The sequence below is a fragment of the Microbulbifer sp. ABE4_465 genome, from assembly GCF_056160765.1.
This window is the reverse complement of the sequence record NZ_JBSWXV010000005.1, coordinates 57,672-114,446: the sequence shown is the minus strand read 5'-3', so window position 1 is coordinate 114,446 and position 56,775 is coordinate 57,672. Positions and strand designations below refer to the sequence as shown.

At 57.9% G+C, this 56,775-nt stretch carries 58 protein-coding genes (2 of these 58 running past the window's edge); 45 read left to right on the top strand and 13 right to left on the bottom strand.

Features of this window, described 5'->3' with window-relative positions; all coding sequences use genetic code 11:
- From ffh to ACXAG1_RS10360, 13 genes are all read left to right on the top strand, one after another.
- Window positions 1-542, top strand: partial view of a signal recognition particle protein gene (gene ffh, locus ACXAG1_RS10420; RefSeq protein WP_475092572.1) — the final stretch only. It extends 886 nt beyond the left edge of the window; 542 of the gene's 1,428 nt are visible here — the last part of the coding sequence; the start codon falls outside the window, past its left edge; it ends in the stop codon at window positions 540-542.
- Window positions 543-774: 232 nt separating this feature from the next.
- Complete coding sequence (rpsP, locus tag ACXAG1_RS10415; RefSeq protein WP_043315722.1) at window positions 775-1,014, top strand: 30S ribosomal protein S16; 240 nt, start codon at window positions 775-777, stop codon at window positions 1,012-1,014.
- A 39-nt stretch (window positions 1,015-1,053) separates the two neighbouring features.
- The gene (gene rimM, locus ACXAG1_RS10410; RefSeq protein WP_475092573.1) at window positions 1,054-1,608 is read left to right on the top strand and encodes a ribosome maturation factor RimM; all 555 of its coding nucleotides are present in this window, start codon (window positions 1,054-1,056) and stop codon (window positions 1,606-1,608) included.
- Window positions 1,608-2,375: a tRNA (guanosine(37)-N1)-methyltransferase TrmD gene (gene trmD, locus ACXAG1_RS10405; protein ID WP_475119674.1), complete on the top strand. Its 768-nt coding sequence runs from the start codon at window positions 1,608-1,610 to the stop codon at window positions 2,373-2,375. The genes rimM and trmD overlap by 1 nt, the downstream gene beginning before the upstream one ends.
- Before the next feature lie 78 nt (window positions 2,376-2,453).
- On the top strand, window positions 2,454-2,807 hold the full coding sequence (rplS, locus tag ACXAG1_RS10400) for a 50S ribosomal protein L19 (RefSeq protein WP_475092575.1): 354 nt from the start codon (window positions 2,454-2,456) through the stop codon (window positions 2,805-2,807).
- A gap of 290 nt (window positions 2,808-3,097) precedes the next feature.
- Window positions 3,098-3,853 carry a DsbC family protein gene (locus tag ACXAG1_RS10395; RefSeq protein WP_475092576.1) on the top strand — a complete coding sequence of 252 codons (756 nt, stop codon included), beginning with the start codon at window positions 3,098-3,100 and terminating at the stop codon, window positions 3,851-3,853.
- 369 nt (window positions 3,854-4,222) lie between these two features.
- Complete coding sequence (locus ACXAG1_RS10390; protein WP_475093939.1) at window positions 4,223-5,467, top strand: homoserine dehydrogenase; 1,245 nt, start codon at window positions 4,223-4,225, stop codon at window positions 5,465-5,467.
- Between the two features lie 86 nt (window positions 5,468-5,553).
- Window positions 5,554-6,945: a threonine synthase gene (thrC, locus tag ACXAG1_RS10385; protein ID WP_475092577.1), complete on the top strand. Its 1,392-nt coding sequence runs from the start codon at window positions 5,554-5,556 to the stop codon at window positions 6,943-6,945.
- 67 nt (window positions 6,946-7,012) lie between these two features.
- On the top strand, window positions 7,013-8,743 hold the full coding sequence (gene recJ / locus ACXAG1_RS10380; protein WP_475092578.1) for a single-stranded-DNA-specific exonuclease RecJ: 1,731 nt from the start codon (window positions 7,013-7,015) through the stop codon (window positions 8,741-8,743).
- 55 nt (window positions 8,744-8,798) lie between these two features.
- Window positions 8,799-9,719 carry a DMT family transporter gene (locus ACXAG1_RS10375; protein ID WP_475119673.1) on the top strand — a complete coding sequence of 307 codons (921 nt, stop codon included), beginning with the start codon at window positions 8,799-8,801 and terminating at the stop codon, window positions 9,717-9,719.
- An 11-nt stretch (window positions 9,720-9,730) separates the two neighbouring features.
- On the top strand, window positions 9,731-10,363 hold the full coding sequence (locus ACXAG1_RS10370; protein ID WP_475092580.1) for a LysE family translocator: 633 nt from the start codon (window positions 9,731-9,733) through the stop codon (window positions 10,361-10,363).
- A 46-nt stretch (window positions 10,364-10,409) separates the two neighbouring features.
- Complete coding sequence (locus ACXAG1_RS10365) at window positions 10,410-10,928, top strand: hypothetical protein (RefSeq protein ID WP_475092581.1); 519 nt, start codon at window positions 10,410-10,412, stop codon at window positions 10,926-10,928.
- 100 nt (window positions 10,929-11,028) lie between these two features.
- A complete protein-coding gene (locus tag ACXAG1_RS10360) occupies window positions 11,029-11,418 on the top strand; it encodes a MerR family DNA-binding protein (protein ID WP_475092582.1) in 390 nt (129 codons plus the stop codon).
- Between the two features lie 24 nt (window positions 11,419-11,442).
- Here ACXAG1_RS10360 and ACXAG1_RS10355 read toward each other — a convergent pair whose 3' ends face one another.
- On the bottom strand, window positions 11,443-12,558 hold the full coding sequence (locus ACXAG1_RS10355; protein WP_475119672.1) for a pectinesterase family protein: 1,116 nt from the start codon (window positions 12,556-12,558) through the stop codon (window positions 11,443-11,445).
- A gap of 262 nt (window positions 12,559-12,820) precedes the next feature.
- Here ACXAG1_RS10355 and prfB point away from each other — a divergent pair.
- Together prfB and lysS are read left to right on the top strand one after the other, a co-directional pair.
- Window positions 12,821-13,916 (top strand): peptide chain release factor 2 gene (gene prfB / locus ACXAG1_RS10350; RefSeq protein ID WP_475092584.1). Its coding sequence is split into 2 segments (ribosomal slippage): window positions 12,821-12,892 and window positions 12,894-13,916, totalling 1,095 coding nucleotides; the frame shifts between segments, so codons are not numbered across the junction.
- Between the two features lie 235 nt (window positions 13,917-14,151).
- Window positions 14,152-15,645, top strand: a complete 1,494-nt coding sequence (gene lysS / locus ACXAG1_RS10345; RefSeq protein ID WP_475119671.1) for a lysine--tRNA ligase — start codon at window positions 14,152-14,154, stop codon at window positions 15,643-15,645.
- A 94-nt stretch (window positions 15,646-15,739) separates the two neighbouring features.
- On the opposite strand, the gene ACXAG1_RS10340 is transcribed toward lysS, so the two are convergent.
- The 4 genes from ACXAG1_RS10340 to ACXAG1_RS10325 all read right to left on the bottom strand — a co-directional run bounded on the left by ACXAG1_RS10340 (window position 15,740) and on the right by ACXAG1_RS10325 (window position 18,720).
- Complete coding sequence (locus ACXAG1_RS10340) at window positions 15,740-16,621, bottom strand: PDZ domain-containing protein (protein ID WP_475119670.1); 882 nt, start codon at window positions 16,619-16,621, stop codon at window positions 15,740-15,742.
- 40 nt (window positions 16,622-16,661) lie between these two features.
- Window positions 16,662-17,270: a TPM domain-containing protein gene (locus ACXAG1_RS10335; RefSeq protein ID WP_475092587.1), complete on the bottom strand. Its 609-nt coding sequence runs from the start codon at window positions 17,268-17,270 to the stop codon at window positions 16,662-16,664.
- A gap of 40 nt (window positions 17,271-17,310) precedes the next feature.
- Complete coding sequence (locus ACXAG1_RS10330) at window positions 17,311-17,952, bottom strand: TPM domain-containing protein (protein WP_475092588.1); 642 nt, start codon at window positions 17,950-17,952, stop codon at window positions 17,311-17,313.
- Window positions 17,953-18,078: 126 nt separating this feature from the next.
- Window positions 18,079-18,720: a LemA family protein gene (locus tag ACXAG1_RS10325; protein WP_475092589.1), complete on the bottom strand. Its 642-nt coding sequence runs from the start codon at window positions 18,718-18,720 to the stop codon at window positions 18,079-18,081.
- A gap of 96 nt (window positions 18,721-18,816) precedes the next feature.
- Here ACXAG1_RS10325 and ACXAG1_RS10320 point away from each other — a divergent pair, with 96 nt between their 5' ends.
- The 5 genes from ACXAG1_RS10320 (at window position 18,817) to ung (ending at window position 22,281) form a co-directional block, all read left to right on the top strand.
- Window positions 18,817-19,353 (top strand): YaeQ family protein, encoded by a 537-nt coding sequence (locus ACXAG1_RS10320; RefSeq protein ID WP_475119669.1) that lies wholly within the window; start codon window positions 18,817-18,819, stop codon window positions 19,351-19,353.
- 45 nt (window positions 19,354-19,398) lie between these two features.
- Window positions 19,399-19,881 (top strand): YajQ family cyclic di-GMP-binding protein, encoded by a 483-nt coding sequence (locus ACXAG1_RS10315; RefSeq protein ID WP_475092591.1) that lies wholly within the window; start codon window positions 19,399-19,401, stop codon window positions 19,879-19,881.
- 64 nt (window positions 19,882-19,945) lie between these two features.
- Complete coding sequence (locus tag ACXAG1_RS10310) at window positions 19,946-20,953, top strand: esterase-like activity of phytase family protein (protein ID WP_475119668.1); 1,008 nt, start codon at window positions 19,946-19,948, stop codon at window positions 20,951-20,953.
- A gap of 12 nt (window positions 20,954-20,965) precedes the next feature.
- Window positions 20,966-21,556: a uracil-DNA glycosylase family protein gene (locus ACXAG1_RS10305; RefSeq protein ID WP_475119667.1), complete on the top strand. Its 591-nt coding sequence runs from the start codon at window positions 20,966-20,968 to the stop codon at window positions 21,554-21,556.
- Between the two features lie 2 nt (window positions 21,557-21,558).
- On the top strand, window positions 21,559-22,281 hold the full coding sequence (ung, locus tag ACXAG1_RS10300) for a uracil-DNA glycosylase (protein WP_475092594.1): 723 nt from the start codon (window positions 21,559-21,561) through the stop codon (window positions 22,279-22,281).
- Here the strand turns inward: ung and ygfZ are convergent, their stop codons facing one another.
- A complete protein-coding gene (gene ygfZ, locus ACXAG1_RS10295) occupies window positions 22,282-23,343 on the bottom strand; it encodes a CAF17-like 4Fe-4S cluster assembly/insertion protein YgfZ (RefSeq protein WP_475119666.1) in 1,062 nt (353 codons plus the stop codon). It lies immediately after the preceding gene.
- 272 nt (window positions 23,344-23,615) lie between these two features.
- On the opposite strand from ygfZ, the gene ACXAG1_RS10290 reads away from it, so the two are divergent.
- A complete protein-coding gene (locus ACXAG1_RS10290) occupies window positions 23,616-23,861 on the top strand; it encodes an FAD assembly factor SdhE (protein ID WP_475092596.1) in 246 nt (81 codons plus the stop codon).
- A complete protein-coding gene (locus ACXAG1_RS10285) occupies window positions 23,821-24,345 on the top strand; it encodes a protein YgfX (protein ID WP_475119665.1) in 525 nt (174 codons plus the stop codon). The genes ACXAG1_RS10290 and ACXAG1_RS10285 overlap by 41 nt, the downstream gene beginning before the upstream one ends.
- A 35-nt stretch (window positions 24,346-24,380) precedes the next feature.
- On the opposite strand, the gene nadB is transcribed toward ACXAG1_RS10285, so the two are convergent.
- Window positions 24,381-26,024, bottom strand: a complete 1,644-nt coding sequence (gene nadB, locus ACXAG1_RS10280; protein ID WP_475119664.1) for an L-aspartate oxidase — start codon at window positions 26,022-26,024, stop codon at window positions 24,381-24,383.
- 156 nt (window positions 26,025-26,180) lie between these two features.
- Here nadB and rpoE point away from each other — a divergent pair, with 156 nt between their 5' ends.
- The 5 genes from rpoE (at window position 26,181) to ycjG (ending at window position 30,592) form a co-directional block, all read left to right on the top strand.
- On the top strand, window positions 26,181-26,795 hold the full coding sequence (gene rpoE / locus ACXAG1_RS10275; protein WP_475119663.1) for an RNA polymerase sigma factor RpoE: 615 nt from the start codon (window positions 26,181-26,183) through the stop codon (window positions 26,793-26,795).
- A gap of 287 nt (window positions 26,796-27,082) precedes the next feature.
- A complete protein-coding gene (locus tag ACXAG1_RS10270; protein WP_475119662.1) occupies window positions 27,083-27,781 on the top strand; it encodes a sigma-E factor negative regulatory protein in 699 nt (232 codons plus the stop codon).
- Window positions 27,782-27,840: 59 nt separating this feature from the next.
- A complete protein-coding gene (locus ACXAG1_RS10265) occupies window positions 27,841-28,887 on the top strand; it encodes a MucB/RseB C-terminal domain-containing protein (protein ID WP_475119661.1) in 1,047 nt (348 codons plus the stop codon).
- A 17-nt stretch (window positions 28,888-28,904) separates the two neighbouring features.
- Window positions 28,905-29,378, top strand: coding sequence for a SoxR reducing system RseC family protein (locus tag ACXAG1_RS10260; protein WP_475092601.1), 474 nt, complete (start codon window positions 28,905-28,907; stop codon window positions 29,376-29,378).
- A gap of 233 nt (window positions 29,379-29,611) precedes the next feature.
- Window positions 29,612-30,592 carry an L-Ala-D/L-Glu epimerase gene (gene ycjG, locus ACXAG1_RS10255; RefSeq protein ID WP_475119660.1) on the top strand — a complete coding sequence of 327 codons (981 nt, stop codon included), beginning with the start codon at window positions 29,612-29,614 and terminating at the stop codon, window positions 30,590-30,592.
- Between the two features lie 56 nt (window positions 30,593-30,648).
- Here ycjG and mpaA read toward each other — a convergent pair whose 3' ends face one another.
- The gene (gene mpaA / locus ACXAG1_RS10250; RefSeq protein WP_475092603.1) at window positions 30,649-31,398 is read right to left on the bottom strand and encodes a murein tripeptide amidase MpaA; all 750 of its coding nucleotides are present in this window, start codon (window positions 31,396-31,398) and stop codon (window positions 30,649-30,651) included.
- A 202-nt stretch (window positions 31,399-31,600) separates the two neighbouring features.
- Here mpaA and ACXAG1_RS10245 point away from each other — a divergent pair, with 202 nt between their 5' ends.
- From ACXAG1_RS10245 to recO, 7 genes are all read left to right on the top strand, one after another.
- A complete protein-coding gene (locus ACXAG1_RS10245; RefSeq protein ID WP_475092604.1) occupies window positions 31,601-33,001 on the top strand; it encodes a DegQ family serine endoprotease in 1,401 nt (466 codons plus the stop codon).
- A 201-nt stretch (window positions 33,002-33,202) separates the two neighbouring features.
- Entirely contained in the window at window positions 33,203-35,008 is a 1,806-nt protein-coding gene (gene lepA / locus ACXAG1_RS10240; protein ID WP_475092605.1) for a translation elongation factor 4, read from the top strand.
- Window positions 35,009-35,107: 99 nt separating this feature from the next.
- Window positions 35,108-35,881: a signal peptidase I gene (gene lepB / locus ACXAG1_RS10235; RefSeq protein ID WP_475092606.1), complete on the top strand. Its 774-nt coding sequence runs from the start codon at window positions 35,108-35,110 to the stop codon at window positions 35,879-35,881.
- Window positions 35,882-35,905: 24 nt separating this feature from the next.
- A complete protein-coding gene (locus tag ACXAG1_RS10230) occupies window positions 35,906-36,358 on the top strand; it encodes a DUF4845 domain-containing protein (RefSeq protein ID WP_475092607.1) in 453 nt (150 codons plus the stop codon).
- A gap of 3 nt (window positions 36,359-36,361) precedes the next feature.
- Window positions 36,362-37,042: a ribonuclease III gene (rnc, locus tag ACXAG1_RS10225; protein WP_475119659.1), complete on the top strand. Its 681-nt coding sequence runs from the start codon at window positions 36,362-36,364 to the stop codon at window positions 37,040-37,042.
- Window positions 37,043-37,124: 82 nt separating this feature from the next.
- Complete coding sequence (gene era / locus ACXAG1_RS10220) at window positions 37,125-38,045, top strand: GTPase Era (protein WP_475092609.1); 921 nt, start codon at window positions 37,125-37,127, stop codon at window positions 38,043-38,045.
- Window positions 38,046-38,062: 17 nt separating this feature from the next.
- Window positions 38,063-38,833 carry a DNA repair protein RecO gene (gene recO / locus ACXAG1_RS10215; RefSeq protein WP_475119658.1) on the top strand — a complete coding sequence of 257 codons (771 nt, stop codon included), beginning with the start codon at window positions 38,063-38,065 and terminating at the stop codon, window positions 38,831-38,833.
- A gap of 21 nt (window positions 38,834-38,854) precedes the next feature.
- On the opposite strand, the gene ACXAG1_RS10210 is transcribed toward recO, so the two are convergent.
- Window positions 38,855-41,752 (bottom strand): response regulator, encoded by a 2,898-nt coding sequence (locus ACXAG1_RS10210; protein WP_475119657.1) that lies wholly within the window; start codon window positions 41,750-41,752, stop codon window positions 38,855-38,857.
- A gap of 212 nt (window positions 41,753-41,964) precedes the next feature.
- On the opposite strand from ACXAG1_RS10210, the gene cysM reads away from it, so the two are divergent.
- From cysM to ACXAG1_RS10155, 11 genes are all read left to right on the top strand, one after another.
- On the top strand, window positions 41,965-42,867 hold the full coding sequence (gene cysM, locus ACXAG1_RS10205) for a cysteine synthase CysM (RefSeq protein WP_475092612.1): 903 nt from the start codon (window positions 41,965-41,967) through the stop codon (window positions 42,865-42,867).
- Window positions 42,868-42,919: 52 nt separating this feature from the next.
- Window positions 42,920-45,172 (top strand): GTP diphosphokinase, encoded by a 2,253-nt coding sequence (gene relA, locus ACXAG1_RS10200; RefSeq protein ID WP_475092613.1) that lies wholly within the window; start codon window positions 42,920-42,922, stop codon window positions 45,170-45,172.
- Between the two features lie 25 nt (window positions 45,173-45,197).
- Window positions 45,198-46,028 carry a nucleoside triphosphate pyrophosphohydrolase gene (mazG, locus tag ACXAG1_RS10195; RefSeq protein WP_475092614.1) on the top strand — a complete coding sequence of 277 codons (831 nt, stop codon included), beginning with the start codon at window positions 45,198-45,200 and terminating at the stop codon, window positions 46,026-46,028.
- Window positions 46,029-46,281: 253 nt separating this feature from the next.
- Window positions 46,282-46,935, top strand: a complete 654-nt coding sequence (gene adk, locus ACXAG1_RS10190) for an adenylate kinase (RefSeq protein ID WP_475092615.1) — start codon at window positions 46,282-46,284, stop codon at window positions 46,933-46,935.
- A 224-nt stretch (window positions 46,936-47,159) separates the two neighbouring features.
- Window positions 47,160-48,167: a ferrochelatase gene (gene hemH / locus ACXAG1_RS10185; protein ID WP_475119656.1), complete on the top strand. Its 1,008-nt coding sequence runs from the start codon at window positions 47,160-47,162 to the stop codon at window positions 48,165-48,167.
- Between the two features lie 303 nt (window positions 48,168-48,470).
- Window positions 48,471-49,262 carry a hypothetical protein gene (locus tag ACXAG1_RS10180; protein WP_475092617.1) on the top strand — a complete coding sequence of 264 codons (792 nt, stop codon included), beginning with the start codon at window positions 48,471-48,473 and terminating at the stop codon, window positions 49,260-49,262.
- A gap of 254 nt (window positions 49,263-49,516) precedes the next feature.
- Complete coding sequence (tsaB, locus tag ACXAG1_RS10175; RefSeq protein ID WP_475119655.1) at window positions 49,517-50,245, top strand: tRNA (adenosine(37)-N6)-threonylcarbamoyltransferase complex dimerization subunit type 1 TsaB; 729 nt, start codon at window positions 49,517-49,519, stop codon at window positions 50,243-50,245.
- Window positions 50,246-50,267: 22 nt separating this feature from the next.
- A complete protein-coding gene (locus tag ACXAG1_RS10170) occupies window positions 50,268-51,068 on the top strand; it encodes an undecaprenyl-diphosphate phosphatase (RefSeq protein WP_475092619.1) in 801 nt (266 codons plus the stop codon).
- Window positions 51,069-51,128: 60 nt separating this feature from the next.
- Window positions 51,129-52,013 carry an NAD(P)-dependent oxidoreductase gene (locus tag ACXAG1_RS10165; protein ID WP_475119654.1) on the top strand — a complete coding sequence of 295 codons (885 nt, stop codon included), beginning with the start codon at window positions 51,129-51,131 and terminating at the stop codon, window positions 52,011-52,013.
- A 56-nt stretch (window positions 52,014-52,069) separates the two neighbouring features.
- Window positions 52,070-53,179, top strand: coding sequence for a tRNA-queuosine alpha-mannosyltransferase domain-containing protein (locus tag ACXAG1_RS10160; protein ID WP_475119653.1), 1,110 nt, complete (start codon window positions 52,070-52,072; stop codon window positions 53,177-53,179).
- A gap of 98 nt (window positions 53,180-53,277) precedes the next feature.
- Window positions 53,278-54,285 carry a tryptophan--tRNA ligase gene (locus ACXAG1_RS10155; protein WP_475119652.1) on the top strand — a complete coding sequence of 336 codons (1,008 nt, stop codon included), beginning with the start codon at window positions 53,278-53,280 and terminating at the stop codon, window positions 54,283-54,285.
- A 5-nt stretch (window positions 54,286-54,290) separates the two neighbouring features.
- On the opposite strand, the gene ACXAG1_RS10150 is transcribed toward ACXAG1_RS10155, so the two are convergent.
- The 4 genes from ACXAG1_RS10150 to ACXAG1_RS10135 all read right to left on the bottom strand — a co-directional run.
- Complete coding sequence (locus ACXAG1_RS10150; protein WP_475092623.1) at window positions 54,291-55,247, bottom strand: mechanosensitive ion channel family protein; 957 nt, start codon at window positions 55,245-55,247, stop codon at window positions 54,291-54,293.
- A 15-nt stretch (window positions 55,248-55,262) separates the two neighbouring features.
- Window positions 55,263-55,766, bottom strand: a complete 504-nt coding sequence (locus ACXAG1_RS10145) for a hypothetical protein (RefSeq protein ID WP_475092624.1) — start codon at window positions 55,764-55,766, stop codon at window positions 55,263-55,265.
- 115 nt (window positions 55,767-55,881) lie between these two features.
- Window positions 55,882-56,655, bottom strand: a complete 774-nt coding sequence (locus ACXAG1_RS10140) for an esterase/lipase family protein (protein ID WP_475092625.1) — start codon at window positions 56,653-56,655, stop codon at window positions 55,882-55,884.
- 65 nt (window positions 56,656-56,720) lie between these two features.
- Window positions 56,721-56,775 carry the final stretch of a hypothetical protein gene (locus ACXAG1_RS10135; RefSeq protein ID WP_475092626.1) on the bottom strand. The gene runs 401 nt beyond the window's last position, so the window shows 55 of its 456 coding nt (coding positions 402-456); its start codon lies beyond the right edge, outside the window; its stop codon occupies window positions 56,721-56,723.

The window sequence follows — 56,775 nt, the reverse complement described above, 5'->3', positions numbered from 1 at the left end:
GTATGGGTGACATCCTGTCCCTGATCGAGCAGGCCGAGCAGACCATCGACAAGTCGAAGGCAGAAAAGCTCGTCAAGAAAGTCCAGAAGGGCAAGGGCTTCGATCTGGAAGACCTGCGCGACCAGCTGCAGCAGATGCAGAACATGGGCGGTCTGGGTGCTCTGATGGACAAGATGCCCGGTATGGGCGGTCTCGCCCAGGCGGCGCAACAGGCGGATATGGGGAAAGAGTTCCGTCGTATGGACGCCATCATCGGCTCCATGACGCCGGATGAGCGCCGCAACCCCGATATTCTCAGCGGCTCCCGCAAGCGCCGGATCACCGCCGGTTCCGGCACCCAGATTCAGGATCTGAACCGCCTGCTCAAGCAGCACAAGCAGATGGGTAAGATGATGAAGAAACTGAAGGGCGGCGGCATGAGCAAGATGATGCGCGGTCTCGGCGGCATGCCTGGAATGGGCGGTGGCGGCATGGGTGGCGCCGGTATGGGTGGCATGGGCGGAATGCCCGGCGGCCTGCCCCCGGGCTTCAAGAAAAAGTGATTCGGGAGGGTGCGGCAGGGCCTGTGGTGCCTGTTACCGCTGGCGGCGGATTCGCTGCTATACAAACCCGGTTGCGTACATTAGAATACGCCGCCTTTCAGCGAGCTCCGGCTTGTTGAACATTGATTTAAAAGCAGATTTCCGCCTCGGCGGTTTCTGAAATACCGCCGAGAGGCGGGATGTTCCGGTCATAATCCCTGACCGGTTAGTGTTGAAACTACAGGATAGCTACATGGTAACCATTCGTTTGGCTCGTGGCGGTGCGAAGAAGCGCCCGTTTTATCACCTGACTGTGACCGACAGCCGCAAATCCCGCGACGGTCGTTTCATTGAGCGTGTTGGCTTCTTCAACCCGGTTGCACGTGGTCAGGAAGAGCGTCTGCGCATCGACCGTGATCGCGTTGAGTTCTGGGTAGGCCAGGGCGCGCAACTGTCTGATCGCGTCAGCAAGCTGATGAAAGAATCTGCCTGATTCTTCGATCCCTGATTGGCTGTATTCCGGGGTGTCCCTGTGACTGAAAGTTCGGTAACTAGCGAAGCGTTGGTCACGGTGGGGCGCATTACCTCGGTGTATGGCGTACGCGGTTGGGTAAAGGTGCATTCCTATACCGAACCGATGGAAAACATACTGCAGTACTCCCAGTGGTGGCTGCACAATCCCGCCGCTAAGGGTGATCCCCAGTGGCAGCCCCTGGAGATTGATGCTGGTAAGCATCACGGCAAGGGCTTGATCATCCATATCAAGGATGTGGACGATCGGGATATCGCCGCGCAGCTTTGCCAGCGGGACATCGCCGTTATCGGTGGTGAAATGCCCCAGCTGGAAGAGGGTGAGTACTACTGGCATCAGCTGCAGGGCCTGCAGGTGGTGAGTGTGTTTGAAGGTCGTGAGACTCCCTTCGGGGAAGTGGTGCGACTGATGGAAACCGGTGCCAACGATGTGATGGTGGTGCGTGGGGGGAGCGACGGGCGTGAGCGCCTGATTCCGTACCTTCCCGGTGAATTCATCACCAATGTGGATCTCACTACTGGTGTGATCACGGTCGATTGGGATCCGGAGTTCTGATGGCTGCCAAGCGCATTGCGCTGGTGAGCATCTTTCCAGAGATGTTCGCGGCACTGACCGACTACGGTATCAGTGGCCGGGCAGTGAAAGACGGTTTGCTGGAAGTGCGCTGCTGGAATCCCCGGGATTTCACCAGTGACCGCCACCGCACCGTGGACGACCGCCCTTACGGCGGTGGCCCCGGCATGGTGATGCTGGCAGAGCCTCTTTCCCAAGCCTTGAAGGAGGCGCGTAACTGGGCGGAGGAAACTGGCCCCGCAAAATCTATCTACCTGTCCCCTCAGGGGCGGCAGTTGGATCAGCAGGGCGTTGAGCAGCTCTCCGGCAGTGGCAATCTGGTATTGCTGGCGGGCCGTTACGAGGGAATTGACGAGCGTATCGTCGATACCCTGATCGATGAAGAGTGGTCGATAGGCGATTACGTGCTGAGTGGTGGCGAACTTGCTGCCATGGTACTGGTGGATGCGGTAACCCGTCTGATCCCCGGTGCGCTCGGACACAACTTGTCTGCGGTGGAGGACTCCTTCGCCCAGGGACTGTTGGATTGCCCGCACTACACTCGCCCGGAAGAATTTGCGGGCATGACGGTGCCGGAGGTATTGCTTTCCGGTAACCACGAGAAGATTCGCCGCTGGCGCCTCAAGCAGGCCCTGGGCCGGACGCAGCAGCGCCGCCCGGATCTGCTGGAATCGCTGGTGCTGTCCCCGGAGCAGGCGAAGCTGTTGGACGAGTTCCTGCAGGAGACTGAATCCGGAGAGCAGAAATAACGTCGAATTCGCCGTGAGGCGAGAGTAATTCGGCCATCTAGCCGAGAGGCTACATAAAACCCTTTTGGAGAACTCCAAATGACCAACAAAATCATTCAGCAGCTGGAAACTGAACAGCTGAAAGCGGAACTGCCGGCTTTTGCCCCGGGCGACACCATCGTTGTTCAGGTAAAAGTAAAAGAAGGTAACCGCGAGCGTCTGCAGGCGTTTGAAGGTGTTGTAATTGGCAAGCGTAACCGCGGCCTGAACTCCTCCTTTACCGTGCGTAAAATTTCCCACGGTGTTGGCGTTGAGCGTACCTTCCAGACCCACAGCCCGCTGGTTGACAGCATCGCTGTGAAGCGTCGTGGTGACGTTCGCCAGGCCAAGCTGTACTACCTGCGCAGCCTGACTGGTAAAGCGGCTCGAATCAAAGAGAAGCTGGCCAAGTAAGCTTTACTTGTTCAAAAAAAACCGGAGCCTGGCTCCGGTTTTTTTATGTCTGCGGTTTGGCCTTGCGGTGCGTGATACGTCACAAGGGTGATGGGGTATTCGCGCGACGTTTGGTGTCTGGGATTAGCGTTTGCGCTGATTGTGTAGTAAAACGCGTCAAACGTGCGCCAATGCCATCCCGAGCATCCTGTCGGATGCCATACTGGGCTGGAACCGGCACCCGCGGGTATGGTCTGAGTAAGGTCTTTCATGGGTCAACAGTGACGAATAACACCGGAGTAACTCCCAAGATGAATTTTCTAGCCAAGTCTCTCAAGCCGCTCACTGCGCTGGCAGCTACCGCTGCGCTGCTGATGGGGCAGCCTGCCGTTGCCGTCGATGAGGCTGTGGCGAAACAGATCAAGGCCAAGCTGACGGCGAGTAACCCCAATGCGAGCTTTGGTGAGGTGCGTGAAAGTGCCATGCCGGGCATGTATGAAGTGGACATCAGTGGCGGTAATGTGCTGTTTGTATCCAAAGATGGTGGTCACTTTATTGCGGGGGACCTGTTTGAGGTGACCCCACAGCGAGTGGTCAATCTCTCCGAGCAGCGCCGCGGCAAGAACCGCGCAAAAGTGATGGACGAGCAGAAGCTGGACGACATGATCGTCTTCTCGCCAAAAGGAGAGACCAAAGCCCACGTCTATGTATTCACAGATGTTGACTGTGGCTACTGTCGCAAGTTGCACGACGACGTGCCCGAACTGAATCGCCGCGGTATCGAAGTGCGCTATCTGGCATTCCCTCGCGCCGGCCTGAACTCGGTGGGTTACCGCAAGGTGGCGACTGCCTGGTGTGCGGATGACCCCAACAAGACACTGACCGATCTCAAAAACCGCAAGAATGTGCCTCTGAAGGTGTGTAACGACAACCCGGTGGCGGCTCAGTACAAGCTGGGTAACGAGGCGATCGATGTGCGCGGTACGCCCACTATCGTGATGGAAGACGGTACCGTGGTGCCGGGCTATGTGCCCCCGGAGACCCTGGCCAAAGCGCTGGGAATCTAAGCCGGATACTTCATTCGGTTGCGCGCTCAAAGGTCGGCTTTTGCCGGCCTTTGTCGTTTCTGGCAATGTGGGAGAATGTATTTGGGGTGGATTGGATCAATGCCTGGCCGGTTTGGTGATCTTATGACCAGCTTGCGCAATTTAATTGACAATTTCCCCCCTGTCTCAGTAAGGTTGTCGACCTTTTTTCGATTTATACGCCAGTTATTGCGCTGTGTACCATCAAGTCATGCGCGGAGGGAAGTTGTGAGCGCATTCGCCGACGAAGCCACCCAGGTCTCAAAAAAATCACCCGCTACAGGCAGTGTGCCTGTAGTCCGTATCGGTATTTGCGGTCTTGGAACCGTAGGTGGCGGTACAGTCAATGTTATGGCGCGCAACTGCGAGGAAATCGCGGCGCGCTGTGGCCGTCCGGTTGAAATCGTTCAGATTGGTGCCCGCCGGGACAATCCGGACTGCGACACCAGCCAGATGAATATCACCCGCGATATTTTTGACGTTGCCAATAATCCCGACGTCGATGTGCTGGTTGAGCTGATCGGTGGCACCACCGTAGCCCGTGAGCTGGTGTTGACCGCGATTGCCAACGGCAAGCACGTAGTGACCGCCAACAAGGCGCTGATCGCCGAGCACGGCAACGAGCTGTTCGCAGCCGCCGCGGAGCAGGGCGTGACCATCGCCTATGAAGCCGCCGTTGCCGGTGGTATTCCCATTATCAAGTCCCTGCGCGAAGGCCTGGTAGGCAACCGTATTCAGTGGCTTGCTGGCATCATCAACGGTACCGGTAACTACATCCTCACCGAAATGCGTGAAAAGGGCCGAAGTTTTGACGAGGCCCTGGCCCAGGCCCAGGCGCTGGGTTACGCAGAAGCCGATCCCACTTTTGACGTGGAAGGCATCGATGCGGCCCACAAGCTGGTCATCATGGCGTCCCTGGCATTCGGTATGCCGCTGGCCTTTGACAAGGTGTACACCGAAGGCATCAGCGGTGTGGCTAAGGAAGACATCCAGTATGCGGATGAACTGGGCTATCGCATCAAACATCTGGGTATTGCCCGCCGCACCAGCGATGGTGTGGAGTTGCGTGTACACCCGACCCTGATTCCCCAGCGTCGCCTGATCGCCAATGTGAACGGTGTGATGAACGCGGTACTGGTTAATGGCGATGCCGTGGGCCCGACCCTGTATTACGGTGCCGGTGCCGGTGCTGAGGCTACCGCTTCTGCGGTGATTGCGGATATCGTGGATGTGGCGCGTACTCTGAATGTGCGTCCGGACCAGCGTGTACCGCTGGCGGGCGTCACTCAGGACAGCCAGGGTAACCTGGACGATGTCCTGCCCATGAGCGACGCGGAAACCAGCTACTACATGCGTATTTCTGCCTTCGACAAGCCCGGTGTTATGTCCAAGGTGGCGACCATCTGCAGTGAGCAGGGCATCAGCATCGAGGCATTGATTCAGCACGAACCGGCGGAAGACGAGGAGCTGGTGCCTGTGGTTCTGCTCACCAGCCGCGCCCGCGAGGCACAGTTGCAGGAAGCGGTAAATCAGATCGAAGCCCTGGACAGTATTCAGGGGCCGGTAGTACGCATTCGTGTGGAATCCCTCGGCTGATCGCACTCTGCAGGCCAACCTTTAAGCTGGCGAGCGGTTCCCGCTCGCCAGGTTTCAACTAATTAATTGCGCACTATCGAATTACCGTGAAATTTATCAGCACCCGCGGCCGCGCGCCGTCTTTGAGTTTTGCCGACACCGTTCTCACCGGACTTGCCAGTGACGGTGGCCTGTACGTACCGGAAAAATTACCCACCTTTACCCGCGAAGAAATCGCGGATATGGCTGGCCTGAGCTATCAGGAATTGGCCTTTCGGATTATGTGGCCGTTTGTATCCGAGGATCTGACCGAAGAGGAAATGCGCGGAGCTATCGATCGCGCCTACAGCAGTTTCCGCCACAGCGCCATCGCGCCGCTGGTGCAAACTGGTCACAACGAGTGGGTAATGGAGTTGTTTCAGGGGCCGACCTTGGCATTCAAGGATTTTGCCCTGCAGTTCCTCGGCCAGTTGTTCGACCTGCTGCTGAAAAAGCGCGGCGAAAAAGTGGTGGTACTGGGTGCGACGTCCGGCGATACCGGCTCCGCTGCCATTGAAGGCTGCCGTCACTGCGACAATATCGATATTTTCATCATGCACCCGCACAATCGCGTATCGGAAGTGCAGCGCAAGCAGATGACCTCGGTACTGTCCGACAACGTATTCAATATCGCCCTCGAGGGTAATTTCGACGATTGCCAGAACATGGTGAAGGCGAGTTTCGCCGATCAGTCGTTCCTGCCCGATGGTCGCCGCCTGGTTGCGGTGAACTCCATCAACTGGGCGCGGATCATGGCCCAGATCGTCTACTACTTCCATGCATCTCTGAGTCTGGGCGGCCCGCATCGCGCGGTGAACTTCTCCGTGCCTACGGGGAATTTCGGCGATATTTTTGCCGGTTACCTGGCGAAGAGTATGGGTCTGCCGATCAACCAGCTGGTGATCGCCACCAACGCCAACGATATTCTGCACCGCTGCATCAGTGCCAATGACCACTCTCCCAAGCCACTGGTGCACAGCCTGTCGCCGAGTATGGACATCATGGTGTCCAGCAACTTCGAGCGCTTGTTGTTTGATCTGTACGATCGCGACGGCGCAGCGGTTGCCGATCTGCTGGCGGACCGCAGTGCGCCGCTGAAGCTGGACGAAAAGGTGCTGGAAAAAGCGCGCACCCTGTTTGCTTCCGAGCGTGTCGGTGACGAACGCACCGTGGAAGTGATCCGAGACGTGTACGAGTCCACGGAGTACCTGCTGGATCCCCATACCGCCATTGGGGTGGAAGCCGCGCGTCGCGCGCGCAAGTCCAGTGCCGAGCCCATGGTCTGTCTGGCCACTGCGCATCCGGCCAAATTCAGTGAGGCCGTCGACAAGGCGCTGCCCGGCACCAAGGTGCCGCTACCGCACCATATGGAGGATCTGCTGGAGCGGGAGGAGCGGTTACAAGTTCTGCCAAACGAGCTTTCTGCGGTACACGATTTTATCGCTCACGCCCTGGGTTAACCTCGGCGTCGCTGTCCGGGTAGAATGAGGCTAACTCCAAGACTTTAGCCTCAAGCGAACGGATGCGATGAACGCGATTATTCGACGACGGCCAGTGGATTTGTCCTCTGGCCGTTTTACGTCCTCCACCCCCGAAATTCTGCAGCGCGTATTGCTGGGCCGCGGTGTCCACAGCGACGACGCACTGGACCACCAGCTGGCGCGCCTGCACAGCCCAATGTCGATGCGCGGCCTGGAGGCGGCAGTTGCGCTGCTCACCGACGCCATACGCGCACAACACAAAATCCTCGTTATTGGCGACTTTGATGCGGACGGAGCCACGAGCAGTACCCTCGCGGTACTCGCCCTCGGCGCCCTCGGCGCGGGCCCCGTGGATTTTCTTGTGCCCAACCGGTTTGAATTTGGCTACGGCCTCACCCCGGAAATCGTCGAGGTGGCGAAGGAGTACAACCCGGACCTACTGATTACCGTGGACAACGGCATCAGCAGTATCGATGGTGTTAACGCTGCGCGTGAAGCGGGTCTCAAAGTCATTGTGACCGACCACCATCTACCGGGCGAAGTACTGCCCGAGGCGGATGCCATCGTCAATCCCAACCAGCCCGATTGCGAATTCCCCAGCAAGAACCTGGCGGGTGTCGGGGTAATTTTCTATCTCCTCAGTCGCGTCAAAAGTGCGCTGCAGGCAGAGGGCTGGTTTGAGGAGACCGGTGTTACACCGCCCAATATGGCGGAGTATCTGGATCTGGTTGCCCTTGGTACCGTCGCCGACCTGGTGCCGCTGGATCAGAACAACCGCGTTCTGGTACATCAGGGCATCGCGCGTATTCGCGCGGGTCGTTGCCGTGTGGGTATTCAGGCGCTGATGGAAGTGGCCGGTCGCGATCGCAGCCGCCTTTCCACCACCGATATCGGTTTTATTCTCGGCCCGCGTATCAATGCCGCCGGGCGCCTCGACGATATTGGTACCGGCATTCGCTGCCTGCTGACGCAGGACCCGCTGGAAGCGCGGGAGCTGGCAGCGGAACTCGACGGCCTGAATCGCGACCGCAAGGCCATTGAAGCGGGTATGCAGCGGGAAGCCATGGCGGCCCTCGAAAAACTGCAGCTCGCGGAAGAGGGATTGCCCTGGAGCCTGTGCCTGTACGATGGCGACTGGCACCAGGGTGTGGTGGGCATTCTCGCCAGCCGCATCAAGGAAAAATTCCACCGCCCAGTCATTGCCTTTGCCGATGGCGATAACAACCTGGTAAAGGGTTCAGCGCGTTCCATCCCCGGCTTGCATATTCGCGATGCTCTGAGTGATGTGGCGGCGGCGCATCCGGATCTGATCAGCAAGTTTGGTGGTCACGCCATGGCCGCGGGTCTCAGCCTGCCGGCTGAAAATCTTGCGGCATTCACCGATGCGTTCGAAGTCGCTGTACGCAGCCGCCTGAACGAATCCCAGCTGCAGGCGATTATTGAGACCGATGGTGAATTGCAGCCGCACGAATTCTCCATGGAAACCGCCGCGCTGCTGCGCGCCTGTGCGCCCTGGGGACAGGCGTTTCCCGAGCCGGAATTTGACGGTGAGTTTTTGATGTTGCAGCAGCGGATTGTGGGCGAGCGCCACCTGAAAATGACGGTGGCACCGGTTGCCGCGCCGCAACAGGCGATTGACGCCATCGCTTTCAATGTCGATACGGATTGTTGGCCCGCGCAGGTGGACAAAGTCCAGCTGGCGTACAAACTCGATATCAACGAATTCCGCGGGCGGCAGTCACTGCAGCTGATGGTCAGCCATATCAGCCCGCTATAAATCCCCAAAACAGGCCTACAAGCAGTCTCCTACAGCTCGAGAGTTTCGAACTTATATGCATCAAAAACAGACCCGCGCCGAATTGCTGCTCCTGATCGCCGCCTTACTCTGGGGGATAGCGTTCGTCCCACAGAAAATGGCCATGGAGCACCTGCCGCCACTGGCCTTTAACGCCTGGCGTTTTCTGCTGGGCGGATTGATCCTGATTCCATTGGTGTACTGGCTGTCCTCCCGCAAGGAGGTCGCTACAGAAGTGGCCACGCCGGAAGGGGGCGCTTCGGTGAAAATGGGCTGGCGTCAGTGCCTGCCCGGCGGTGCCATTCTAGGCTTCTGGCTGTTTCTGGGTTCTGCGCTGCAGCAATGGGGGTTGGTGTATACCGGCGCCGGGCGCGCCGGGTTTATTTCCGGTATGGAAATGCTGCTGGTTTCGGTGATCGGTCTGTCCCTGGGTGTGGCGACCAACCGCTGGACCTGGGCGGGGATCGGTGTGGCCCTGATCGGTCTCTATATCCTCGGCGACTTCTCGCAAGAGTCCCAGATGATTGGGGACCTGCTGGTTTTTTCCGGCGCCTTCGCGTTTGCCTTACAGGTTTTGACCGCCGACCGTCTGGTAAAGCGCTATCACGCCCTGCGACTGGCGGCCATCCAGTTTATTTTCTGCGGGCTGTTTTCGACCGCGGCATCGCTGATGATCGAGCAGGCCACCTTGCAGGGCGCCATTGATGCCGCCTGGCCCATTGCCTATATGATGATTTTCTCCACCGCCATCGCGTTTACGTTCCAGCTGCTGGGGCTTCGCCACGCGGCCACATCTCACGCTACGGTGATTATGAGTCTGGAATCGGTGTTTGCACTGATTGCTGGCTGGTTGATTTTGAGCGAGGTGTTTACCGGCCATGAACTGCTGGGCTGTGGTTTGATGTTGGCGGGTATGCTGCTGAGCCGCTACGGCGCTCACGCGGGCACTCATCACTGAGTCTGCTGGATATGGGTGTAATCGACTTTTCTGTGCTGGCGCTGTTTGTGCCGACCTTCTTTTTCGTATCCATTACTCCGGGTATGTGTATGACCCTGGCGCTGACCATGGGGATGGCGTTTGGGGTAAAGCGCACTCTGTGGATGATGCTGGGTGAGTTGTGCGGCGTGGCAGTGGTCGCGATTGCCGCCGTACTGGGTATTGCGGCGTTTATGCTGAAATACCCGCAGGCCTTTCAGATCTTTAAATACTGCGGTGCCATCTACCTGGCGTATCTGGGCATACAGATGTGGCGCGCGCGGGGGCGGATGGTGTTGGTGGAATCTTCCGGCGAGGCGCCCGCGCCCGTCTCCGCATTCTCCCTGGCGTCTCAGGGGTTTATTACCGCGGTAGCCAATCCGAAGGGCTGGGCATTTTTTATTGCCTTGCTGCCGCCGTTTATCAATCAGGCCAAGCCGCTCCTGCCGCAAATGACGGTATTGCTCAGCGTGATCCTGTTGCTCGAGTTTATCTGCATGCTGATTTATGCCAGTGGTGGGCGCACACTGAGTCGCTTGCTACATCGTGGAGAAAATGTCAGGCTGATGAATCGCATCGCGGGCACTTTGATGTTGGGCGTGGGTGTTTGGCTCGCGCTAAGCTGAATTGGTTGGAATGGATTTGATCTGCAACAGGAAATGGAGAGCAACTATGCGTCAGCCTTGGATTCACTCGCTGTATATGGCCATTTTGGTGGTGGTGATGGTGGGCTGTGATGCCTCTCACAACAAGTCTGACAAGGGGGCTGACCCGGGGCAGACGGAGGAGAAGCAAGTGCCTGCAACGAGCCCGGATTCCCAGACGAATGGTGCTCAGGACGAAACTGCGGGCGCAGCAACGTCAGGGGACACCGCGGACAGCAGTAGCAGCCTTTGGGTAATGCAGCCTCGAGGCAATCGCCAGTGTGAGGGTGGAGGCCGTTCACTTGAAGCGAGCGCAGCACAGTTGGCGGAAAATGGTATCAAGGTTCAGGAAAGTCGCTGTGCTACCCGCACCGATCGCATGTATCCAAGTGTCTGCGGTGGCGCCACCGGCGATCTGCTGGTGCATCGGATCCCGGCGAGCTTTCTCGACGCGGCCCTGGAGTTGGGCTTTGATCCCGCCAAGCCGGGGCAGTATCAATTTGGTGACTGCCCGAATGTGAAGCCTGGCGGGTCTTCAGCCTATTGATCTCCCTGTAGAGGAGTTATTGACCTTCCTTCAGGGGGAAAGCGCACACTAATTGCCTCTCTGTTGTCGTCGGAGAGGGGAGTATTGTGAGGCTAAACCTATGAATATATCTCAGGCTGCCGCTCAGGCGGGCTTATCATCCAAGGCGCTGCGTTACTATGAGGCCGTCGGGCTGCTTGTACCGGGGCGAGGGGCGAATGGTTATCGAGAGTATTCGCCTGCAGATGTGAGTACCCTGCAATTTATCCAGCGCTCACGGGCCTGCGGGTTCGCCATTGAGGAAGTGCGTGAGCTCCTCTCTTTGTACCGGAATCCGTCTCGGCGCAGTCACGATGCAAAAGTGCTCGTGGAAGAAAAGCTCAACCAGGTGGAGCAGCAGCTACAAAGCCTGCGGGCTATGCATTCCACACTGACCGAGCTGGCTGACTCCTGCGCCGGCGACAACTCCCCCAATTGTGGCATTCTCGATCAGTTGGCCAGCGGGAAGTAATGGAAACTGGGGTGGCAGCCTGGCCTAAAACGGCGCCTTCCATCCATCCAGAATCTGCTCTTTGGAGAAGCGTGCCGCTTCCTCGTCCGTCAGCTGCCGCCGCTTCTCATTTTCGTGCGCTCCCGGCCCGTGACTCTTGTATTCAAAAAAGCGCGCACTATCCGGTGTGAATACTGTGGACTTGCTGCCATCGCGACTGGTGCCACGCATGGACGCCCATCCGTCACCGGTGATGTGGTCGTCCATATAGGAATTGATAAATACCGTCGCACCGATCGCATCCGGGTCTGCATAGCGGCCGTCGGCAAAGGTTGTGGTGGGGTGCCAGGGGCGGCCCAACGGCGAAGAATTGGCGGGAACGCCGTCGGCTTTCAGCAACCGGCAATTCAAAAACACCAGACCAAATTCATTACTGATATCGGTACTCGGTGCGGTCACGTAGCCCACTATTTCCCGCTGGGTTCCGCGGGGGCGAGTGACAATATCGCTGTTTTCAAACAGCGCCTGGCCCGCCCCAAAGATAAAGTCCACATTGCCCTCGATCACGCTAGCCACAAAATAGCTGCGGCCTCCCTGCACAAACAGGGTGTCCTGGTAGCCCAGCAGCCGCACGTTGCGGAAGGCGGAGCGGTCACTGTTCAATCCGGCTTCCAGGGCCACGGCCTGGGTACCGTTGATCTTATTGGTGTGATCCTTGGGCAGGGCATCGGTGGCGAGGAAATCGAAGCTGTTTTCGATGGTCAGGTTTTCCGCGCGAAAGTCCGTAGCCTCGATAGTTACCGTTGCGGTAGCAAAGGTACCCATCTGCTCGCCGGACTCCGGCCCCGCACCGGGAGCGGGCATGCCCGCGTAATCTCCATACTGAATAATGGTCTCATCGCGGCCGGCACCGATCAGGTGGACGTTGGGTTTCTCTACCAGTACTTTTTCCCCGTAGATTCCGGCGGGAAGGTAAATCGAATAGGGGGTATCGCCATTGCGGGGTGCCGCGTCGATGGCGGCCTGCAGGGAGTCAAAACGGGCGACGGCTTTGATTTCGGTGGGAGCAGTTCCGACCACCGCGTCATAGCGCGACTGATCGGCGCAGGCGGTAAGAGTAGAGAGCGTGGTGAGGGAGATGATGCCCAGCAGGGCGGCCAACCATCCCGAAGCCCTCGAGGCAAGTGCCGGGAGCCGGGAAGTCACAGATAGACTGGAAGTTGGGGTCCCTTGAAACAGGCGGTGCAGCATCTCTCTCACTCCGTACAAAAATTGGCCTGATAGTGCATTGTTATTGGTCAGGCCATTCTATCCCCGTCAACTTCCCCCACTCAAGCCACCTTCCGCCGCCAGGCCCCTTATTTCCAGGTCCGTCCTGAGGTAGAATGCGCGCCCGATTTAACCGACAGAAGCCGACGCATCTATGGAAATCAATCCGCTTCTTAACCAGATGAAAGACCTCGCAGAGCGCACCGACGTTCTCAGGGGGTATCTTTGACTATGCTGGCAAGAAAGAACGCCTGACCGAAGTCGAACTGGAACTGGCCGAGCCCAGCGTCTGGGACGACCCCGACCGCGCCCAGGACCTGGGGCGTGAACGCTCCTCCCTGGAAGCCGTTGTAAAAACCATCGAAGACCTCGACACCGGTATCAACGACAGCCGCGAGCTGCTCGACATGGCCGTGGAAGAGGACGACGAAGACTCCGTCGCCGAAGTCGCCAGCGAACTCGAAAACCTCCAGCAACAGCTGGAAACCCTCGAATTCCGCCGCATGTTCTCCGGCCAGACCGACCCCAATAACGCCTACCTGGACATCCAGGCCGGCTCCGGCGGCACCGAAGCCCAGGACTGGGCCGAAATGCTGCTGCGCATGTACCTGCGCTGGGGCGAAGCCCACGGCTTCAAAACCACCCTGGAAGAAGCCTCTGCGGGTGAAGTCGCCGGTATCAAAAGTGCCACCATCCACTTTCAGGGCGAATACGCCTTCGGCTGGCTGCGCACCGAAACCGGCGTACACCGCTTGGTACGAAAGAGCCCGTTCGACTCCGGCAACCGTCGCCACACCTCGTTCACCTCCGTCTTCGTCTCCCCGGAGATCGACGACAACATCGAAATCGAAGTGGACAAATCCCAGGTGCGCGAAGACACCTACCGCGCCTCCGGCGCCGGTGGTCAGCACGTCAACAAAACCGACTCCGCCGTACGTTTGACCCACATCGAATCCGGCATCGTCGTCGCCTGTCAGAGCGAGCGCTCCCAGCATCAGAACCGCGACAAAGCGTGGAAAATGCTGCGGGCCAAACTCTACGAACAGGAAATGCAAAAGCGCAACGCCGAAAAACAGGCGATGGAAGAAAGCAAATCCGACATCGGCTGGGGCAGCCAGATCCGCTCCTACGTACTGGACGACCAGCGCATCAAAGACCTGCGCACCAGCGTCCAGACCAGTAACTGCCAGGCAGTGCTGGATGGGGATCTGGATCAGTTTATTGAAGCGAGCTTAAAAGCGGGGCTGTAAACCCAAGCCCCAAAGCGCTCTTTGCTTACGAAGTTAAATACTTCAAATCGAAGGCGGAGTGCTGGGGATTCGGTTTCGAAAGCGTCGGCAACAGGGATGTTGCCGACGCAGCGTACAGGGACGTATTCACAGCGGTTTCGAAACCGAATACCCAGTGCTTCGCCGCCACGGACTCGAATTAAGAACTCCCAAGAGCTACGAAGTCCGAAACACACCAAAAGACATGTGATAGATCATGAGCAATACACCAACTCAGCAAGACGAAAACAAACTGATCGCCGAGCGCCGCGCCAAACTCAGTGCCATGCGCGAGAAGGGCAACGCCTTCCCGAACAGCTTTCGCCGCGAAAACCTCGCCGCCGACCTGCAAAAAGAGTTTGGTGAAAAGACCAAGGAAGAACTGGAAAGCGAAGGCAACACCGCCTGCGTTGCCGGCCGAATCCTCGCCAAACGCGGCCCCTTCATGGTCATCCAGGACGTCTCCGACCGCATCCAACTGTACGCCGACAAAACCGCACAGAAAGATATCAAAGAGCGCTGGGGCACCTGGGACATCGGCGACATCGTCGGCGTCAAAGGCACACTGCACAAGTCTGGCAAAGGCGACCTCTACGTTAACTGCGAAGAGTACAGCCTGCTCACCAAAGCCCTGCGCCCGCTGCCAGAAAAATTCCACGGTATCGCCGACCAGGAAATGCGCTACCGCCAGCGCTACGTAGACCTGATCGCCACCCCGGAGTCCCGCGACGTATTCCGCGTCCGCTCCGAAGTGATCAGCTACATTCGCAGCTACCTCAACAACAACCACTTCATGGAAGTGGAAACCCCCATGCTGCAGGTCATTCCCGGCGGCGCCACCGCACGCCCGTTCGTCACCCACCACAACGCGCTCGACATCGACATGTACCTGCGCATCGCGCCGGAACTGTACCTCAAGCGCCTTGTTGTCGGTGGCTTCGAACGCGTCTACGAAATCAACCGCAACTTCCGTAACGAAGGTCTGTCCACCCGCCACAACCCCGAGTTCACCATGCTCGAGTTCTACCAGGCGTACGCGGACTACAACGACCTGATGGACCTGACCGAAAACATGATCCGCGGTATTTGCACGGACGTGCTGGGCAGTACCACCGTTCAGTACCAGGACAGCAGCTACGACTTCGCCAATCCGTTCGACCGTATCAGCGTTTTCGACTCCATCCTGAAGTACAACCCGGAACTGAAAGTGTCCGATATCGACAATATCGAAAGCGCGAAGAAAGTAGCCGAAGGCCTCGAAATTCCGCTGAAGGATATCTGGGGGCTTGGCAAAATTCAGATCGAAATCTTCGAGAAAACCGTCGAGCATCGCCTGGATCAGCCGACCTTCATCACCGAATACCCGACCGAAGTATCACCGTTGGCGCGCCGCAACGACGACAACCCGTTCGTCACCGACCGCTTCGAATTCTTTGTCGGCGGCCGCGAGATCGCCAACGGCTTCTCCGAGTTGAATGACGCCGAAGACCAGGCCGAGCGCTTCAAGGCCCAGGTGGCCGAGAAAGACGCCGGTGACGATGAAGCCATGCACTACGATGCCGACTATATCCGCGCACTGGAATACGGCCTCCCGCCCACTGCCGGTGAAGGTATCGGCATCGACCGTCTGGTAATGCTGCTGACCAACTCACCGTCCATCCGCGACGTACTGCTGTTTCCGCATATGCGTCCGGAAGCTTCCGCCGAGTAATATTTGGCGGAAACATAAAGTATAAAAAAGGGGCGATGGCTTTGCGGCCATCGCCCCTTTTTTGTGGAAGCTTGTTTGTAAAAGCCTGAGCCGTCTATCCGCGAATACCCAGCGGACCTGCAGGCAGATAGATCGTCTCGGTAGACGAGCTTCCCTGGCGCTGAATTTCTACCGCCACGGATTCTCCCGGCTTGGCTTGGTACACCTGGGTGCGCAGGTCGCCCATATGGAACACGCGCTGATTGTTGTAGCGGATGATTTTGTCTCCCGGCCGCAACCCCGCCTCGTATGCCGGAGCGGATTCCACCAGATCGCCGATTTCCATTTCCGTACGGCCGCCGTAAGCGTTCAGGTATTGCTCAAACTCCGCGGAGTTCAGCTCCTGCTCAAACACACGCCGGGGATTACTGTACGTCTGTAGTTTTTGCTGCAGCTCTTGAGCACGCTCCGAACGTTTGTCTTGCAGGTGGTGGTACTCGTAACTGAACTGCATTTGCTCGTACTGCAGGCGTTCCTGTTTCTCGACAATCGCCGTAGCCCGGCTGTGGCTGAACCCTGCCTCCACCAACTGTTGTACCTGGTTTTCCCGCTGTCGTTCAAATCGGTTCCTGCGGCGCTGTTGACGACTCTGGGTTGGCGGCTGGTTGGAGATATTTTCGATATTCATCGCGCTGGCGTGGCGGGTTTGTGGTGTTGCGGTTTCCGGATCGAGTTTGGAACTCAACTCATTGACCAACTCTAACAGCTGCCCCTGAATTTTCAGGGTTTGCTCCAGTGTGCTCTCCAGAGTCGCGAGCCGGGCTTCCAGGCTATCGGAGGTGGGGTGTTCGCGAGTCGGGTTTTTGGAGTCAGAGAAGGTGGCGGGTGTCATAGTGCTCGAGGAGGTCCAGTGAGCAACCGCGCCGCCAACCAGCAGCAGGGCTGCTACCGCGAGCAGAATTCTGTATTTGCGAAAGGTGTGGACGCTGGGCTGCATAAGGTCACCCGTGAACTTCACTATTGCCGTTTGTAGCTGATTATAGAAGTACCAGGTGGTTGGGCAGCTCGTTCTTGATGACTGTGGCGGGTGCGGCTTCTTCCAGCAGTTCCCCGCATTTTTCTACGCAGTGGACAAAGGCCTCGCCCGTTTTACCCTTTTTTACTTCGCGAATAAAATTTTCCACGATTTCTTGCCACGTTTCGTTGGTGATCTGCTCCGCTAGGCCCCTGTCGGCGAGAATCTCCACATAGTGTTCCGCCTGGGACACGAAAATCAGCAGGCCGAGCCGGTCTTTGGTGCTGTGTAACTCATGTTCGAGAAACTGGCGGCGGGCGAGATTTGCAGCGCGCCAGAATTTGATTTTCTTCGGAACCAGCCACATGGTGAGTGGACGCCAGCGGAACAGGACGGCGAGGGCAATAAACAGTATCCATTGCAACGTAAACGCCTGCTGGTACTCGATCCACCAGGGGAGAAATTGCATCAGCGGCGCAATCAGCAAAGCGATAAACGCCGCCCACAGGGTGGATATGTAAAGGTAGTTGTCGGACTGACGCGCCAGTACCGTCACTACTTCTGCATCCGTAGTGGATTCCACGGCCTTGATGGTATCGGCAAGCTGGCGTCTTTCGTGTGCATTTAGCATATTTGTGCCGCTGATGAATTGTTTCGCTTATTGATGGTGTTTACCAACCACCGGAGGCCCCTCCGCCACCGAAACCGCCGCCTCCACCACCGAAGCCGCCTCCAAAACCGCCAGAACCTCCGCCGAAGCCGCCACCACCATAGTAGCCGCCGTACCGGCCGCGCCGATATCCACTACTTCCGTTGGGAGCGCCCAATACCGAGGAGCCAAATATCTGCAGCATTACAAAAAGAAGGAAGATGCCGACAAGCAGAGCCAGCTGGCGGTTGTCGTTGGTGTCGGTACTTTCAGCTACGTACTCGTTTTTGATTGCTGCAATAATTGAGTCGATACCGGCGACGACACCACCATCAAAGTTACCGTTGTGAAACTGAGGCAGGATCTTGGTGTGGATGATGTTGGAGGATATGGCGTCTGTCAGTGCGCCTTCAAGTCCATAGCCGACCTCAATACGTACCTTGCGTTCGGCGGGCGCCACAATCAGTAGCACGCCATTGTCTTTGTCTTTCTGTCCGATTTTCCAGTGGCGTGCCAACTGGTAGCCGTACTCCTCAATGGTCAGCCCCTGCAGGTCTGGAAGAGTAACCACTACGATCTGGTTGCTGGTGGCCTTTTCCTGCTGCTGCAGTTGCTCCGTGAGCTGGTAGCGAGTGCTTTGGCTCAGCAGGTTGGCATTGTCCACGACCCGTCCAGAGAGCGGCGGAAACTGGATATCTGCCAAGGTTGCCGCTGCCCACAATAGTGTCGGGCACAAGAGCAGTAAAAGCGCGATCCGCCGGATCGTCATAGACAGGCCCCGTGGTCGAAATTACTGGAAGTCGACTTCCGGTGCTTTTTCTGCACCTTCCGAGGTGGCTTCAAAGGTGTCGCGCAGTGGCATATCGCTGTAAAGAACGGTATGCCAGATGCGTCCGGGAAAGGTGCGAATCTCGCGGTTGTAGCGTTCTACGGCGGCGATATAATCCCGGCGGGCTACGCTGATGCGGTTTTCGGTGCCTTCCAGTTGTGATTGCAGTGCAAGGAAGTTCTGGTTGGCTTTCAGATCTGGGTAGCGCTCGACAACCACCATCAGGCGCGACAGGGCGCTGCTCAGTTGGGACTGGGCCGCCTCAAACTGTTGCAGTTTGGCAGGGTCATTGATGATATCGGAGTCCACCTGCATGGAATTCACCTTGGCGCGCGCTTCGGTCACCGCTTCCAGGGTTTCCTTTTCATGAGCGGCGTAGGCCTTTACGGTCTTTACCAGGTTTGGGATCAGATCCGCGCGGCGCTGGTACTGGTTCTGTACCTGGGCCCAGTTGGCTTTAACATTTTCGTCGTAAGTGGGAATGTTGTTTATGCCACATCCGCTGAGCCCAAAGGCAATCAGGAGCGTGATCAGCAGCTGCCATTGGCGAGAGCCGGCGATGGATGTATTTTCCTGGCGTAGAAATTTTGTAGGTGCGTTCATTCCTTCCATCCCTGTGGGTTACGAACCACACAATAATAGTCTTCAATCCGGCATTTTCGCGCAAGTTCTTCCCGGTTGAAGCGATAGAGAGCAGTAATGGCACTTAAAGCGACTATCTTCAAAGCCCGCGTACAGATCTCCGATATGGATCGGGACTACTATGCGGAGCACAACCTGACTCTGGCGCGTCACCCGTCGGAAACCGATGAGCGCATGATGATCCGGTTGCTGGCGTTTGCCTTGAATGCGAGCGATCAGCTCGAGTTTACCCGCGGGCTATCCAGTGACGACGAAGCCGATCTCTGGCAACACAGCCTGAGTGGCGAGATCGAGCACTGGATCGAGGTGGGAGTGCCGGCGGAGGAAAGGGTGCGCAAGGCCTGTGGCCGGGCTCAGCGGGCGACGATTTATGCCTATGGCCAGCGCACAGCACCGGTGTGGTGGCAGAAGATGGAGTCGGCCAGTGCACGATTCGACAATCTGCAGGTGTTCTTTTTACCGGCGGAGCAGTGCACAGACCTGGCGTCGATGGCCGAGCGCAATATGGAGCTGACCGCCACCATTCAGGACGGGCAGCTGTGGCTTGCCAGTGATAAACAAACCGTAGAAATTCAGCCTCAGCGCTGGAAGTAATTTAGCTATCCCGCAGGCCGCGGGATTTTATGATTGGAGTTCAATATGCCTTCTTTTGATATTGTTTCTGAAGTGGATAAGCACCAGCTGACCAATGCTGTGGACCAGGTAAACCGCACCATCACCAACCGCTTTGACTTCAAGGGGGTGGACGCGGAAGTGGAAATGAGTGAGTTCGCCCTGACCCTGCGCGCGGAGTCCGATATGCAGGTCAACCAGATGGTAGATATGTTGCGGGCGGCGCTGATCAAGTGTGATATCGACCCGCTGGCGATGGATGTGGGAGAAGAGGAGCAGTCCGGCAAACAGGTAAAAGTTGGCGTGACCCTGAAAAACGGTCTCGACAAAGATCTGTCAAAAAAGATCGTTAAGATCATCAAGGAAGAGAAGCTGAAGGTGCAGGCGGCGATTCAGGGGGACTCGGTACGGGTCACCGGCAAGAAGCGCGATGACCTGCAGCAAGTAATCGCCATGTTGCGGGGTAAGGAGCTGGAACAGCCGTTGCAGTTTAATAACTTCCGTGACTGATTCTTTGAGAGATGGTCACCGGGCAGTATCGAAAGTGGCGATCTCCAATTGGGGGAAGCCATTGATGAACTCGATACCGTCCTTTCTGCGCAGTGTTGGTGCTTTTGTTTGTCTGGGCTTTGTGGTGCCGGCCTCGTTTGGTGACCCTGTAGTGGGTCAGTCGGCTCCGGTCATCTCGGCAAAGTTGCTCGACGCCTGGTGGATCGACGGCAGTGACGGGTTGGATATATCCGGCCTCAGTTTCTGCCACGGTGAGCTGCTTGCGGTCGCGGACAAGTCATCGGAGCGAATCTATCGCCTTACCCCGGAATCAGGGCAGACGAGTGTTGGGTTGGATACGCGAGCGGAATTTTCCCGCCCGGCGCTGCCTGACGACCAGCCGGTTTCGGTTAAAGTCAGGGCGCTCCACTATGCCAGTGCACCACTCAGTATGGATTTTGAAGGGATCACCTGCGATGCCGATGGCACCTACCTGTTGAGCGAGCGGCACAACCGTATCGCTCAGCTGGATATTCCCGGCCGCACCGCGCAGTGGCTGCCTCAGCGCTGGTCGGAATCCGCAAAAAAGCAGGGTTACCTGCAGTTGTTCAATGCGGAGAGTGAAGGGCTGGTCAAGGCCGGAGAAGAATTCTGGGTGGCGCTGGAGCGACAACCGCGGGGATTGTTGAGGCTGAAGCCCGGTGACGTGGAAGGAGAGGCGTTTTATTCGATACCCGGAGTGCCCGGCCTGGATTTCCGAGGTCGTTCGGAGGATCTGACGGCGCTGGCCTTTTACGACGGTGCGCTGTTTACTCTGGAGCGCAATGCGTTTGCGGTATGCCGGCGCAATTTGCAAAGCCTGCGCGCAGACTGGTGTATTCAATACCGGGATGTGGAAGAGGGGCCTGAGTATGTGTATAAGGAAACCCGCTTTGGCAAAGGCGAAGGGTTGGCGATCAACGAGCAGGGTATTTTTGTGGCGCTAGACAACAATGGTGTGGCCCGCGCGGCAGACCCGGAAGATGCCCGTGGCCTGCTGATGCGCCTGGCGTTTCCCGATATTCCTGCATCCCTGGATGCGGTAGCAAATTAGCGAAATTTGAGCTTGTCGGATTCTTCACTGGCACTGTTGTTAAAAGAGGTGCGCGCCTGCCGGTTATGTGAGGCGAACCTGCCCCTCGGGCCGCGGCCGGTCGTCAGTGCGGCCAGATCTGCGCGTCTGTTGATTATTGGGCAGGCGCCCGGTACGCGGGTGCACGAAACCGGTATTCCCTGGAACGACCCTTCCGGTGAACGCCTCCGCGACTGGCTGCAGCTGGATCGCGATGCCTTCTACGATGAAACCCAGATTGCCATTATGCCCATGGGATTCTGCTACCCCGGGCGCGGCAATGGTGGCGATCTGCCGCCGCGCCCCGAGTGCGCGCCCACCTGGCACCAGCGGATATTGGATCAGTTGCCGGATATTCAATTGATCCTGCTGATCGGCCAGTACGCCCAGCGCTACTATCTCCCCCACTGGTATGGCAGCATTACGGAAAACGTGCGCCATTTTGCCGATGCGTTGCCTCACGGTTATTTTCCTCTCCCCCATCCGAGCCCGAGAAATACCCTGTGGCTAAAGCGCCGCCCCTGGTTTGAGGAAGAGGTGGTGCCAGCATTGCGCGCGCAAGTTCAGAACGTATTGAAAGGTTGACGATGCAGGTTCCCGAAAATATTAGAATCCACCCATCCTGGTATTCGGTGCTCGAGCCGGAATTTCACAAGCCCTATATGGGAGAACTACGGGAATTCCTGCAGCAGGAAAAGCAGGCCGGCAAGACTATCTTTCCCCCGGGTGGTCAGATCTTCAACGCCTTTAACTCCACCCCGTTTGATGAGGTGAAGGTGGTGATTCTCGGGCAGGATCCCTACCACGGCGTAGGCCAGGCCCACGGCCTGTGTTTTTCGGTCATGCCCGGTGTGCGCGTGCCGCCATCACTGAGAAATATCTATAAGGAAATGGAGTCGGACCTCGGCATTGTCGCGCCCGATCACGGATGCCTGCAGCCCTGGGCGGAGCAGGGGGTGTTATTGCTGAATGCGACACTTACCGTGGAAGAGAGTAAGGCCGGTGCGCACCAGGGACGCGGCTGGGAGCAGTTTACCGACGCCGCGGTACACGCACTGGCAGAGCAGCGGGAAGGATTGGTGTTCGTATTGTGGGGAAGCTACGCGCAGAAAAAGGGCGGCTTTATCGATCAGCGCAAGCATCTGGTATTGCGCGGCCCGCATCCGTCACCGCTTTCCGCGCACCGTGGATTTTTCGGCACGCGGCCGTTCTCTCAGGCGAATGCCTATCTGCAAAGCAGCGGAGTCGCGCCCATTGAATGGGCGCTGCCTGCAGCAGGAGCGCTGAGTAGGGTTGCGGTAGAGATCTGATCAGGCGAGGGGATCAGCGTCGGCGTCGTAGGGCAATTCAAGCACTTCCAGCACGCGGCCATCCTTGAGCTGCAGACTTTCCCCATCTGCCACCTTGCTTTTGGTTAACACCGCCAGCAGCGCCGTTTCACCATCCTGCGGGCTGGCCAGCACGATATTGCCCACACTGGATTTCCCTTCTCCGGAAAAAATCTCCGCCCCCGGTGCGGGCAGTTCGCCGCTGTCGATCTGCGCCCGGTACATACGACGTTTGGCGGCGCCCAGGTACTGCATGCGCGCCACCACTTCCTGTCCGGTATAACACCCTTTCTTGAAGCTGACGCCGCCGAGCTGGTGCAGGTTGACCATCTGCGGAATAAATTCTTCGCTGGTGCTCTGATACACCAGCGGAGTGCCAGTTTCCGCCAGCTGCAACAGCCACTGGCTGTAGCTGGCGGGTTCGGCGCCATTGCTGGCGAGTCTCTGCCAGAGATCAGCGGACTGGTCTGCCGGAATTTGCAGCACCACATTGCGCTCACTCAGGCCCGCTGCCAGCGCGCGTTCACCGTTGTGGTCGAAGGGGCGCAGCTGGTGGGGGAGCAGGTCGGTGTCTTCGCTGTTGGACAGGCTCAACAACTGGTTGGCGGTGCGGCAGGCGTCGCGGCCGCACAGGGCGAGCCAGCGATTGCTGTCGCTGACATCACTCAATTCGGTTTTGAAGAACACCGCGTATTTTTTCAGTGCGGCAAGGGCGGTGGCGACCAGGTCCCGGGGCATCAACAGGACGAATTCTGTTTGCTCGATTTTCAGTGCGTAGAAGGCACTGATCATGCGGCCCTTGGGATTGCAGTGGCTACCCAGGGTGAGATGCTCGTCGGGCAGGTTGACCAGGTCACAGGTAAGCTGGCCCTGGAGAAACTTCTGGCTGTCCGGGCCTTTCACGGAGATGGCGCCCATAGGGCTCAGGTCGATCAACTGAAGCTTTGCGCCGTTCTCAGTGTCAGTTGCCGGGAAGAGCGCACCGCCGTCCTGCCAGCTTGCGCCCTGGGTGCTTAGAAAATCCTGCCACTGCTGTTGATCCATGCTGAACTCGCTGCCTGAAACATTGATGGGGCGGAAGCGAGGAGCCCCCCCTCTCCCGAGACACGCTGTAAATACGTCCCTGTACGCTCGTAATCGGCACCCATGCCTCATACGGTCTCGGAAGAGGGCGGTTCCTCCCTTCCACCCGCTTAATATGCGTTTATACGACGCCGAATGGTGCGTCTAGGTGACTGTCTAATTTGGGGTTTTGCCGCGGGATTTCAACTACCGGTATACTGCGCGCACTTTGAATTGTGGCTTGAGTACGAAGTATGGATCGCAACCGCCTGTTTTGGGCCAGCCGTCGCGGCATGTTGGAGTTGGACCTGGTGCTGCTGCCGTTTCTCGATAATGTGTATGAGACACTGTCCGAGGAAGACAAGCAGCGCTATATCAAATTGCTGGATGAGCAGGATCAGGACCTGTTCGCCTGGTTCATGCGCCGGGACGATCCCCAGGATCCGGAGTTGATGCATATTGTCCAGATTATCCGCGACAACACCGGCCTGCAGGAGTAATTCTGGAGCGAAAGCCGCTCCCGATTCCCCGTCTTCCGATGCCGCTCAGCCCCAAACGGCGGGGCTGAAGCGCGCAGACCGCAGTGCGCGGCTGGTGTGTGATCTGGCACCGTCGCGTCTATTGCGCATTTTCCTGCCTCTTGTTCTCCTGCAGTCGATTCTTCTGCTGCTTGTTTCCCGTCTTCCCTGGCTTGCCGTGTGCGCATTGATTCCCGCAATCGCGTTTTACGGGGTAATTGAGTGGCGCCGGCTGGCGGCGTCCGTTGGGCGCCTTTCGACGGCGGAACGGCGCTGGTACTGGCAGATGAAGGGCGGTGCGCGGCGGGAATTTCAGTTGGTGGGGGAGCTGACGCTGTGGCGCTGGCTGATCGTGATCAACGGCCGGGATCTCGAGGGGCGGCGCTTGCGGTTGGTATTTGCGCGGGACGCCGCCAGTGCAGATGACTGGCGACGCCTGCTGGTGGCGTTACGTTATTCCCGCTAGATCTATTTTCCGGGGGAGGTTCAGGGGGGGGGAATTCAGGGGCCGATAAAGTGCCGCTGATCGGCAAAGTTCTCCGGCACCAGAATGGTATCCATGGCCAGTTCCCGCAGCCCCGGGTAGTCCAGTGAGTAGTGCAGGCCGCGGCTCTCCCGGCGGTCCAGGGCGGAACGGATAATCAGCTCGGAGACCACCGCCAGATTGCGCAGTTCGATCAGGTCGCTGGTGATGCGGTAATTCGCGTAGAACTCCAGAATCTCTTTCTGCAGCAGTTTCACCCGGTGCTCCGCCCGCAACAGGCGTTTGCGGGTGCGCACAATGCCGACAAAGTCCCACATAAAGCGGCGCAGCTCGTCCCAGTTGTGCGAGATCACCACGTCTTCATCGGAATCGGTGACCCGCGATGCGTCCCAGGCCAGGGCGGATTTCGGCGGGGCTACCTTTTCGATGGTGCTGTCGATATGCATCGCCGCAGAGCGCGCATACACCACACATTCCAGCAGGGAGTTACTGGCCAGGCGGTTGGCGCCGTGCAGGCCGGTAAAAGTGGTTTCGCCGATGGCGTACAGCTGGTCCAGATCGCTGCGGCCGTGCTGGTCCACCATCACGCCGCCGCAGGTGTAGTGGGCGGCAGGTACCACGGGGATGGCCTCGCGGGTGATATCGATGCCGTATTTCAGGCAGTTCTTGTACACCGTGGGGAAATGCTCGCGGACAAACTCCGGGTCCTTGTGGGAGATGTCCAGGTAGACGCAGTCTGCACCCAGTCGCTTCATTTCGTGGTCGATGGCACGGGCGACGATGTCCCGCGGGGCCAGTTCGCCGCGCTTGTCGAAGCGGTGCATAAAGCGTTCGCCATTCGGCAGCTTCAGCAGGGCGCCTTCGCCGCGCAGTGCCTCGGTGATCAGCATGGACTTGGCTTTGGGGTGGTACAGGCAGGTGGGGTGGAACTGGTTGAATTCCATATTCGCCACCCGGCAGCCCGCGCGCCACGCCATGGCGATACCGTCGCCGCTGGCACCGTCCGGGTTGCTGGTGTACAGGTAGGCCTTGGCGGCGCCGCCGGTGGCCAGTACCACGGCCTTGCCCTGGAAGACTTCTACCTCTTCGGTTTCCTTGTTGTACACATAGGAACCGGCGCAGCGGAAGCGGCCGGTGGTGGCGTCTGGCTGGCGGATCAGGTCCAGCGCGATGTGGTGCTCGAAGCAGTCGATATTGGGGGTGTTGCGCACCTGCTCGATCAGGGTGCTGTGCACCGCGCGGCCGGTGGCGTCGGCGCTGTGAATGATGCGCCGGTGGCTGTGGCCGCCTTCTTTGGTGAGGTGGTAGTCACCGTCGTCTTCGCGGGTGAAATCCACGCCCTGGTTGATCAGCCAGTGAATGGCGTCGCGGCTGTTCTCCACGGTAAAGCGCACTGCGTCCGGGTGGCAGAGTCCGGCTCCTGCATCTAATGTATCGGCTATGTGCGCGTCTACCGAGTCGGTTTCGTCCAGTACGCCGGCAATGCCGCCCTGGGCAAACCAGGTGGAGCCGTCCTGCAGGCGCTGCTTGGACAGCAGGGCCACGCGGTGGCGTGCAGCCAGGTGCAGCGCCAGGGTCAGGCCCGCAGCGCCGCTGCCAATTACCAGGACGTCGTAGTGGTTCTCGTTCGGGGTCACAGGTCCGTTTGCCTTCTCTCTCATGGAGTTTTATTCATATTAGGGGGCGCGTAGTATACGCCATCTTCAAAAATTACCGATTTGTCAGGAACTTATGACCAAAATCCAGTGTCTTGGACACAACAGAATAAGCTTGGCGATGGCGCATTCCGGCGCCAGAGCAGCGGTTTGGAGTAGGGGATGACAGGGCAACAGGCGTCACCAAGTGATCGCCAGCTGGTAGAGCGGGTTCAGAAAGGGGACAAGCGCGCCTTCGACCTGCTGGTGCTGAAGTACCAACACAAGATCATGGCGGTGGTGAGCCGCTATATCAACGACCACGCCGAGGTACACGATGTGGTGCAGGAGGCCTTTATCAAGGCTTACCGCGCGCTGGGCAATTTCCGTGGAGAGAGTGCCTTTTATACCTGGATGTACCGGATTGCGATCAATACCGCCAAGAACCACCTGGTATCCCGCAGCCGCCGCCCGCCGTCATCCGATGTGGATCTGGACGACGCCGAATTCTATTCCGGCGCGGATCTGCTGCGGGACAACGAGACCCCGGAAAACCAGTTGTTCCGCGATCAGCTGGAGGCCACGGTGCATCGCGCGATTCGCGAGCTGCCAGAAGACCTGCGCTCCGCGGTGACCCTGCGGGAGATGGAAGGGCTGAGTTACGAGGAGATCGCGGAAGTGATGGGGTGCCCGGTGGGTACCGTGCGCTCGCGGATCTTCCGCGCCCGGGAATCCATTGACCGCGCGGTACAGGCAACCATGGCCGGTGAGCCGGAACCTGTAGACGGACGCGGTTAGAAGGCGGTTAGTAGAGGGGTGAACCCGAGGAGACAGGAGTGGCTATTCTTTAGTCAGTTCTGTTTTAGGCTTGGGGCCTTTTGAGGGCTTTCTGGTCTAAATCTTCCCGGTGACCGGGACGACAGATAAAATTTCGACGAATTCACACAAATTTTGTCTGCCCGGTAAAACTTTTTCGACAGACCCCGGTCTCACGTATTAACAAACAGGGTGTGAATTAGGGCGCATTAGATAAGCCCTGGGTTCATAAGCATCCAAAGAATTGCACTGAAAGAGGGTTGACCCGTATGTCCCACGGGAATCATCAGCAGCGTCTGAATGAGTCACTGTCCGCTTTGATGGACGGTGAGGCCAATGAGCTGGAAATTCAGCGTCTGCTTAAAGAAAGTGATGCCGCGGGCAGCGCTTCTGGCGGTGACTTGAACGAGCGCTGGTCCCGCTATCAGCTGGCTGCCGGCGTGATGCGTGGTGAGAAGGTGGCTCCGGTTGATCTCGGCCTTGCCGCCAGTATTTCCGCCGCCATTGCCGATGAGCCGCCGCTGCAGTCTGCAGAACCGGTGCCGGCCAATGATACCCATCACGACGTTACTCGCAGCCGCTGGTGGCGCCCGCTTTCCCGCGGTGCCGTGGCGGCAACGGTAGCCTTCGCTGCGGTGCTTGGTGTCCAGCAAATTCAAGCTCCGCAAACTCAGGGTGACCTGGTAGCGGAAAGCGAGCGCCCGCAGCAGGCACCGGTGGCTTCCATGCCCCAGCCGAGCGGTTTTCTTGCTCCGACACTGAATACTCGCGCGGTGAGTACAGCGCCACAGTTGGTACCCGAACAGCGTGTTGGTCCTGCGCCTCAAGTGCAGATGGTGCCTACACCAGAGTTGATGCGACATCTGAACCGGGTGATGATCGAGCACTCCGAACAGGCGGCCCGCGTTGGCAGTCAGGGCATGGTCCCCCATGCGCGCGCAACCTATGGGGAGCGCCCACCGGAGTAATTGCGATAGCCGGTGCCAGGCAGCGGCTTTCCCGATGCACAACCAGATAAAGCGTGAATATGGCAAACCTGATTTCCCGTAATGCCCGCAAAGCCAACAGCTCGCTGTTGGCTTTTTTACTATTGGCTGCACCCATTGCTGTACCCGGCGTGAGCGCGCAGAGCGCTGAACCCGCTGAAAACTCAGGTGCCCTGGATGGCGCCGCTTCGGCGCCGCCTTCTGCTGGTCAGAAGCCCTCTGTGCCACTGCCCGCGCCGGAGTCGACTGAAGCGACCCGGGTATTGCTGGCCAAGCTCGCACAGGCGGTTGCTAGTTTGGAGTACCGCGGCCTTGCGACATTCGAGCATGTTGGGTCCATGGAGACCCTGGAAGTGGTGCATGGTATCCGTGACGGTGAGCAGGTCGAGCGAATCCGTTATCTCACCGGCAGCCCGCGGGAAATGGTGACTCGCAGCAGTGACAGCCAGTGCCACCGCGAGAGCAGCCCGCTATCCCGTCCCGGTTTGCACAGCGCCGCGGGGCTGGAGAATGTCCAGTCCAACTATCTCTTCCTGGTTCGCGGCGAGGAGCGCATCGCTGATCGCGAAGCGATTGTGCTGGAAGCACGCCCACGGGACCTGCACCGGTTCGGCATGGTGATCAGTGTCGACAAAGAGACGGGTTTGCCGCTCAAGTCCATGTTGGTGGCGCCTGCTGGCCGTGTACTTGAGCGCTTTCAGTTTGTGGAGCTTGATCTGGCGCCGGTGACCGACAGTGAGCTGCAGCCGCGTTCACCCGCGGTGCGCGAAGAAACTAGCCCCATTACCTGCACGGATGCTGAAAGCCGCTGGCGACTTGGCTGGGCGCCAAACGGCTTCAAACCGGTGGCCGTGCAAGCGCTGGCCGATGGCCAGATGTTGGTATTCAGCGATGGCCTCAGTGCGTTCACTGTCTTTGTACAGCAGCTGCCGGAAATGAATTACAAAGGCCGAGCCGTGCGAGGTGCCACCGTCGCCTATATGGATCATATCGATGTGGGTGGTGCACGCTACACCGTGACAGTTGTGGGTGAAATCCCCGACAATACCGCGCAACTGGTGGCCAAGGCGGTCACAGAAAAACGGTAACCGGAAGTATCGAAAACATGATTGAAGAGCGTGGCAAAGTCGTCGCTATCGAGCATTCTGCGGTGTGGATAGAGACGGTGCAGCGCAGTGGCTGCCACAGTTGTGCGGCAAAGTCCGGCTGTGGCACAGGCCTGCTTGGCGACTTCTGGTCCAGTGCGTCTCGTGTCCGCGTGCCGGTACCACCTGCAGAGGCAGAAACAATACAGCTGCACGATACCGTGGTGATTGGCATTGGCGAGCGCGTGTTGGCAACAAGTTCGCTGATCGTGTATCTGGCGCCTCTGGTTACGCTGGTGGCGGGCGCGCTGGTGGGACAATCTGCGGGGTCCGAACCCCTGGCGATTGCCGGGGCTGCGTTGGGCCTTGCAGCAGGTGCGCTGGTTATCCGTCTCTACAGTAATTTCAATCGCGGTAATAGCGCACTTGAACCGCAATTCCTTCGTCGTGAACGGGGCAATCCCTGTGCGATACCCGTGTCTCCCATTGCCTGAATAGCACCCGGGCGCCGTTCTTCTTCCCTGGCTGCTGTTGCTGCGATCCCTTCCCGGCTCGTACGCCTGTGTCCCATACCTGCGTTCTTCTTGTTGGTCGTTTCGGGCCTGCGCAGATTTATGCGTGGATTTGGCTGCTGATTTCCCATCTGTTTCTACACTGAATGCTGACCGGGCGGTACGACCCGTATCGTGCCGAGCAAAGCAATAAACATACTCATCGGAGATCAGGGATGGCAGGGCAGGGAGAGTTGAACGGGCCTCAGAGTTTCGAGGGGCGCTGCTATGCAGAGAGCTGGCCGCTGAAAACGGCCTTTGTAATATCCCGCGGTGCGCGCACCGAGGCACGGGTTGTGGTCGTTGAGGTTTGCGCGGAAGGTGTGACGGGAACGGGTGAGTGCACCCCTTATCCGCGCTACGGTGAAAGCCTGGAATCGGTGCTGGCGGAGATTCATTCGGTTATGCCCGCCCTCCAGCGGGGGATCACCCGCCGTCAATTGCAGAATTTGATGCCTGCCGGCGCCGCGCGCAATGCGGTGGATTGTGCGCTGGCCGACTGGACACGCAAGCAGAGTGGCGCAGGCTTTGCTGGTCCCGACTCCCTACCCACGGTTCAGACATTGGTGATCGCGGAGCCTGATGCGATGGCTGATGCTGCGCAAGCTGCCGAACAGTCCGGTGTGTCGGTGCTGAAGCTCAAGCTCGACCGCCATCAGGTTCTGGAGCGTGTGAGTGCCGTGCGCGGTGCGGCTCCCGGCTGCGAGCTGGTGATTGATGCCAATGAAGCATGGGCGCCCGAGGGGTTGCCGGCACTTTGTGAAACCCTTGCCGAGCTGGGGGTCTCAATGCTCGAACAGCCCTTGCCGGTGGGTGAGGATCGCGTGCTGGCAACCTTTGCACACCCATTGCCAATCTGTGCCGATGAAAGTTGCCATACTCGTGCGGACCTGCCCAGACTCAAGGGCCTTTACGATATGGTGAATATCAAACTGGACAAAACAGGCGGGTTACAAGAGGCGCTTCTGCTCGCAGATGCCGCCAGTGAACAGGGCTTTGAGCTGATGCTTGGCTGCATGTTGTGCACATCGCGGGCGATTCGCGCGGTTTGGCCCCTCGGGGAAAGGGCGCGCTTTGTCGATCTGGACGGGCCCACCTGGCTGGCAAAAGATGTGAAGCCCTTGCAGTTTTTTCACGGCCGGGTTTTTTGGACCTGATGGTAGCGGGCCCTTGGTGACGGGCTCGTGGTGAAGTGTTGCCAGAGCGCTCGGCGTCAGGGGCGGTAGCAGAGCAGGTCGGTCATTACCTGCAGGTATTCTTCACTGGCGACATCCGCAGAAATTGGCGGAAACTCCAGAGTAATACAGGGGTGCTCGTTTTCCGCACACCAGGTGCCAAATGAGCCTGGTGTCTGGTAGCCCAGTTCGGTCACCAGTGGTAATTCGATCCGTTCGGCCAGCCAGTGCCCCAGCGGGCTTTGAAGGGGGTCCTCCACGCACGCGAGGGGCTCGTGAATCGAGACCATCCAGGCTGGGGCAAGCTCGCGTACCAGGCGGCATAGGGACTGGGTTTCCGGCTCGGACCCGGCATGGTCACCGCTGGAGAGATAGACGTCCCGCTCGTCGGCGGCGCTGTTCCAGCGGTAGACGGTGCCGCCGGACTTCCAGTTGATGGTGGCAAAGTTGCGGTTGAGGTCCACGCCGCGGGCATTGGAGCGCACTCCCAGCTGGCAGCCGTCCGGGTTGACCGCCAGAATCACATGGTGCCGCAGTAGGCCCGCCTCCAGAGAGCGCAGGGCGCACGATAGAGTGACCACCGCGGCGACTTCGTCGCCGTGGGTGCCGGCCATCACCAGTCCGGTATTCTCGTCGCAGATTTCTGCCGGAAAATAGTACAGCGGCGCGCCCAGAGCAGACTGACCATACTGAAGCCTCTGGGTGTGAAACAGGCCACGCTGTGTCCGCGGGCGAAGGCGAACAGGGGGGGCGCGATGTTGGCGGGGAGGTTGTTTTGGGGCTGTCATGCAATCCTTAACACTGTTTTACACTAGGGAATGCGAACTTTTTAACGTAATGCCCAACTAATAGGGTGTCACGGGCTGGGGTTCAGCGATGTTCCCGGCCGATAGCAGCCTTCGCGGATAACACTGAGTGATAACCAAAAGGCTGCCAATTCAAAATGTATTTTTTGCATATTAGTAAAAGGGCTTATCAGGGGTGACAAATATGGTTGCACGCTGTTCGCAATTCTTACTTGCGCTTTGTTTCCTTGTCTCGACCGCGGCGTTTGCGCGCGGATTGCCGGAACTGACCGACCTAATCGAGCAGAATTCGCCGGCGGTAGTAAAGATCAATACGGTGGAACGCAACCGCGTTTCGCGCAACTCCATGCCGCCGCAGTACCAGCAGGAGATCCCGGATATCTTCCGGCACTTGCTGGAACCCCGGCAGCGTCAGCAGCGCCCGGTAGCCAGTATGGGGTCCGGATTTATCATTTCCGATGATGGCTATGTGGTCACTAACAACCATGTAGTTGACGGCGCGGATGAAGTCCGTGTCACTCTGACCGATCGCCGTGAGTACGAGGCCAAGGTGGTGGGTACCGACCCCCGCTCCGATTTGGCGCTGTTGAAAGTGGAAGGGGAAAACCTGCCCACGGTGCGCTGGGGCGACTCGGAAACCATCAAGGTAGGTGAATGGGTGGTGGCCATTGGCTCCCCGTTTGGCCTGGATTACTCCGCCAGCGCCGGTATCGTCAGTGCCATGGGGCGCAGCATCCCCAACGAAAGCCGCGAGAACTATGTTCCGTTTATCCAGACCGATGTGGCCATCAACCCGGGGAACTCCGGTGGACCGCTGTTCAACCTGAACGGCGAAGTGGTGGGTATCAATTCCCAGATCTACACCCGCAGCGGGGGCTCCATCGGCCTGTCATTTGCGATTCCCGCGAGTCTCGCCCAGGACGTGGTTGCCCAGCTCAAGGAAAAGGGGCGTGTTGACCGCGGCTGGCTGGGGGTGGGTATCCAGGATGTGGACCGCAAACTCGCCACCGCCATGGGGCTCGGCAAGCCGGCTGGAGCACTGGTCGGTCAGCTGGAGGCTGACTCTCCGGCGGACAAGGCCGGGATCCAGGTGGGCGACATCATCACCCGCTTTGACGGCCAGAAGATCGTGATGTCCGGTGATCTTCCCCATGTAGTGGGCCGCACTCGCCCGGGTGCCGAGGTGCCGGTGCTGCTGATGCGTGAAGGCAAGGAGCGCAAACTGAGCGTGCGTGTGGGCGCCCTGCCTGGCGACGACGACGGCCAGCAGCAAGCCAGCGTAACGACGGCGACTGACGTGGGTGGCCGCCTGGGTCTTGTCGTCGACGAAATTCCCGACAGCCTCAAGCAGCGCCTGGGGGTGGAAAGCGGTGTATTGGTCAAGCAGGTGGTGCCGGGCAAGGCCGGTGCCAATGCCGGACTGCGCAGCGGCGACATCATCGCCCAGCTGGGCTTCGAGCAGGTGGAGTCCCTGTCAGACTACGAGAAGGTGGTGAAGAAGCTCCCGAAAGGTGAGCTGCTGCCGATCCGCTTCTTCCGCGGCGGCCAGCCGACCTTTCGCACTATCCAGATCGAAGAGGACTGATACTGGCAAAGATCACGTGAGTTAGTTGGATTGAGGGTCGGTTGCGCACAGCAATGCGGCCCTCAACCGGCTCAAGGCCAACAGCCCCGAGGGTTGCAGACAGATTGGATGCACTTTTTGCGCAACCTGTTAGACTTGCGCCCACAGCGCGGCCCGGTCCGCCCATTAACTCACTGATTTTTAAAAGGTTTTATCCTCGCAGTGGCCACTGATCTCTCCCATATCCGCAACTTTTCCATTATTGCCCACATCGACCACGGCAAATCCACCCTCGCAGACCGTTTTATCCAGGTGTGCGGTGGCCTGAGTGACCGTGAGATGGCGGCGCAGGTACTCGATAGCATGGATATCGAGCGGGAGCGGGGTATCACCATCAAGGCCCAGAGTGTGACTCTGGACTACAAAGCCCGTGACGGTAAAACTTACCAGTTGAACTTTATTGATACGCCCGGGCACGTGGACTTCTCCTACGAAGTTTCCCGCTCACTGGCCGCCTGTGAAGGCGCGCTGCTGGTGGTGGATGCGGCCCAGGGCGTTGAGGCACAGTCCGTCGCCAACTGTTACACCGCGATCGAACAGGGCCTGGAGGTGATTCCGGTTCTGAACAAAATGGATCTGCCCCAGGCGGAGCCGGAGAAAGTCGCGGAAGAGATTGAAGATATTATTGGCATCGATGCCACCGAGGCCACCCGCTGCAGCGCCAAGTCGGGACTGGGCATCGAAGATGTACTGGAAGACCTGGTGCGCCTGGTACCGCCGCCCGAAGGTGATGTAATTGCTCCCCTGCAGGCGCTGATTATCGACTCCTGGTTCGATAGCTACCTGGGAGTCGTGTCCCTGGTGCGCGTGATGCAGGGTACCCTAAAAAACAAAGACAAGATCGTTACCAAATCCATCGGTCGCGCCCACGTCGTGGACAGCGTCGGTGTGTTTACCCCCAAGCGCAAGGAAACCGGTGAACTGAAAGCCGGCGAAGTAGGCTTTGTGGTGGCCGGCATCAAGGACATTCACGGTGCTCCCGTGGGTGACACCCTGACCCACGCAAAAGATGCGGATCTGGTCAAAATGCTGCCGGGTTTCCAGCGCGTCAAGCCTCAGGTTTACGCGGGCCTGTTCCCGGTGAGTTCTGACGACTACGAAGCCTTCCGCGATGCCCTGGACAAGCTCTCCCTGAACGACGCGTCTCTGTTCTATGAGCCGGAAACTTCCGATGCCCTGGGCTTCGGTTTCCGCTGTGGCTTCCTCGGCATGCTGCACATGGAAATTATTCAGGAGCGCCTGGAGCGGGAATACAACCTGGATTTGATCACCACCGCGCCAACCGTGGTGTACGAGGTGGAACTGACCAATGGCGAAATCGTCAATATGGACAATCCTTCGCGCATGCCCGACCTTGGTCAGATCGAGGAAATGCGTGAGCCCATTGTGGAAGCGAATATTCTGGTACCGCAGGAATACCTCGGTAACGTGATCACCCTGTGTGTGGAGAAGCGCGGTGTCCAGCAGGACATGCAGTATGTGGGTGGGCAGGTGTCCCTGCGCTACGAGCTGCCCATGAGTGAAGTGGTGATGGACTTCTTTGACCGCCTCAAGTCCGTCAGCCGCGGCTTTGCCTCCCTGGATTACAACTTTGTGCGCTTTGACCCGGCAAAACTGGTGCGTCTTGATATCCTGATCAACGGTGAGCGAGTAGACGCCCTGGCGGTGATTCTGCACCGGGACAACGCGCAACAGCGCGGTCGCGCCCTGGCGGAAAAAATGAAAGAGCTGATTCCACGGCAGATGTTTGACGTGGCAATTCAGGCGGCTATCGGCGGTCAGGTGGTAGCGCGGACCACGGTGAAAGCCCTGCGTAAAAACGTAACTGCCAAGTGTTATGGTGGTGACGTAACTCGTAAGAAGAAGCTGCTGGAGAAGCAGAAGGCCGGTAAGCGCCGTATGAAGCAGCTGGGCAAGGTCGAAGTGCCACAGGATGCATTCCTTGCGGTGCTGAAAGTGGACAATTAATGCGGTCACCTATTGGCAAAAATGGCATTTAGTAATCGGGTAGGCCGCAATCTGTGCTCGGTCACATCAAATAAGAAACAGTCGGAAAGAGACAACTGAATGGATATCAACTTCCCCCTAATATTGCTGTTGCTGGTTGTGGTGACAGGGGTGATCTGGCTGTTTGATGCGTTGTTTTTGGCTCGCGGGCGCAAGGCGCAGGCGGAAAAGGGGCAGCCGGTGCAGGAGCCGGTCGCGGTGGAATACGCCAAGTCTTTTTTCCCGGTACTGGCCATCGTGTTCGTGCTGCGATCATTCGTGGTAGAGCCGTTTCAGATTCCGTCTGCTTCCATGGATCCGACCCTGGAAGTGGGTGATTTTATCCTGGTGAACAAATACGCCTACGGCCTTCGTCTCCCGGTAAGTCGAACCAAAGTGCTGAATATCGGTGAACCCAAGCGCGGCGATGTTATGGTGTTTTTCCCTCCGCATATGAACGAGACCTACTACATCAAACGGGTCATTGGTCTGCCGGGTGATGAGATTCGTATAGAAAACAACCAGCTATACATCAATGGCGAGGCCATGCCACAGGAGTTTATCCGCTTTGATACGGAGAACCCGGGGCGCGAACTGCTGTGGGAAACCCTCGGCGGGCATCGCCATTTGACCGCGAAGCAGAGCCGCCCGGGCCCGTTTGGCAATATTCGAACTCTGAAAGTGCCGGAAGGCCACTATTTCATGGTGGGTGACAACCGCGACAACAGTCTCGACAGCCGCAAGTGGGGCTTCGTGCCTGAGGAAGACATTGTCGGCAAAGCCTTTGCAATCTGGATGCATTGGGAGAAACTACTGAGCCTGCCCAGTTTTGACCGGGTTGGGGGCATTGATTAAAACCATAACAATCGGTAGATCGACATGGCATTAGATACACAGATTTCCCGCAGCTTGGCTGGCCAGCGGGGTATGAGTTACTGGGGCTGGCTGGCGATTATTGCGGTATTCGGCTTTGGCCTGACTGTGGTCTCGAAAATGGGACCGGCCTATGTGGATGCGCACTTTGTCGAAGAGGGACTGCACTCCCTGTCAAAAAACGACGGCATCCGCGAAATGAGCAATACCCAGATCAAACGTGAGCTGGATCGATTCTTCACCATCAACAACGTGCGTGGTGAGCCAGTCAACTCGGTCAAAATTATTCGCGGTGCTGACAGTACTCTGGTCAGCATCAACTACGAGCTTCGCCAGCCGTTGTTCCACAATGTGGATGTGGTAATGAAGTTTGATAAACAATTGAACACTGCCAAGCCCGAGCTCTGTTGTGAGCCGCTGGTGGATCTTGAGCAGTTTCGAAAGCGAGATGACTACTAACCGGTGACAGACCTCCATCTGCAACGACTGGGCAATCGCCTGGGGTATCAATTCACCCGGGCGGAATTGCTCGACCTGGCACTGACCCACCGCTCCCACGGCAGCCGCAACAACGAGCGGCTGGAATTCCTCGGCGACTCCATTCTCGGGTTTACCATCAGTGCAGCCCTGTTTGAAAAGTTTCCTGATGGTCGCGAAGGCCAGATGAGCCGGCTGCGTGCGCAGCTGGTCAGCGGTGAAACCCTGGCCAAAGTCGCCCGGGAGCTGGAGCTGGGCGAGTGCCTGCGCCTCGGCGAAGGGGAAATGAAGAGTGGCGGTCATCGTCGATCCTCGATCCTGGCGGATGCGGTGGAGGCGATTATCGGCGCAATTTATCTGGACTCGGGGCTCGAGGTGGCGCGCGAACGGGTACTGGCCTGGTTTGCCCCGCGCCTGCAAAGCCTCTCCCTGGAAACCGCGAAGGATCCGAAAACCCGCCTGCAGGAATGGCTGCAGGCGCGGCAAAAGCCGCTGCCCGACTATACGGTGGTGGAGGTGGCCGGTGAGGAGCACTCCCAGCAGTTTGTGGTGGAATGCCGTGTATCCGGCCTCAGCGAGCCCGCCAAGGGTGTGGCTGGAAACCGTCGAGCCGCGGAAAAAGCCGCAGCCACCGAAGCCTATGCGCGACTGACCGGGCAGGCTTGAGCCTATAATCGACTGCAATTCGCCCTCAAATACTGACTGGCCCGCCATACGAAGGGCCCATTCGACCAGCTCGGAGATCCCCTTGAGCGAATCCAATACTTCTGATTCCCCTGCAACCCGCTGCGGCTATGTCGCGATTGTCGGCCGACCCAATGTGGGGAAATCCACGCTGCTGAACCACATGTTGGGGCAGAAGATCTGTATTACGTCCCGCAAGCCGCAGACGACCCGCCACAATATGCTGGGTATCAAGACCGACGGGCATAACCAGATCATCTTTGTCGACACCCCAGGACTGCATGCGGGCGAAGAGAAAGCAATCAACCGCTACATGAACCGCGCAGCCATCAGCTCCACCCGGGACGTGGATGTGGTGGTGTTCGTGGTAGAGCCGGCTCGCTGGACAGAAGGGGACGAGCTTGTGGCGCAGAAACTGCGCGGCCTCAAGTGCCCTTTGATTATTGCGGTCAACAAGGTCGATCAGTTGCAGGATAAAAATGCACTGCTGCCGCAACTTCAGGCATTGCAAGAGCGATTCCCGGAAGCGGAAATTGTGCCGATATCTGCGCTGCGCACCTCCAATCTTCAGTCTCTGGAAGATGTGATAGTAGAGCGCCTGCCGGAAGGTATGCACTTCTTTGAGGAAAACCAGATCACCGATCGCAGCTCCCGCTTCCTCGCCGCCGAAATCGTGCGAGAAAAGGTGATGCGTCAATTGGGCGCAGAGATTCCCTATTCGGTCACCGTAGAAGTGGAAGAGTTCGCTCAGGAAGGCAAGGTGCTGCACATCAGTGCGGCGATATTGGTGGAGCGCAACGGTCAGAAACGTATCCTGATTGGCACTAAAGGCGAGCGTATCAAGCAAATCGGCCAGCAGGCGCGCCTGGATATGGAGACACTGTTCGACAGCAAGGTGATGCTGAACCTTTGGGTGAAAGTCAAATCCGGCTGGTCTGACGACGAGCGCGCCCTGCGCAGCCTCGGCTACGTCGACAAGCAGTAACCAGTCGGCAACGTGCTGTGCAGCAGCTTCCGCCGCAACCCGCCTATATTCTTCACTCCCGCCCGTTTCGGGATTCCAGTCTGATTCTGGAACTGCTTACCCCGGACTACGGGCGTATCGCCTGTATTGCCAAAGGTGCGCGCCGCGACAAACAGCGCCGCCAGCGCGCACTGCAACCCTTTACCCCCCTGTTGGTGACTCTTCTGGGGCGTCACGATCTGAAAACGCTGGGGCCGCTGGAAAATGCCGGTCAGCCCCTCTGGCTGAAGGGGCGCGCCGTTTATGCGGGCCTCTATGCCAATGAGCTCCTGGTGCGGTTGATGCCGGAAGGGGAGAGCCTGGTGTCGGTATTTGTTGCTTACCAGGATTTACTGCAGCATCTGGCGCGGTTGTCCGGTGAGCACAGCGGAGAACTGGAACCGCCGTTGCGGATTTTTGAGCTGCAGCTGCTACAGGCACTGGGCAGCTGCCCGGAACTGGATTTTTGCTCTATTGAAGGCGCGCCGATACGGCCTGACGGTGTGTACCGGTTGACGCAGGAGGAGGGGTTTGTGCCTGTCGTGATACCCTCGGGGCAAGCACTGCGCTCGGCAGATTTTGCCGGCGCACAACTGCTGGCGATGGCGCAGTTGCTCGCGATAGATGTTGCAGCTGAGCGCCAATTGGCGCCAGAAAATCACGGTCTGTCTGATGCCAAACGGCTTACCCGCCTTTTGCTGGGGCCACTGCTGGGGCATCGTCCACTGAAAAGCCGCGAGCTGTTCCGTCAGGTGTATTGCGCAGACTGACCTCGCCGGCGATGCCCTTGTTCAGTGTTCCTGAGATTCCGGCTTTGTCGCTTCGCATTCCAGTCCGAATAACGCATCCAGGTCCTGGTCCGCTGCCCAGTCTCGCAGACTCCGAATTTCTTTTCTGACCAGCTTATAGGCTCTTTCAAAGGTGGCCTGGTCCGGCTCGTCGACACCGTTTCCTGTTTCCTGCAGAGGCCGCAGTAACTCCTGTAATTGTTCGGTGGCGGTGCGCAGGCGCGGTACCCCGCAATAACAGCACCCTCCGTGCAGGCGGTGTACCCGTTCGAACATTGCCAGATAATCTTTGGCTTGCGCCATGCGCGCGAGTTCCTGCTCGTCTTCGTGCAGTCCTTTCAGCAGCATGCGCAGTAGGTCCCGCGAGAGCCTGGCGTCCTGATTTGCCAGATTCAGACTCTCACCGATATCCACCAGTCGCGGTTCCATCAATGTGGTCAATTGTGGTGTTTCGCTAAATGTATTGACTTCCATCCAGCGTTTGACGGTGTGGGTCAACTGGCTTTCGCTGACTGGTTTACTGAGGTAGTCGTCGAGGCCGGCACTGAGCAGGCGCGACTTCTCTTCGGTACCGGCATGGGCGGTAAGGGCGATAACCGGTGTGCGCCGCCCGGTTTCTTCCCTGCGGATGGTCTGCGTGGTGGCAATGCCGTCGAGCCCTGGCATTTGAATATCCATAAAAATCATATCGAAATGCTGCTCTCGCCATAGTCGCAGCGCTTCTTCGCCACTGTCGGCGAGAGTGGCATCGATACTCTGTGTGCGCAAAAGCTCGCTCATTAACCGCCGGTTTGCCTCGTAGTCGTCTACCACCAGTACCCGCGGCTGGGTCGGCCAGGGCAGTGCGGGGAAAGTGCCGGTCTGCGGACGTGACTGTGCCTGCTGCGGAACTGCGCGCTTCAGGGCGCGCAGTAATCCTTCGCGACTGACGGGCTTGGCCAGGAATGCCAGCACGCGCGTGCGCAGCGCGTCATAGCAGCGGCGCAGATCCACCGGGGATCCCTGCACGATGACCCGGCACTGGTAGGTGTCAATGAGTTGCTGCACGGTACTGATAAAGCTGTCGAAGTCATCGTTGGCCAGGGCTGTGTCGATGATCAGGCCGTCGGGCAGGGCATCGTGGCGCCACATTTGCTCGACAGCCGGCACCAGACTTTCGCCGTCATTGTGCTCCAGCGGCGCGGCTCGCCAGTGGGTGAGCTGCTGGTAGATCTGCTGGCGAGTCATGGGGTTCGGGTCCACCAGCAGCAGGCGACAGCCGGGGAACTGTTCTCGGGTAACTGCGATGCGATTGCGGTCAATGGTCAGAGGCAATTGAATCCAGTATGTGCAGCCGCCCTGCTCGTTGTCATCGAGGCCAATTTCACCCTGCATGGAATACACCAGGTTTCGCGCAATCCCGAGGCCCATGCCGCTGTTGGAAAGTTGCTGTTGAGACGCGGTGCTGGTGAGCAGAAGGCGTAGCTCACGGCGACATTGTTCATCACAGCGCTCGCCGTTGTCGGTGATGCTGATACGCACCTTCAGCTCGGATTCTTTTCCGCTCAAAACCGCAATGCGGACCGGGATGCTGCCATTTTCAGAGCAGCGGATCGCGGAGCTCACGAGATTGGTCAGGATCTGCTTGATCCGCAACGGGTCGCCGATCTGCGAAGGTGGTAATTGCGGGTCAACAAAAGGAACCAGCTCCAGGCTGTGCTCGTAGCCGTAGGGGGCGAGGATCTGCAGTGTCTCCTCCAGTACCTGCCCCAGATTCATAGGGCTGTGGTCAAGCACCAGGTTGCCGGATTCGATACGGGAGAAATCCAGAATGTCGTTGATGGAGGTGAGCAGATTTTCCGAAGACCGCAAAATGGTCTGCAGGTAATCGTGTTGCAGCTGGTCCACTTCAGTTTTCAGTAGCAGGTTGGTAAACCCGATAATACCGTTCAGCGGTGTGCGAATTTCATGGCTGGTATTGGCGAGGAAGGTGGATTTTACCCGGCTGTTTTCCTCGGCTTTTTTGCGGGCGATTTCCAGCTCGATGTTCTGTTCTTCCATGGCATCCAGCGACTGGCGCAGATCCTCCATGGTCTGGTGCAGGCCTTCCTGGTAGTCCCGGTGATATTCGGCCAGATTTCTGGCCATCTGGTTGATCTCTTCGCCCAGCTGAAACAGCTCCAGGTTCCGTGAGTTGGGTACGCGGGTTGCGAACTTGCCCGTGCCAATCACTCGCAGTGACTCTTTGATCCGCTCCATGCTTCGTGCGGCGCGCTCCGACATGGCCACCGCCCACACCAGTGCCACGAGACTACAGATAATCAGGCCCACCAACCCTACAAGTGCTACCTGATAGGTGCCGACCAGAAAGTAAGGGCGATGTAGTTCAATAGTCAGCCAGCAATTGGCGTCGTCTCCGATCAGGGGTTGCAGGACCTGCAGGCTGTTCAGGTCTTCGTGGACGTGAGCAGATCTACCGCGCAGCTCGTCCGCGGTAAAGGTGGTGCGCGGGCGCGGGCCCACGCTGGATATCAGCTTGAACTCCTCAACGCCCTCGCTGTTCAGGTCCGCCCGATACAGCTGCACCGAGCGGATCATGTCCCGCTCCAGCATCACGGCCATCAGGCTTTTGTCGAGCCACTGGATTCGCTCTTCAAAAGCGTAGCCATCGCTCAGGTGAATCAGTTCTACCAGCTGCTCGGCACTGGCGCGACCGTGGCTTAGTAACAGGTCACGCCGATCGCTCATTTGCTGCAGGGTAAATAACAGGCACAGGAGCACCGCTAAAATCAGTGCGGGGGTCATGGCGTAGCGGAACAGGAGCGCTCTCAGCGACAGCCGGCGATTGCTTTTGCGGCGCCGCGGGCCCTCGGTGGGCGGCACTTGCGGCGTGGATGTCGGGTCTGAGGATGAGTGAACCATATTGACTGATCGCGCCTGTATCGATTGTGTTATTTTTGTCCGATTCTACCTTTGCTGGCAGCAGAAACCAGCCCCATTTAACCTTGTCAACGGCAGATATCTCGGTTCGGGTTCGCAGCCTGCCCGGCGGACAGGTAGAATGTGCGCCCGCCTATCCCATGGGCTACCCCATGAAGCGCTCTTATGACCAAGCGATGGACCCGAAGTTGACTATGGAATATCCGACGATTGCCGATTGTGTCGGCAATACCCCGTTGGTGCGCTTGCAGCGACTGCAAGGGCTGACCAGCAACACGCTGCTGCTCAAGCTGGAAGGCAATAATCCGGCGGGATCCGTAAAGGATCGCCCTGCGTTATCGATGATCAGCCATGCAGAGGCCCGCGGACAGATTTCACCTGGGGACACCCTGATTGAGGCGACCAGCGGTAATACCGGTATCGCGCTCGCCATGGCTGCCGCGATTAAAGGGTATCGCCTGATTCTGATCATGCCCGAGAGTGCCACCGATGAACGCAAGGCCGCGATGACCGCCTACGGCGCTGAGCTGATTCTGGTTACCGCCGCGCAGGGTATGGAGGGGGCGCGGGATCTGGCACTGCAAATGCAGGCAGAGGGCCAGGGGCTTGTGCTCGACCAGTTTTCCAACCGGGATAATCCCTCGGCACATATCGAAAGCACCGGACCCGAGATCTGGCGGCAAACGGACGGGCAAATTACCCATTTTGTCTCCTCTATGGGAACAACGGGCACCATCATGGGGTGCGGGCGCTATCTCAAACAGCAGAACCCGGCGGTCCAGGTTATCGGCCTCCAACCCACCGAGGGTTCCTCCATTCCCGGTATTCGTCGCTGGCCCCAGGCTTATTTGCCCAAGATCTTTGTTCCGGAACAAGTCGACCGGGTAATGGACATTAGTCAGGCGGAAGCCGAAACCATGACCCGGCGCCTGGCGCGGGAAGAGGGGATTTTCTGCGGAGTATCCTCTGGTGGCGCCGTGGCCGGCGCACTGAAGATTTCCGCAGAAGTGGAGAATGCCACCATCGTGGCGATCGTTTGTGATCGCGGCGACCGCTATTTATCTTCCGGACTGTTTGATGCCGACCGGGACGCATGAATTCGACACTACATCGAAAATAGAAAAACCCTTGTAACCGCGAGTTAGACCATTGGTACAAGTCAGAAAAAATTATCCGCGACTCGAAGACGGCACCCTGGACAGGGAGGCCTGGCTACGTCATATACAGGCAATGGCCAAACTGGATGGCGGTACCCTCGTCAACCTCCGCAAAGCGGTGGAAATGAGCGAAGAGGCCGAGCAAAAGGCCATTGACGCGGAGAATATCTGGGCAGAGGGGGCCAGCAGCTTCCTCACCGGTCTGGAGATGGTGGAAATCCTCGCAGACCTGCAGATCGACGGCGAAGCCCTTTGTGCGGCCATGCTGTACCGCGCGGTGCGGGAGAAACGTCTGCCGCTAAAGACCGTCGAAAGCGAGATGGGTGAGACCATCGCCAAGCTGATTCGCGGCGTCCTGCAGATGGCAGTGATCCGCAATCGCAGCGCGGATACCGGAGAGGAAAATCAGAGCGGGGCCGTTGAAGAGCATTCGGAAAATATCCGTCGTATGCTGGTTGCGCTGGTGGATGATGTACGGGTTGCGCTGATCAAACTGGCGGAGCGCACCTGCGCTATCCGCGCCTCGAAAAAAGCCGACGAGGCCAAGCGCCGCCGCGTCGCCCGGGAAGTGGCGGACGTCTACGCACCTCTCGCGCACCGTTTGGGTATCGGCCATATCAAGTGGGAACTGGAGGATCTGGCGTTCCGCTACCTCGAGCCCGACGACTATATGCAGATCGCCCGGCTTTTGGACGAGAAGCGTCTGGCACGCCAGGATTACATCGACGATGTTTTAAGCCTGTTGCGCAACGAGCTGCACAAAGCGGATATCGAAGGTGAAGTTTTCGGGCGCGCGAAGCATATTTACAGCATCTGGCGGAAGATGCGCCGCAAAAATATCGGCTTTTCCCAAGTCTATGATATTCGCGCGGTGCGCATCCTGGTGCCCACCGTGCGCGACTGTTATGCGGTGCTTGGCATCGTGCACAATCTGTGGCGCAACATCCCCAACGAATTCGATGATTACATCGCCTCGCCGAAAGAAAACGGCTACCGCTCCCTGCATACCGCGGTAATTGGCCCGGATCGCAAAGTACTGGAAGTGCAGATCCGCACCTTCGCCATGCACGAGGAAGCGGAATACGGGGTGTGTGCGCACTGGCGCTATAAAGGTACCGATAAAAAATCCGGCCAGCTGGAAGGGCAGGACGGCTACGAACAGAAAATTTCCTGGTTGCGCCAGGTACTCGACTGGCACGAAGAGGTCGGCGGCAATCCACTGCAGGACGACCTGCAGGCCAGCGACGTGGATACCCGAATTTACGTATTCACCCCCGATGGTCATGTGGTCGATCTGCCCCGGGGCGCCACGCCGCTGGATTTTGCCTACAAGATCCATACGGAGATCGGCCACCGCTGTCGCGGCGCCAAGGTGGATGGCCGCATCGTGCCGCTCAACCACGAATTGCAGACCGCGAATCAGATCGAAATTCTCACCGGCAAGCGCGAAGCGCCGAGTCGCGACTGGATCTCGCGCAGTATGGGGTACATCACCACCTCACGCGCGCGCGCCAAGGTGATTCACTGGTTCAAACAGCAGGCGCGGGACCAGAATGTGGCGGAAGGTCGCACCATTCTTGATGGTGAGTTCAAACAGCTGGCGCTGGCGGATTTCGATTTCGAGAAGCTGGCGAAAAAGCTCAATATGCACTCTCTCGACGACCTCTACGCGGCGGTTGGTGCCGGTGATATCGGTGTCGGGCAGGTGCTGAATGCCGCCCAGCGCATGGTGAAGGTGGAGAAGGGCGAGCCGGTACTTTCACTCACCGCATCGGTGGCGCGGGAAGGTCAGACGGATGTGTATATCGACGGTGTCGGTAACCTGCTGACCCATATTGCCCGCTGCTGTAACCCGCTGCCGGGGGATGAAATCATGGGGTATATCACCCTGGGGCGCGGGGTCTCCATTCACCGGAAAGATTGCGCCAATATGCTGCGCATGCAATCCGAAGAACCGGAGCGCATCCTGCAGGTGGAGTGGGCAGAAAAGCCCACCGAACTCTATGCCGTGGAAATCATGGTGGAGGCCTACGATCGCCACGGTCTGCTGCGAGACGTGACCACCATGCTGGACAGTCAGCGCATCAACATCACCGCCATGCAGACCTATTCCAACAAGCACAAGCACACGGTGGATATGGTCATTACGGCGGAAATTCACAATTTTGAAGAGCTCAGCCAGGTGCTGCACCGTATCAACCAGCTGCCCAACGTCGCCTCGGCCAAGCGTCGTATTCTGAATTGATGACCGGGAAATACAGAAAGCCACCATGAAGCAAAGCTACAACGTCGAAGATCTACAATTCCTGATGGCGCAGTTGCGCAATCCGGATGGCGGCTGCCCCTGGGATCTTAAGCAGAGTTTCGCCACCATCGTGCCGTCGACCATTGAAGAGGCGTACGAGGTTGCCGAGGCCATCGAGCAGGAAGATTTCGAGCACCTGCACGAGGAGCTGGGAGACCTGTTGTTTCAGGTCATCTTCTACGCCCAGCTGGGACGGGAGGAGGGGCATTTCGACTTCTCCCGAATTGTCGATACCCTGGTGCGCAAGCTGGTTCGCCGTCACCCGCACGTTTTCCCGTCCGGGGATCTATACGGGGAGAACCAGGCCGCGGATATCGATGAGCAGCAGGTAAAGGCCAATTGGGAAGCCATAAAAGCGGCCGAACGGGAGTCCAAAGGCGAAGCGGGCACCCTCGCCGGTGTGGCCACCGGGCTGCCCGCAATGACCCGGGCAGCCAAGCTGCAAAAGCGCGCCTCCCAGGTCGGTTTCGACTGGCCTGAAATTGGCGGCGTACTGGATAAAGTGGAAGAAGAGCTGCGTGAATTGCGCGAGGCCATTGCCAGTGGCGACCCTGAGCACGCCCGTGAAGAACTGGGTGACCTGCTGTTCTCCTGCGTCAACGTTGCGCGTCATCTGAAGCAGGACCCGGAAGCGGCTCTGCGTCAGAGCAACCGTAAATTCGAGCAGCGCTTTGCTGCGGTTGAAGCGGCGCTCGCTATGCGCGACCAGCAACCTGCGGACGTTTCCCTCGAAGAACTGGACCGGCTTTGGGATGCGGCGAAGGTCGCCGGAAATCCGTCCCCGGAGGCGGGTTGAACCGTGTTCGGTGCTGTTTGCTTGAGTCAAGTAAGACTTGGCTGGCTGGTGAAATTATCCCCGGGAAGAGAAGCGATCTGCGTTAATTGGCGGGAAACTTGTAAAAAATTTACCTAATTCGGCCTGACCACATGCGGGCTTGTTCTGTGTGGGGGCAAAGTGTAAGGTAGCGCTCTTTTCTCGGGGCGCCGCCGGCACGGCCGGACTGGAATATTCAATAATTGCCTCGGCATGATCTGGAGACTATCTGTTTATGCGAATCATACTTCTGGGCGCACCTGGCGCCGGTAAAGGCACCCAGGCCCAGTTCATCACCGAGAAGTTTGGAATTCCTCAGATTTCTACTGGAGACATGCTCCGTGCCGCAGTAAAGGCGGGCACCCCCTTGGGCTTACAGGCCAAGGATGTAATGGCCGCTGGTAAACTGGTTTCCGATGACCTGATCATCGCCCTGGTGAAAGAGCGCATCGCACAGGCGGATTGCGCGAATGGATTCCTGTTCGACGGCTTCCCACGTACCATCCCTCAGGCTCAGGCGCTGCTGGACGCGGATGTGGCTATCGATAATGTGCTGGAAATTGCCGTCGACGACGAAGAAATCGTCAAGCGACTGTCTGGCCGCCGGGTACACGAAGGTTCCGGTCGCGTGTATCACTTGGTCTACAACCCACCCAAAACTGAAGGTGTGGATGATGTAACAGGCGAAGCACTGGTTCAGCGTGCCGATGACACCGAAGAAACTGTACGCAATCGTTTGTCTGTGTATCACGAGCAAACCGAGCCGCTGGTAGGTTTCTACCGCGAGCTGGCACAGCGTGCCCCTGAAACTGCGCCCAAGTACAGTAAAGTGGAAGGCGTTGGTTCCATGGATGATATTCGTGAAAAGGTGATCGAAGCCCTGAGCTGACCCACCAATATTCGAGGTTGTTCCCGCTGGCGGAATGACATCAAAAAAGCTCCTTCGGGAGCTTTTTTTGTTTATACGCCCCATGCCGAAAGCGTGGTGATTGTCGGGATTTATCAGGGCACCCAGAAGCCTGGTAAATACTTTTCCGCGGGATTCTGGAATACTCAGCACCATCCTGGCCTTCCGGCAACGCACTGAACTTCTATAAAGGAGCGTATCGCGATATGGCGCACGCAATCATCCTGATGAACCTGGGTACTCCTGCAGAGCCTACCCCCGGCGCTGTACGGCGATTCCTGAAAGACTTTCTTTCCGATCCTCGTGTGGTCGAGATTCCCCGCCCGCTTTGGGCGATGATCCTCAACCTGTTTGTGCTGCCGTTTCGACCCGCAAAAATTGCCCCGGCTTACAGGGAAATCTGGAATCAGGGGCTGGATGGTGAGGCTGTCAGTGGTTCTCCCATCGTGTATTACACCCAGCGACAGGTGGCAAAGTTACAGCAGCGGCTGGATTCAGCGTGTACAGGCCAATTTACCGTGGCCTATGCCATGACTTATGGCGGCCCTTCACTTGCAGATACCGTGTCCAGTCTCACTGAAGACGGGGCGGACGGGTTTACCGTTCTGCCGCTGTACCCGCAGTACTCCGCCACTACTACCGGTGCTATTTATGACCAGGTGTCAGATATCGTCCGCAGCAGCCGCAATGTCCCGGACATTTCTGTGGTGCACGATTACTGGCAGCACCCGCTTTATATTGAATCCCTGGCCAACTCCGTGCGTGAGCACTGGGCCGAGCATGGTTCAGCAGAAAAGTTGATGATGTCCTTTCATGGCATCCCCAAGGCGAACGTCCGCAAAGGCGACCCTTACTATGATCAGTGCTGCGGTACAGCCGAGCGGTTGGCTCAAGCACTGAAGCTGCCGAGAGATAAATGGGAGATTACCTTCCAGTCGCGGTTTGGTAAGGCGGAGTGGCTGCAGCCCTATACGGACAAAACCCTGATTGAGTGGGGGCAAAACGGGGTGGCGAGTGTGGATGTGATCTGCCCGGCGTTTTCCGCAGATTGTCTCGAAACCCTGGAGGAAATCGCGGTAGAGAATCGCGCTAACTTTATTGATGAGGGAGGGATTGAATACCGTTATGTTCCAGCGCTGAATGCCCGTGACGATCATATTCAGGCTCTGGAGGCTATTCTTCGCGATCGATTACCGGCGGCCATCGCCGGCTAAATCGGGGTTGTTCTGAGGTGATTTAATTAATTATTCTCCGCCCACTTCTTTTTGTTTTCACCCGCGCGTATCTGGGGTTTTCCGGAAATTCCATCGGAATTCTGTAAAATCCCAAAAAAATCTCAATTTTTTTGTGGTTTTTGGTTGTTTTTAATCTTTTTTTCTTGCAAACCCTCTTTTTTTTATTAACTTTGATACAGCCGTGTCATTTTCAATGGCTGGGCTGCTCTCAATTCTTCACGTTGTTCGATACACAATTCAGTGTTTACAGTGACTTCTTTAAAGAGAAAGAGGAGACAAGGGATGGCACGAGTCGCAAAGAAAAAGGCAAAGGCGAAGGCAAAGCGCGTAGCAAAACCGGCCGCCAAAGCCTCAGTCGCCACCTCACCGGTGGTAACCAAAGCGCAGAAAGCAGTAGATGCAGCTGCAAAATCTATGGATGCCCAGCTGGATCGCGTTGGCAAAGCCCGCGCCCGGGTGCAGAAGTCCAATACCGCGGCGGCGAAAAAGTCACTGACGGCAGCCAACGCAAAACTGCGCGAGCAGCGCGCGAAACTGGCCGAAGCCAAACTTGGTCTGGCTAAGGCCAATGCCATGGATGCGGTGCGTCAGGCAGAGGAGTCAGCCAAGAAAACGGTTTCCGAACTGGCCGATAAACTCTCCAGCAAAGCGGACAAGGAGCTCAGCAAGGCGCTGAAAGCCTTTGAAGCCCGTTGGAAAAAGACGCGTGCCAAGGCCGATGCCAAGAAAGTAAAAGCGGCGGAAAAGAAAGCCACCGCCAAGGTGAAAGCGGCGGCGAAGAAAGCGGCCGCCAAAGCCAAGGCAATGGAAAAGAAAGCCGCAGCCAAGGCCAAAGCGGAAGCCAAAAAGGCAGCCAAGAAAGCCACCAAGAAGAAGGCGGTGAAGAAGTCTGCTGCCGGGCGCCCTAAAAAGGCCGCAGCGAAAAAAACGACTGTCAAAAAGGCTGCCGCGAAAAAGGCCGCAACCAAAACTGCAAAGTCGGCGCCTAAGAAGTCTGCTCGCCGGGGACGCCCGCCAAAAGCGACGGCGAAAAAGTCGACTTCCCGTCGCGGTCGTCCGCCGAAGAAGGCGTGAATAACGCCTGTTGACTCATAGGGGTCAATACCTACCGAAAGCCCTGGAACTCTGTTCCGGGGCTTTTTGTTTTTGCTCGGCCCCGGCTTCCCCGCTGGTTGCGTTTATGGCTGGCCGTGCCACAATTCGCCCCCAAAGCCGAAGCGCGGTCTATCGTGGCTGAATCCGGGCCGGGTCATGCCCTTCTCCAGATTGGCAGTGCGCCCCAATAACGTGGCGGCCTCTTTGAAAACACCGGAAATGGGACCCCTCAATTGAAAATTCTCGCCATCGATACCACCTCCGGCGCCTGCTCAGTGGCCCTGTACGACCAGGGTAGGGTGCAGGAAGCCTTTGTTCGGGCGGAGCGCGATCATACACGCCGGCTACTGCCTATGGTGGAGCAGGTATTGGCGGAAGGGCAATGCAGTCTTCGTCAGGTCGATACCCTTGCGGTCAGCAAAGGGCCAGGGTCCTTTACCGGCCTGCGTATCGCGATCAGTTGCGTTCAGGGTTTAGCATTCTCGGCAGACAAACCTGTGGTGCCTGTGTCCAGTTTGGCCGCCCTTGCGCGCGGTGCGGTTCGGGAAAATCCGGAGTGGGCAGAGCAGAAAGCGCCGGTTCTGGCGGCACTGGATGCACGTATGCAGGAGGTCTATTGGGGGCTCTATGATGCGGCAGTGCCGGGTAAGGCGTTGATTGAGGACCGGGTCTCCGCGCCGGAGCAGGTCGTGTCGGTATTGACATCGGGCGAATATATCGCGGGAGGCGTTACCCCGGCGCAGTTGTTGGCTGCGGGCCCCGGCTGGGTTTATCCGCAGTTGTCGGAGCTGAATCCACGGGCTCTCGCACTGGGTGCCGCTATTCACGCCCAGGATATCGCGGTGCTGGCCGCAGACTTGTGGGGAAGAGGCGAGCAAGTATCCGCTGAAGCCCTGGAGCCCACTTACCTTCGTAACGAAATCACCTGGAAAAAACGCGAACGCATTCGTCCGGCCAAATAATATTCAAAAGCAGTAGAAAAGTATGGAAACCTTTCAGATCGTCATTCTGGCCCTCATCCAGGGAATCACCGAATTTTTGCCGATTTCCAGCTCCGCACATCTGATATTGCCTCACCAGGTACTGGGTTGGCCCGATCAGGGGCTGGCGTTTGATGTGGCGGTGCATTTCGGATCCCTCATGGCAGTTCTGGTGTATTTTCGCAAGGACGTTTGGCAGCTGATCTGTGACGGTCTGGGTGGGTTCAAGACCGGTCAATTTTCCAGTGAAGGTCGCCTTGCCTGGCTCATTGTGCTGGCCACAATTCCTGCCGGCCTCGTAGGCCTGACGTTCAAGGACTTTATCGAGGAGCACCTGCGCTCGTCGGCAGTTATCGCGACCACAACTATTGTGTTCGGTCTGTTGCTCTGGTGGGCGGATGCCCGCGGTGAGCGCCGCGATGATATTGGAAAGCTCGACTGGAAAAAGGCATTGATGATCGGCGCCGCCCAAGCCCTGGCGCTGATTCCTGGCACGTCCCGCTCTGGCATTACCATGACCGCGGGGCTGATGCTGGGAATGAAGCGGGAGGCCGCTGCACGCTTTTCATTTCTGATGTCGATCCCGGTCATTGCGCTGAGTGCGCTGTTGCTGACCCTTGAACTGCTCGATTCAAGCTCGGTACCTTGGGGAAGCATATTTCTGGGTGTTGTCCTGTCAGGTATCAGCGCCTATCTGTGTATCCATTTTTTCCTTCAGTTCATCAGCCGTATCGGTATGGCGCCCTTCGCGATATACCGGTTGATATTGGGCGGTGCGCTGATTTGGCTCATTTTTTCCAGTTGATCCAGTGCCAGCCGGGCGATCGGTTGTGAGGTCATTACTGCGCAATTTTCAGGTGAAACCATGACAACGACAGTGGCATTTATCGGGCTCGGGGTGATGGGTTATCCCATGGCCGGTTATCTCTCCCGCGCGGGTCACAAGGTGCGGATCTACAACCGCACCGGCAGTCGCGCCAGCCTCTGGCTCGAATCGTATGAGGGCGAAGCCTTTGCCACGCCAGCCAAAGCGGCGGAAGAGGCGGAGTTTGTGTTTTGCTGTGTGGGCAATGACGAAGACCTGCGGCAGGTCACCGTTGGCGCGGACGGGGCTTTCCATGGCATGTCTGCGGGCAGTCTGTTTGTGGATCACACCACTGCGTCGGCCAATGTCGCCCGCGAGTTGTCTGGGGCGGCGAATGAGCGGCAGATCGGATTTCTGGACGCGCCAGTGTCCGGCGGCCAGGCTGGCGCCGAAAACGGTGCGCTCACCATTATGGTGGGTGGTGTCGATGCCGAATATCAGCGGGTGAAACCTCTGCTGGATTGCTACGCCCGTGCGGTAAATTTACTGGGCCCTGTGGGCAGTGGTCAGCTGTGCAAGATGGTCAATCAGGTGTGCATTGCCGGCCTGGTACAGGGCCTGTCAGAAGGACTGCACTTCGCCCGCGCAGCAGGTCTCGACCCCGAGCAGGTCGTCGAGGTGATTTCCAAGGGCGCAGCGCAAAGCTGGCAGATGGAAAACCGCTACAAGACCATGCTGGCCGGGGAATACGAACACGGCTTTGCCGTGGACTGGATGCGCAAGGACCTGGGGATCGTGCTCGACGAAGCGCAGAAAAATGGCGCCTTGTTGCCAGTTACCGCCCTTGTGGACCAGTTCTACAGCGAGGTTCAGGCACTGGGTGGTGGACGCTGGGATACTTCCAGCCTGTTTGCCCGTTTGACCAACCTGCGGGATTTCGACTGAGTCATTTCGCATCCCTTCTGATCTTCACTTCCCAAATATTCCAGTGAGCCATTGTTGTGAATGTCCTCCTGCTTTCCGCCTACGACGCCGACAGCCATAAGCGCTGGCGGCGCGGCCTCGTGTCTGCCATTCCCCAATGGCAGTGGACCCAGCTCACGCTACCGCCCAGATTCTTCAGCTGGCGCGTGCGCGGCAACAGTCTGAGCTGGGGGCGGGGAGACGCAAGAGGGTTGCTGTCCCAACCCTGGGATCTGGTGGTCGCGACGTCGATGGTCGATCTGGCATCCCTGCGGGGCCTGGTGCCCTCACTGGCCCAGGTGCCCACGGCGGTCTATTTCCACGAGAACCAGTTCGATTACCCGCGCAGCGAAGATGCGGTGGCTTCCGTTGAGCCGCAGATCCTCAATATCTATACCGCGCTGTGTGCGGACCTTGTGTTGTTCAATTCGGAATACAACCGCAGCACCATGCTGGACGGGGCAGGGGAACTGCTGAACAAGTTGCCCGATCAGGTGCCACCGGGTATCTGCGATGAGATTGCGCAGAAGTCCTGTGTATTACCTGTGCCCCTGGAAAGCGCGGCATTTGAAGTGGAGCAGACCAAGGCAACACGTCCTACGTTTATTTGGAACCACCGCTGGGAGTACGACAAGGGCCCGGACATTCTATTTGCCGCCTTGAGGCGCTTCGGACGCGCGCGAATACCGTTTACCTGCCATGTGGTGGGCCAGCAATTCCGTCGTCAGCCGGCGGATTTTGCCCATATCCGCAAACTGCTGCAGAAACTGGGTGCACTCGGTGCCTGGGGCTATCAGAAGCAGCTGTCTGAATATCGTCGCTTGCTGGGTGAGAGCCATGGAGTGATCTCCACCGCGCGCCACGATTTCCAGGGCCTCGCGGTACTGGAAGCGGTTGTGGCTGGCTGCCAACCCCTGGTGCCAGACAATCTCGCCTATCCTGAATGGTTCGGGCGAGGCGGTTGGCGCTATTCAGAGGATGTGGAGTCCTGCGCGGCGAACCTGAGTGCGGCCATGTTGCGCTGTGCCCAGCGTGTACAGAATAACGAGCCTCTGCGCGTGCCCGATGTGCAGCGCTTGAGCTGGGCACATCTCGCTGGGGTGTATCAGGCGCGGTTGCAAAGCTGCGCACAGGGCGAGGCCCCTTGAGCGTACAACCCACCGCCGGAAACAGGTATCATTCGGCCCCTGGTTCGCGAAGCAATACCAGCCGACAGACAATTTAAAGTACGGAATTTCAAGGACATATGAGCAAGCAGCGTGTATTGACCGGTATTACTACCACCGGTACTCCCCACCTGGGTAACTACGTGGGTGCGATTCGCCCGGCCATCGCCGCCAGTCAGGACGAAAATAATCAGTCTTTCTATTTCCTGGCGGACTATCACGCGCTGATCAAATGCCATGACCCGGAGCAGGTCCACCAGTCCACTCGCGAAATTGCCGCCACCTGGCTGGCTTTGGGCCTGAACACCGATAACGTGGTGTTCTATCGCCAGTCCGACATTGTCGAGATTCCGGAGCTGACCTGGCTGCTGACCTGCCAGACCGCCAAGGGCCTGATGAACCGCGCCCACGCCTACAAGGCGGCGGTGGATGCCAACCGCGATGACGGCCAGGATTCCGACTTCGGTATCACCATGGGGCTGTACAGCTACCCGGTGCTGATGGCGGCGGACATCCTCATGTTCAATGCCAACAAGGTTCCGGTGGGCAAGGATCAGATCCAGCATATTGAAATGGCTCGCGATATCGCCGCCCGTTTCAATCATCACTACGGTGAACACTTCGCGCTGCCGGAGGCGGTGGTGGATGAGCACGTTTCCGTTTTGCAGGGCCTCGACGGCCGCAAGATGAGCAAGAGTTACGGTAATACCATTCCGCTGTTCCTGGCGGAAAAGCAGCTGAAAAAGCACATCAACAAGATTAAAACCAATTTGCTGGAACCTGGTGAACCCAAAGACCCGGACACCTCGACGGTATTCCAGATTTGGCAGGCATTTGCTACTCCCGAGCAAACGGCTGAAATGCGCCAGGCATTCGCTGACGGTATTGCCTGGGGTGAGTCCAAGAAGCAGTTGTTTGAGCTGATCAATGGTCAGATTGGCGAAGCGCGGGAGCGCTACAACGAGCTGCTGGCGAACCCCGCGCAGATTGAAGAGGAACTGGAAAAGGGGGCGGAGAAAGCGCGCGCTTACTCGGCACCATTCCTGGAGAAACTACGTGCAGCGGTAGGTATCCGCAAAATCCGCTAATACGGTTATTTATCCTTTTTTGAATGGTCCGCGGTATTTTTTGCTGCGGGCCATCCTTCTCTCTGTACACCCCGGCGTCCGTCGGACTCATCTGTTTGATCGTGGAACAGGTGTACCTGAGTTTCGAATGGCATATCGATGCCGGCTTCGTCCAGCGCTTCCTTTATCGCCTCAATGACCCGCGCTCGCACATGGGTGACATTTGTCTGACGGCTATTGGTCCACCAGCGCGCACGTATGGTGACCCAGCTCGCGGCCAGATCCCAGGGAAGCGCCTCGGGAGCGGGTTTTTCCTCGACACCCTCGACTCGCCCGAGTGCTTTTTCGATAATCTCACAGGCTTCGCCAATACTGTCGCTGTACCCGATACCAATTTCGTAATCACTGCGGCGTAAGGCCCGCGCAGTTTTTACCAGAATCGCATTGGTATAAATATCGCTATTGGGGATCACCACCCGCTGGCCGTCGTAGGTATTGATTACCGTAGCGCGGGTTTCGATACGCTTCACTGTTCCTTCAAAATCGGCAACCTGGATCTGGTCGCCGACCTCAAATGGCTGTCGAATCAGTATCAGCAATCCCGCCAGCCAATTCTGTAAAATATCCTTAAAAGCGAATCCGATGGCTACAGAGCCGACACCGAGACCGGCGATCAGGTCGCCGGGTTTCAGGCTAGGCATGACGATTGTCGCAGCCAGTAATAAGCCCACCAGAGTAATGCCCCATTTCACCAGTCCCCCCAGCACATCCCCCAGGTTCGAGCGGTCGCGACGGTTGAGGTGACGGCGAATCAGGTACTTGACCAGAGCGCCAATACAGTAAAAAACCACAAGAACGACCAGGGCTACGGCAAAGTTTGGCAGGAGTTTGACGGCGCCATCTACCCAGCTGTCGACCTGACTGATGGCTTCACTCAGATCTGCGTCAACTTGCGTAGTGGTTTCCTCATCTACCGGGCGCATAGTGTTCAGGCCGATTTATCCGGGGTTGCGGATTCGGATATTCAAGACGAATTCTGCTCGCTCGCCATTTCTCGCGGCGGCCTCCATCAGGAAAATAAGTACGCGATATGTGCCATCCCGGGGGAGCGTCCCCGAATACCTGGAGTGCTGCCCCTGGCCTTTGTGAAGCGCTCGAGGTGCGGCGGGTGCGGTAATACGGTAGCCGGCCTGGGCGTGATCGCTGCGCAGGTCAAGCTCAAGTGACTGTCCGGTTTTCGCCTCAATCAGATACTCGATGGTGTGGCTCCCGTTCAGGGTGCCTTTGATACCCGCAGTTTCGAAGGGGCTGTCGCCGTGTTTGTGTAGCTGAATTTTTTCAACGGTGGGTCTGGATGTTTCGCGGGGCGTTTCGGCCGGTGCGGCGGAGTGGACTTCTTGCGCCTGCAGCACTGTCGGCGTGGACAAAAACAGCAGGCAGGCGGCCGCGGGTACTGCGAAGGGGTAGAGCAGGTTGTCGAAAACCCAGGAAATTGGCTGCACGAAACGCCCCGCTCGATTAACTTCTGAGCCACTCAGTGTAGTTTGTGGGGCGTGGGATTAGTCGTTGGCGTTAAATTTCAGTTGAGCCGGCCGCGGCAGTCGGGAAATCGGTAAATTACTGTTGGGGAGACCGGATAAATTTTCCATGCTCGAGATAGTGGATTACCTGTTCAATCACCTTGGGGTTTTTCATCATAAACACGTGGGTCACGGGCATTTCCAGGTGATCGTCCATACCGTCTACACGGGTGCGGGCAACGCTGACTTTCCCATCATCCTGATCTGGCAGCATGGTGGATAGGATCGGGTTGATGCTTCGGGTACCGGCAATGATACCCAGCTCGAAATTTGCCGCGCCGAGTTTGTTCGGTACGCTCATCTTTCCGGTGCCAAGCTGCAGACCGGCGTCGCCAAAAATAAAGTGAAATCCCGGTACCTGCCCTAGGTTGTCCACTACCTCACTGCCCTGATTGGGTGGGCCGAGCATGACAACTCGGCCCAGATTGTCCAATTTCACCTTGCTCAGGTACTGGCGCACCAGAATGCCGCCCATGGAATGGGTGACAAAATGTACCTGTGGTGGGGAGGTTTCTGGATCTGCGTGTGCCGTTGCTCTGATGCCTTGCGCGGTGTGTGTCAGCGCAGCGCAGCGATCAATGGCCGGTGCGATTGCCGGGCCAGCCAGCGATTCGATCGGATGGTCCGTCGACGGGTAGTTCACATTTACCGTGGTAAACCCTGCAGATGAAATGGCCGTATCCAGCTTCTTCATGGCGTTTTTGGACTGCGCCAGACCATGCAGCAGGATCACGCAATCACGGGCCTGAGCCAATAGAGGGGCAGTCAGAAAGAGTACCGCGGTGAGCGCGGAGGCTAAAAAGGTATTCATTGTTTTTAATCGCAGGGTATACGGTTTCCTTGAGCTCCTGTCACTATGGCAAGCCGTGGGTGGAATTACAAAGTATTCGTGACACTGGTGTGTCCTGCGGCAATACTGCTGTGTACTTTG

Bases quoted from the DNA above. Each gene is read 5' to 3' on its own strand.
- lysS (WP_475119671.1), top strand. From the start codon at position 14,152: ATGAGCAATACACCAACTCAGCAAGACGAAAACAAACTGATCGCCGAG.
- ACXAG1_RS10260 (WP_475092601.1), top strand. From the start codon at position 28,905: ATGATTGAAGAGCGTGGCAAAGTCGTCGCTATCGAGCATTCTGCGGTG.
- cysM (WP_475092612.1), top strand. From the start codon at position 41,965: ATGGAATATCCGACGATTGCCGATTGTGTCGGCAATACCCCGTTGGTG.
- lepB (WP_475092606.1), top strand. From the start codon at position 35,108: ATGGATATCAACTTCCCCCTAATATTGCTGTTGCTGGTTGTGGTGACA.
- ACXAG1_RS10365 (WP_475092581.1), top strand. From the start codon at position 10,410: ATGCGTCAGCCTTGGATTCACTCGCTGTATATGGCCATTTTGGTGGTG.
- ung (WP_475092594.1), top strand. From the start codon at position 21,559: ATGCAGGTTCCCGAAAATATTAGAATCCACCCATCCTGGTATTCGGTG.
- ACXAG1_RS10340 (WP_475119670.1), bottom strand. From the start codon at position 16,621: ATGCAGCCCAGCGTCCACACCTTTCGCAAATACAGAATTCTGCTCGCG.
- ACXAG1_RS10230 (WP_475092607.1), top strand. From the start codon at position 35,906: ATGGCATTAGATACACAGATTTCCCGCAGCTTGGCTGGCCAGCGGGGT.
- ACXAG1_RS10170 (WP_475092619.1), top strand. From the start codon at position 50,268: ATGGAAACCTTTCAGATCGTCATTCTGGCCCTCATCCAGGGAATCACC.
- ACXAG1_RS10320 (WP_475119669.1), top strand. From the start codon at position 18,817: ATGGCACTTAAAGCGACTATCTTCAAAGCCCGCGTACAGATCTCCGAT.
- rpsP (WP_043315722.1), top strand. From the start codon at position 775: ATGGTAACCATTCGTTTGGCTCGTGGCGGTGCGAAGAAGCGCCCGTTT.
- ACXAG1_RS10370 (WP_475092580.1), top strand. From the start codon at position 9,731: ATGGGTGTAATCGACTTTTCTGTGCTGGCGCTGTTTGTGCCGACCTTC.
- hemH (WP_475119656.1), top strand. From the start codon at position 47,160: ATGGCGCACGCAATCATCCTGATGAACCTGGGTACTCCTGCAGAGCCT.
- nadB (WP_475119664.1), bottom strand. From the start codon at position 26,024: ATGAGAGAGAAGGCAAACGGACCTGTGACCCCGAACGAGAACCACTAC.
- ACXAG1_RS10390 (WP_475093939.1), top strand. From the start codon at position 4,223: ATGGCGCGCAACTGCGAGGAAATCGCGGCGCGCTGTGGCCGTCCGGTT.
- adk (WP_475092615.1), top strand. From the start codon at position 46,282: ATGCGAATCATACTTCTGGGCGCACCTGGCGCCGGTAAAGGCACCCAG.
- ACXAG1_RS10290 (WP_475092596.1), top strand. From the start codon at position 23,616: ATGGATCGCAACCGCCTGTTTTGGGCCAGCCGTCGCGGCATGTTGGAG.
- ACXAG1_RS10315 (WP_475092591.1), top strand. From the start codon at position 19,399: ATGCCTTCTTTTGATATTGTTTCTGAAGTGGATAAGCACCAGCTGACC.
- trmD (WP_475119674.1), top strand. From the start codon at position 1,608: ATGGCTGCCAAGCGCATTGCGCTGGTGAGCATCTTTCCAGAGATGTTC.
- ACXAG1_RS10265 (WP_475119661.1), top strand. From the start codon at position 27,841: ATGGCAAACCTGATTTCCCGTAATGCCCGCAAAGCCAACAGCTCGCTG.
- ACXAG1_RS10150 (WP_475092623.1), bottom strand. From the start codon at position 55,247: ATGCGCCCGGTAGATGAGGAAACCACTACGCAAGTTGACGCAGATCTG.
- rpoE (WP_475119663.1), top strand. From the start codon at position 26,181: ATGACAGGGCAACAGGCGTCACCAAGTGATCGCCAGCTGGTAGAGCGG.
- mazG (WP_475092614.1), top strand. From the start codon at position 45,198: ATGAAGCAAAGCTACAACGTCGAAGATCTACAATTCCTGATGGCGCAG.
- mpaA (WP_475092603.1), bottom strand. From the start codon at position 31,398: ATGACAGCCCCAAAACAACCTCCCCGCCAACATCGCGCCCCCCCTGTT.
- ACXAG1_RS10165 (WP_475119654.1), top strand. From the start codon at position 51,129: ATGACAACGACAGTGGCATTTATCGGGCTCGGGGTGATGGGTTATCCC.
- ACXAG1_RS10270 (WP_475119662.1), top strand. From the start codon at position 27,083: ATGTCCCACGGGAATCATCAGCAGCGTCTGAATGAGTCACTGTCCGCT.
- ACXAG1_RS10155 (WP_475119652.1), top strand. From the start codon at position 53,278: ATGAGCAAGCAGCGTGTATTGACCGGTATTACTACCACCGGTACTCCC.
- rplS (WP_475092575.1), top strand. From the start codon at position 2,454: ATGACCAACAAAATCATTCAGCAGCTGGAAACTGAACAGCTGAAAGCG.
- ACXAG1_RS10180 (WP_475092617.1), top strand. From the start codon at position 48,471: ATGGCACGAGTCGCAAAGAAAAAGGCAAAGGCGAAGGCAAAGCGCGTA.
- ACXAG1_RS10335 (WP_475092587.1), bottom strand. From the start codon at position 17,270: ATGCTAAATGCACACGAAAGACGCCAGCTTGCCGATACCATCAAGGCC.
- ycjG (WP_475119660.1), top strand. From the start codon at position 29,612: ATGGCAGGGCAGGGAGAGTTGAACGGGCCTCAGAGTTTCGAGGGGCGC.
- recJ (WP_475092578.1), top strand. From the start codon at position 7,013: ATGAACGCGATTATTCGACGACGGCCAGTGGATTTGTCCTCTGGCCGT.
- ygfZ (WP_475119666.1), bottom strand. From the start codon at position 23,343: ATGGATCAACAGCAGTGGCAGGATTTTCTAAGCACCCAGGGCGCAAGC.
- ACXAG1_RS10375 (WP_475119673.1), top strand. From the start codon at position 8,799: ATGCATCAAAAACAGACCCGCGCCGAATTGCTGCTCCTGATCGCCGCC.
- ACXAG1_RS10395 (WP_475092576.1), top strand. From the start codon at position 3,098: ATGAATTTTCTAGCCAAGTCTCTCAAGCCGCTCACTGCGCTGGCAGCT.
- ACXAG1_RS10140 (WP_475092625.1), bottom strand. From the start codon at position 56,655: ATGAATACCTTTTTAGCCTCCGCGCTCACCGCGGTACTCTTTCTGACT.
- ACXAG1_RS10360 (WP_475092582.1), top strand. From the start codon at position 11,029: ATGAATATATCTCAGGCTGCCGCTCAGGCGGGCTTATCATCCAAGGCG.
- ACXAG1_RS10210 (WP_475119657.1), bottom strand. From the start codon at position 41,752: ATGGTTCACTCATCCTCAGACCCGACATCCACGCCGCAAGTGCCGCCC.
- ACXAG1_RS10245 (WP_475092604.1), top strand. From the start codon at position 31,601: ATGGTTGCACGCTGTTCGCAATTCTTACTTGCGCTTTGTTTCCTTGTC.
- ACXAG1_RS10310 (WP_475119668.1), top strand. From the start codon at position 19,946: ATGAACTCGATACCGTCCTTTCTGCGCAGTGTTGGTGCTTTTGTTTGT.
- ACXAG1_RS10325 (WP_475092589.1), bottom strand. From the start codon at position 18,720: ATGAACGCACCTACAAAATTTCTACGCCAGGAAAATACATCCATCGCC.